Origin of the sequence: Halosimplex halobium (assembly GCF_051414055.1) — an archaeon.
Lineage (GTDB): Archaea > Halobacteriota > Halobacteria > Halobacteriales > Haloarculaceae > Halosimplex > Halosimplex halobium.
Map to the genome: position 1 here is coordinate 1 of NZ_JBLKNX010000006.1, position 56,372 is coordinate 56,372.

Here is a 56,372-nt window from a genome sequence, read left to right on the forward strand (position 1 = left end):
GGGCCGCCCGGCGCCCGCGGCCGCGCGCTCGCCGCGCTCGTCGCGGCGACGCTCGCCGCGCTCGTCGCCTGCCTCGCCGTCGAGGGGCTCCCGTCGGCGCAGTCGCTCGGCCCGTTCGGGGGGCTCGTGGGGGCGGGACTGCTCGGGCTGGCGGCGTCGAGCGACGGCGACGACGGGGTCGCCGACCTGGTCGACGATATCGAGCGGGCGCGCGACGGCGAGGACGTGAGCTTCGACACCGACCGCGAGGACGGGCTGGGCGAGCTGGCGGCGGCCGTCGAGGGGCTGGTCGACGACCTCCGGGAGTGCGAACGCGAGCGGCGCCTGCAGGAGCGGGTCATCGAGTCGGCGCCGGTCGGGGTCGCGGTCGCCGACGCGACGGAGCCGGACAACCCGCTGGTCGCCGTCAACGAGCGCTTCGAGGAGGTGACGGGCTACGAGGCGTCTGAGGCGCTCGGGCGCAACTTTCGGTTCCTCCAGGGCGAGGACACCGACGAGGAGCGCGTCGCGGAGCTGCGGCGGGCCATCGAGGCGGAGGAGGAGGCGACCGTCGAGCTGCGCAACTATCGGGCCGACGGCACCGAGTTCTGGAACCGGGTCCGGCTGGCGCCCGTCGAGGACGACGACGGGGAGGTGACTCACTACGTCGGCTTCCAGGAGGACGTGACCGACCGCGTCGAGCGGGAGGCCGAGCTCGCCCGCGAGAAGTCGCTGCTGGACTCGATCTTCGAGCAGGTGCCGATCCACCTCTACGTCAAGGACCGCGAGGGTCGCTACGAGCGGGTCAGCAACGCCTACGTCGAGGAGACCTACGACTGGGACGCCGAGCGGTTCCTCGGGAAGACCGACCCCGAGGTCTTCGAGGGGGAGCTGGCCGAGGAGGCCCACGAGGACGACCTCCGGGTGGTCGAGACGGGGGAGGCCATCGTCGGCAAGGAGGAGTACGGCGCCGACATCGACGAGTGGAATCTCACGACGAAGGTCCCATGGCGGGGGCCCGACGGGGAGGTCCGGGGGCTGTTCGGCGTCTCCCAGAAGATCACCGAGCGCAAGGAACGCGAGCGCGAGCTCGCCCAGTACCGGGAGTTCACCGACGACATCCTCGACGCCATCGACGACGTGTTCTACGTGCTGGACGACGACGGCGACCTGCTGCGGTGGAACGAGACGCTCGCCGAGGTGACCGGCTACGACGACGACGAGATCGCCGGGATGCACGCGACCGATTTCGTCGTCGAGGCCGACCGCGAGGCGGTCCGCAACGGGGTCGCGAACATCGAGGAGCTGGCGGGCGTCCCGCTGGAGGCGCGCTTCGAGACGAGCGACGGCGAGACGATCCCGTTCGAGATCGTCGCCTCGCCGCTGGAGAACCCCGACGGCGAGCGGATCATCGCCGGGATCGCCCGCGACATCTCCGAGCGCAAGGCCCGCGAGCGGCAGCTGGAGGCCATCGTCGAGAACACCGAAGACCCCATCTACATCAAGGACCGCGAGGGCCGCTACCAGTTCGTCAACGAGGCGTTGGCGTCGTACTTCGGGGCGTCGCCGGCGGCGATCACCGGTAGCACCGACGGGGAGCTGTTCGACGAGGCGACCGTCGACGACATCCGGGGCGACGACCGGCAGGTCGTCGAGACGGGCGAGCCGGTCTCCCGCGAGGTGACCCGCCCGGTCGACGGCGACGAGCGGGTCTTCCTCGACTACAAGTACCCCTACCGGGACGAGGACGGCGAGGTCGCCGGGGTGATGGGGATCAGCCGCGACATCACCGACCGCAAGGCCGCGGAGGAGCAACTGCGCGAGCGCGAGCGGCGGCTCCAGGAGTACCGCGAGTACACCGAGGAGATCCTCGACGCCATCGACGACGTGTTCTACGTGCTCGACGCCGAGGGGGACCTCCAGCGGTGGAACCAGTCGCTGCGGGCGGTGACCGGCTACGACGACGACGAGATAGACGACATGCACGCGACGGACTTCTTCGCCGAGGACGACCGGCCGCAGATCGCGGAGGCGATCGAGACCGCGCTGCGGACGGGCGACACGCGCGTCGAGGCGCCCTACCTGACCGCCGACGGCGACCGGATCCCCTTCGAGTTCGTCGCCTCGCGGCTGGAGGACCCCGACGGCGACCCGGTGGTCGTCGGGATCGGACGGGACATCACCGAGCGGAAGGAACGGGAGCGCGAGCTGCGCGCGACCAAAGAGCGGATGCAGAAGTTCATCGAGACCTCCCCGGTCGGCGTGGTCGCGACCGACCCCGAGGGGCGGGTCACGCTGTGGAACGACGCGATGGAGGAGATCTTCGGGTGGTCGGAGTCGGAGGTGCTGGGCGAGCCCTACCCGGCGGTGCCCGCCGACCGCGAGGGCGACGACGAGGTCCGCCAGCGCGTCCTCGCCGGGGAGTCGGTCACGGGCGTCGAGCGCGAGCGCGTCCGGAAGGACGGCGAGCGCATCGACATCTCGCTGTCGACGGCGCCGGTCCGCGACGACGAGGGCGAGATCGAGGAGGTCGTCGGCTACATCGAGGACATCACCGAGCGCAAGGAACGCGAGCGCGAGCTCGCCGCGCGGTCGGCGGCGATGGAGCAGTCCATCGACGGGATGGCGATCCTCGACGAGGAGGGGCGCTACGAGTTCGTCAACCGGGCCCACGCCGCGGTCTACGGCTACGACGACCCCGAGGCGTTCCTCGGCGAGACCTGGGAGCTGTGCTACGGCGACGCGGAGATCGAGCGCCTCGAACGGGAGGTCCTCCCCGTCCTCGCCGACGAGGGCAACTGGCGCGGCGAGGCGGTCGGCCGCCGGGCCGACGGCTCGACGTTCCCCCAGGAGCTGTCGCTGACCGTCCTCGACGACGGGCGGCAGGTCTGCGTGGTCCGGGACATCACCGAGCGCAAGGCCCGCGAGCGCGAGCTCGAACGGACGAGGGACCTGCTCCAGCAGGCCGGCCGCATCGCTTCCGTCGGCGGCTGGGAGCTGGACCTGACTGGCGACGAGCCCGAGATGACCTGGTCCGACGAGCTCTACCGGCTCCACGGCGTCTCGCCCGACACCGACATCGACGTCGAGACCGCCGTCGAGTTCTACCACCCCGACGACCGCGAGCAGATCCGCGAGTACTTCCGGCGGGCCGTCGAGGCCGGCGAGAGCTACGACATGGAGGTGCGCCTCGGGACCGACGAGTCGGTCCGCTGGGTCCGCGCCATCGGCGAGCCCGTCCGCGAGGACGGCGAGGTCGTCCGCGTCCGCGGTTCCATCCAGGACATCACCGAGCAGAAGGAACGCGAGCTCGCCCTGGAGTCGCTCCACGAGGCGACGCGGGGGCTGCTCGGCGTCGAGACCGACGAGGAGACCGCCGAGCTCGTCGTCGAGACCGCCCGGTCGGTGCTGGACGTGGCCGGCGTCGCCGTCTACCTGCTCGACGACAGCGCCAACCGGCTCGACGCCGTGGCCTGCTCGGAGGGGTTCGAGCGGCTCTGCGACGCCGACCCCGTCCCCGCCGGCGCGGCCGACTCGCTGCTGTGGAACACCTACGTCACCGGGACGCCGACGGTGTTCGACGACACCGGGACCGTCGCCGAGTCGGGTGTGTTCGGCCCCGAGGTCAGCGGCGGCCTGCTCGTCCCCCTCGGGGACCACGGCGTGTTCGTCGTCGCCACCGAGGGCCGGGCGGTCGGCGGAGCGACCCGCCAGCTGGCCGAGACGCTCGTCGCGACGACCGAGGCCGCGTTCGACCGGCTGGCCAGCGAGCGGACGCTCCGGGAACGCGACGCCGAGCTCGCCGAGCAGAACGCCCGCCTGCGCCGCCAGATCGGGATCACCGACCTCATCCGGCGGATCGACCAGTCGCTCATCCAGGCCGAGTCCCGCGAGACCATCGAGGCGGCGGTCTGCGACCGCCTCGTCGAGAGCGACGACGTGGCCTTCGCGTGGATCGGCGGCCTCGACGCCGCCGGCAACGCCGTCGAGCCCAGCGCCTGGGCGGGCGACGGCGCCGAGTACCTCGACGCGGTCGACCTCGCGACCGGCGAGGCGGCGGCGGAACCGGCCGTCCGGACCGCGGTCTCGGAGACGCCGACGGTCGTCGGCAACGTCGTCGACGACCTCAAGCGCGAGGACTGGCGCAAGGCCGCCCTCGCCCGGGAGTTCCACTCCGTCGTGAGCGTCCCGCTGGCCTTCGAGGAGTACTTCTACGGGGTACTGACGGTGTACGCGTCGGAGCCGGACGACTTCGGCGACCTCGAACGGGAGGTGTTCGCCGAACTCGGCGAGAACATCGCTCACTCGATCAACGCCGCCGAGACCCAGCGGGCGCTGCACACCGACCAGCGGGTCGAGCTCTCGCTGTCGTTCGACGCCGACGACGACGTGCTGGGCCGGCTCGCCCGGGCGGCCGGCTGCCGCGTCGCCTTCGAGGGGCTGGCGGCCCACTCCGAGTCGGAGACCGGGCTGTTCGTGACCACCAGCGGCGCGTCGGTCGCGGCCGTCACCGACGTGCTGGACGACCTGGTGTCGGTGCGGGACTACCGGCTGGTCGGCGAGCCCGAGGCGGCGGGGGACGGCGACGGGGAGCCCGACGGGACGGACGCCGACACCGACGGCGGGGCGAGCGAGGCGCTGTTCGAGGTGACCGTCGGCGGCGACGCCCTCGCCGCCGAGTTCGTCCGCCACGGGGCGAGCCCGCGGTCGATCCGCGCCGACCCCGAGGGGGTCGAGGCAGTCGTCGACGTGTCGCCCGGGACGGACGTGCGGGCGTTCGTCGAGATGCTCGGCGAGACCTACGCCAGCGTGGAGCTGACGAGCCGGCGGACCGTCGAGCGGTCCGGCGACGACCGCCGGGCCGGGTCGGCGTTCGACGCGCTGACCGACCGGCAACTGGAGGTGTTGCGCACCGCCTACTACGCCGGCTTCTTCGAGTGGCCCCGCACCTCCACCGGCGAGGACGTCGCCGAGATGCTCGGCGTGAGCCAGCCCACGGTCAACCGCCACCTCCGGGTGGGACAGCAGCGTCTGCTCGAACGCCTCTTCGAGGACCACCCCGCCGCCGGGACCGGGGCGGACTGACCGCCTCGCCGGACCGTGGCGCCGCCGCCGCCCGGGCCGCCCGGGCCGCGCCGACCCCGTTTTCACGACGGATAATCGGCGCCCGGTTTTTATCAGTGACGACCGCTCAGTTACCGCGAATGAACTCGGGAGCCGGCGCGAGCGGCCGGACGCGGGCCGAGGAGGTCGAACTCGCCCACTTCTGGGCGGAGGGCGACGGCGCCGAGATGCTCGCTGCGGTGCTCGAGGAGTTCCGGTCGCGCCACCCGGAGGTCGACGTGTCCGACCGGATGTACGACAACCACGGGATGGCCATCAAGAGCCGGATACTCCGCGAGGACCCGCCGCCGGTGTTCGTCGAGTGGCCGGGCGACAACCTCCGGCCGTACTACGACGCCGGAGCGGTCCGGCCCGTGACCGACCTCTGGGAGGACAACGGCTGGGAGCGGTCGTTCATCGACGGACCCCGGGAGTGGGCCCAGCTCGACGGGGAGTTCGTCGGCGTCCCGGTGGACATCCACCGGATGAACAACCTGTTCTACCGGGTCGACCTCGTCGAGGAACACGGCGTCGACCCGCGGCGGATCGACGACCCGCGGGAGCTGCTGGAGGTGCTGCGGCAGGTCGAGACCGACGACCACATCGGGATGGCCCAGCCGATGAAAAACCCCTCGACGGTGCTCCAGCTGTGGTCGATGTGCGTCGTCGGGCAGTTCGGCGCCGAGACCTACGAGGCCATCACGGGCGGCGACGCCGCGGCCCACCGCTCGGAAGTCCGCGAGGCGGTCGAACTCGTCGACGCCTTCTCCGCGCTCGCGAGCGACGACGCCGCGTTCATCGACATGGTGGAGGCGAACGAGCGGTTCATCGACGGCGATTCGGTGTTCTACCACCAGGGCGACTGGATGGCCGGCATGTACGAGGAGACGGCCGACTTCGAGTACGGCCGCGACTGGGGCCGGGTGAACTTCCCCGGGACCGACGGCGCCTACGTGCTCGGGATGGACCTGCTCGTCGCGGCCGCCGACGTGGCGTTCACCGAGGCGACCCGCACCTTCCTCGAGTTCATGGCCTCGCCCGACGCGCTCGAGACGCTCAACCGGGTCAAGGGGTCGATCCCGCCCCGGAGCGACGTGTCGCTCGACGCCTACCCGCCGATGCTACAGGAGCAGTTCGAGGACTTCCGGCGCGCCCGCCACTTCCCGGCCGGTCACGCGATGCAGGTCTCCCCGGAGGTGTTCATGGACGCCAAGGTCGCCATGTCGGAGTTCATCGCCGACCGCGACGTGGAAGCGACGACCGACGCGCTCGTCGACGCGTACTGACGGGTCGGCGCGTGCGACCGACCCCCACGCCACCGAACCGTTGAGGGGGCCGCGCGCGCTCGTCGGCGTATGGTCGACGACGCGCCCGCCAACGAGTGGGACCCCGACGCCTACGACCGCGACACCGGCTTCGTCCACGAGCACGGCGGCTCGGTCGTCGAGTTGCTCGACCCGGCGCCGGGCGAGCGGGTGCTCGACCTGGGCTGTGGCACCGGCCACCTCACCGCCGACATCGCCGACCGCGTCGGCGAGTCGGGCGAGGCCGTCGGCGTCGACGCCGCGGCGGAGATGGTCGAGCGCGCCCGCGAGACGTATCCGGACCTCCGCTTCGAAGCCGCCGACGCCCGCGAGTACGCGCCCGACGAGTCGTTCGACGCCGTCTTCTCGAACGCCGCCCTGCACTGGATCCCCCGCGGGGACCAGCCCACCGTCGCCGAGCGGATGGCCGACCTGCTGGAACCGGGCGGCCGTTTCGTCGCCGAACTGGGCGGGGCGGGCAACGTCGCGGCCGTCGTCGACGCGACGCTCGCCGAACTTCGCGAGCGCGGCCACGAGGTCGACCACCCGTGGTACTTCCCGACCGTCGGCGAGCACGCCGCCGTGCTGGAGGCGGCGGGGTTCGAGGTGCGGCTCGCGCGGCTGTTCGACCGCCCGACCGAACTGGCTGGCGGCCGCGAGGGGCTGACCGACTGGCTCGACGTGTTCGGCGACTCGCTGTTCGCCGGGCTGGACGACGACGAGCGGAACGCGGTCGTCTCGGCCGTCGAGGACCGCCTCCGGCCGGAGCTGTTCGACGCCGATGCGGGCGTCTGGACCGCGGATTACCGGCGGCTTCGCTTCGTCGCCGTCCGCGAGTGAGTGGCGGGGGTGTCGCGAGTGTGTGGGTGAGCGTGACTGTGTGAGTGTGGGTGTGGAAGTGTGAACGGATCGACGACCGGACCGAAGGGTACCGTTTCGGGTGGAACAGCCCCGGATCCGGTCACGAGACGCCGCGAGACGGCTGTGAGTTCGGACCCGACGGTACTTCCGTCCCGTGGCGTGCCGTTATCCGCGAGCGGGTCGGAGCGGCGGGTATGTCGACAGGCAGTCAGGATTCGGGGCCGGCGATGGAACTGAGTACCGTCTACGTGGGCGTCGAGGATATGGGCCGGGCGCTGGAGTTCTACGCGGAGCTGTTCGGGACGGAACCGACGAAAGCCGACGACCGCTTCTCGACGTTCGCGTTCGACGGCGTCGACTTCGGCCTCTATCGGGCCGGCGCAGACGGCGGGTCCGTCGAGTTCGGCGACAACTGCGTCCCGAACTTCGAGGTTTCGGACGTGGACGCCGAGTTCGAGCGCGTCTCGGAGCTGGCCCCGGAAGTCGTCCACGGGGTCGTCGACGTCGACGGCTACCGCTGTTTCCACGTCCGGGACACCGAGGGCAACACGATCGAGATATTCGGCGTCGATTCGTGATGGGGAGACTGTACTAGGAGAAACTCGGGACGGGTCACTCGACGGGCTCTTTCGGCTTCAGCGAAGTCTCGCGGACGCGCTCGAACGCCTCCGCGTTCGAGCGCTCGAAAGACCGGATCTCGTCGATGTTGTCGTAGTAGTACGACAGCGCGTCGTAGACCTCCGCGAGCGTCAGATCGAGTTGGTCCGCGGTGTGGGCCGGCGAACGGCCTTCCGCTATACCACCCGGGCGGCGACGTGCCGGACGCCGACGCGAGTGCCGTCGATCCGCGGCTCCCCACCCAGCACGTCGTCGCGAGTGATGCTCGTGTGGGTAGATAGGTCCCGTACCGGGTTATAAACTTTCGCCGACCGGAACGACTCACGTCTCGACGGCGCCCACCTGGACCTTCCAGAGGTCGGCGTACTTCCCGTCCAGGTCGAGCAGTTCGTCGTGGCTGCCCTGTTCGACGATCTCGCCGTCGTCCATGACGACGATGCGGTCGGCGTCCCGGACCGTCGAGAGGCGGTGGGCGACGACGAAGGTGGTGCGGTCTTCGGTCACGGCGTCGAGCGAGCGCTGGATCAGGACTTCGGTCCGGTTGTCGACGTGGCTGGTCGCCTCGTCGAAGACGAGCATCGGCGGGTCCGCCAGCAGGACGCGGGCGATGGCGATCCGCTGGCGCTGGCCGCCCGAGAGCATGACGCCGCGCTCGCCGACCTCGGCGTCGTACCCCTCGTCGAGGTCCGCGATGAACTCGTGGGCGCCGGCCTCGCGGGCGGCCGCCTCGACCTCGTCGTCGCTCGGGTCGTCGACCGCGTAGGCGATGTTCTCCCGGATCGTGCCGGTGAACAGGAACGGGTCCTGGGCGACGTAGCCGATCGCGGTGCGGAGGCTCTCGCGGGTGATCTCGCGCACGTCGGTCCCGTCGACGCGGACCGCGCCCTCGTCGGGGTCGTAGTACGCCTGCAGGAGCTTGAGCAGGGTGGACTTGCCGGCGCCCGTCTCGCCGACGAGGCCGACCGTCTCGCCGGGTTCCACGTCGAGGTCGATGTCGCGGAGGACGCGCTCGTCGGTGCCGGGGTAGGCGAAGGACACGTCGTCGTACTCGACGTGGCCCTCGGGGTCGTCCAGTTCCGTCCGGCCCTCCTCGCGGGGCGGTTCGATGCGCTGGACGCCGAGGATGCGCTTCGCGGAGGAGGTCGCGCCCTTGTAGAGGCCGGTCACCCAGGCGAGAAAGCGGACGGGCATGACGAGCTGCTGGGTGTAGTACATGAACGGGACGAGTTCGCCGGCGGTGATGGTGCCGGGGAACAGCCAGAAGCGGCTGTCGATCGCCCACTCCGTGCCGACGAACAGCGTGGCGACGAACGCAGCGCCGGCGATCAGCCGCAGCGCGGGCTGGTGGCCGACGCCGACCATGTGGGCGCGCCAGTTGGCGGTCCGGTGGGTGGCCGACTGGTCGGTCACCCGTTCGGTCTCGTAGTCCTCGCCGCCGAACGCCTTGACCGTCTGGATGCCGCTGATGTTCGTCTCCAGCAGGGCGTTGAGGACCCCCGTCTCCTCGCGCACGTCGTCGTTGCGCGCCTCGTGGCGGGCGCCGAACCAGACGTTGGCGGCCAAAAGCAGCGGCGCGGCCGCCAGCGAGATGAGCGCGAGCCGCCAGTTGAGCAGCGCCATGTAGACGACCGAGCTGGCGAACATCGAGACGGCGACGACCCCGAGGTTCGGGCCGACCTCGAGGAACCGCTCCAGGGAGTTCACGTCGTTGTTGAGGACGCTCATCACCTCGCCGGTCTGCTGGGTGTCGAAAAAGCCCATGTCCAGCCGCTGGACGCGGTCGTAGGCGTCCACCCTGATGCGGTGCAGCGTCCGCTGGGCGAACAGGAACAGGGCGTACTCGGCGAAGATGCCGAAGGTCATGTCGACGAGCTTCAGGCCGACCAGCAGCGCGACGGTGAACGCGAGCATCCCGGTCGGCTCCGCGGGGATCCACCCCGCCGGCACGAGCGGGAGGGCGTACGCGCGGTCGTTGAACATCGCGTCGAACGCCAGCCCGACGATGAACATGTCGAGGTTCGAGAGGAACTGCGCGGCCACCGACGAGGCGGCGCCGGCGCCGATCCACCGCAGGTTCCCCCGGCCGCCGTCCCGGACCAGCGACAGGAGCGGCCGGCGAACGTCATCGGCGGCCGCCGCAATGGCCCCGCGCTCGCGGCCGGGGTCCGATTCCTCGCTCTCGCTCATCGCGAGACCTCCCGGTCGACCGCCGACTCGATACGCTCGGAGGGCCGGTCCTCGGCTCGCGCCCGCTGCAGGAACGCCTCCGAGACGGCGTCGGTCTCGCCGACCTGCACGCGCCAGAGGTCCGCGTAGAGGCCGTCGCGCTCGACGAGTTCCTCGTGGGTGCCCTGCTCGACGACGCGGCCATCGTCGACGACGACGATCCGGTCGGCGTTCCGGACCGTCGACAGCCGGTGGGCGATGGCGAGCGTCGTCCGCTCGCCGGCCAGCGCGTCGATGCTCTCCTGGATCTGTCGCTCGGTCTCGTTGTCGACGTGGCTGGTCGCCTCGTCGAGGACGAGGATCGCCGGTTCGCGCAGCAGGGCGCGGGCGATGGCGACCCGCTGGCGCTGGCCGCCCGAGAGGCTCTCGCCGCGCTCGCCGACCTGGGTGTCGTAGCCGTCGTCCAGGTCGGTCACGAACTCGTGGGCGCCAGCCAGCTTCGCGGCGCGCTCGATCTCCGCGTCGTCGGGCTCGTCGACGCCGTAGCCGATGTTCTGTCGGATCGTCCCGTAGAAGAGGAACGGGTCCTGGCTGACGTAGCCGAGGTGCTCGCGGAGGCTCCGGGGCGACACGTCGGTCACGTCCTGGCCGTCGACGCTGACGGTCCCCTCGTCGGCCTCGTAGAAGCGGAAGAGCAGTTTCGTGATCGTCGACTTGCCGGCGCCGGTCGGGCCGACGATGCCGACGAGCGACCCGGGTTCGGCCGTGAAGCTCACGTCCGTGAGCTGCTGCTCGTCGCTGCTCGCGTAGGAGAAGGACACGTCGTCGTACTCGATACGGCCCTCGCGCACGTCGAGTTCGTCGCCGGTCTCGCTGGCCTCGCGGTCGGTCTCGAGGACGGCGACGATCCGCTTGCTGGAGGCCAGCGCGTTCTCGTAGCTGTCGAGCACGTCGAGCATCAGCTGGCGGATCGGGCCGTAGAAGGACTTGCTGTACAGCAGGAAGGTCAGGAGGGTCCCGGCGGTCAGCGAGTGGCCCAGAACCGGCGGCGCGCCGTTGAGGTTGATGTAGGCGCCGACGGCGAAGAGAGCGACGAACGAGTACGACGACACCGACCAGCTGCTGTAGTTGAAGATCAGCCGCAGGCGGATGACCGACCAGTTGCGGTCGCGGTACTCGCGGGAGGCCGATGCGACCGCGTCGCGCTCGCGGTCCTCGCGGGCGAAGCTCTTGACCGTCGCGATGCCGTCGATGCTGTCCTCCAGGCGGGCGTTGATCCGCCCGACGCTCTCGCGGACCGCCTCGTAGACCGGCTCGACGCGGGTGGTGTACCAGCGGCCGAGCAGCGCGAGCCCGACCGGGAGGACGAGCAACAGCGCCGCCAGCCGGACGTGCAGCATCGCCATGAACGCGAAGGCGACCGCGATCTGGGTGACGAAGCGCAGCCCCTGGACGGCGTTGTCGCCGAAGCCGTTCAGGTTGCTCACGTCGTTGTTGAGGACGCTCATCACGTCGCCGGTCTGGCGGCGGTCGAAGAAGTCCATCTCCCGGCCGACCAGCGCGTCGAAGGTGTCGGCGCGGATGTCGTGCAGCGTGCGCAGGCGGGCGGTGCCGGCGACGCGGCCGGCGAGCCAGCTCAGCGCGCCGTCCAGCGCGAACGCCGCCGCGAGCAGCCCGATGGTGAACGCGACCTGGCCCTCCGTCGTCGTCGGGATCACGCCGTCAGGCACGAGCGGGAGCGAGTACGAGGCGCTCGACAGGAGGATGGCGTCCAGCGCCACGCCGACGACCAGCGCCGGGACGCGCTGGGGGATCTGCGCCAGCGCCGTCCCGAAGATGGCGACGACGTAGCGGCCGGCGTAGGGGCTGGCGTACCGGCGGACCAGGTGGACCAGCGGGTTGCCGACGTGCTCCGGGGCCTCGTACTCGGGGTCGTCGCTCACGGGGGGTCACCTCTGGGGGCGGCGGCGCACTGCTGCGGGCTACGATCCGGTGCCGGCGGTCGACGCATATCGCTACCGGTGATGTGGGAGAAGGTGACGTGCCGGGTGCCGCCGGCACGCGGGGAGCCGTCGGCGTACTGAGTGCCGACGGCACACGGGGAGAGCCGGGCCGCAGTCAAGCGGGGCGGCCGGCTCACGCGCCGCCCTCCCCGAGGTAGTCGTCGACCAGTGCCTCCACGCCGTCGAGGACCGGATCGACGCGCTCGTCGTCGGCGAAGATGGCGCGGCGATTTTGACCCGAGCGGATGGCCGCGACGAAGGTGACGGCGAACGGCTCGGGGTCGACCGCGCGGAACTGGCCGGTCTCGATCCCCTCGCGGACGGCGTCGGCCACGAACTCCTCCAGGAACTCCGAGTCGTACTCGACGGCCTCGCGCAGCCGGTCGTCGTAGGGCGCCTGGGCCTCGATCTCCAGGAGCATCCGCGAGAACTCGACGGCCTCCTCGAACTCCTCGCCGTCCGGCGTCCTGAGCATGTACCGGGCCAGCTCCAGCAGCCGCTCGCGGGGGTCGTCGCTGTCGGCGCGCTCGCGGACCTCGTCGGCGAGATGGTCCAGCCCGTTCGTGAACATCGAGAACACCAGGTCCTCCTTGGTGTCGTAGTAGTAGTGGACGAGCGACTGGCTCACCCCCGCTTCGTCCGCGACCGCCTGGGTCGTGAACTCGTCGAAGCCGCGCTCGACCAGCACCTCGAACGCCGCCCAGCGGATCTCCGCTTCCGTCGACGGTCCGTCGCCGCCGTCCGCGGCGTCTTCGGTCATGATCCTGATTGAGTACTCAATCAAATAAATGGCTGACGGTCGCGGAAGCGCGGTGGGCGGGTAGAGCGGGGTGACGGTCCGGACCCGAGACGGTCAGTCGGCGGGGGTCGCCGCCGATTCGTCCTCCTCGACGACGTTGTCGGTCCAGGTGCCACGGAGGAACCACGCGCCGACGATGAGCGCGCTCCCGACGTGCATGATGGCGATGGCCCACCAGGCGCCGGTGGTGCCCATGTCGAAGTTCGTCACGAGGATCCACGCGGGGATCACCTGCAGGCCCCAGACCGAGGTGACCGACATGATCATCGCAGCGCGGGTGTTGCCGGCGCCGTTGAAACAGCCCTTGATGACGTGGAACGTGCCCATGAAGGCGAAGGTCGGCGCGACGATCACCATGTAGGTCTGGCCGATGTCGACGATCCGGCCGGCCTCGTCGCCCGAGATGAAGACGCCGACGATGTCCCGCGCCCAGTAGACCCCGGCGGCGCTGACGACGACGTAGACGGCCACGAGCATCCCGACGGCCAGGACGACCGCCTTGCGGGCGCGGTCGGCCCGCCGCGCGCCGAGGTTCTGGCCGACCGCCGTCTCGACGCCCATCCCCAGCCCGACCGCGGGGAGGAAGACGAACGAGGTCAGCCGGGCGGTGATCCCGAACGCGGCGACCGCCGTCGAGCCGATGACGGCGACGATGGCCGTCATCGCGGTGTAGGACAGCGCGCCGGAGCTCTGCTCGATGCTCGCGGGGTAGCCGATCTCGATAATCTTCCGGACGGTCTCGCGCTCCAGCCGCAGGTCCGCGAGCGAGAGGGACAGGCCGAGCCGCCCCGAGAAGAGGAGCGCGACGCCGGGCACCGTCGCGAGCGCCCGCGAGAGGATCGTCGCCATCGCCGCGCCCTCGACGCCGTGGCCGCGGAAGCCGGTGGCGGCGAGCAGGTCCGCTTCGAGCCCGCGGGCGCCCAGCATGCCGAACAGGGGGTTGTCGACGAACCCGAAGATGAACACCGGGTCGAGGACGACGTTGACGGCGACGCTGACCGCCATCAGGTACATCGGCGTGCGGGTGTCGCCCCAGCCGCGCAGCAGCGACTGGAAGACGAAGAAGCCGAACATGAACCAGACGCCCAGGAAGATCACCCGCATGTAATCGAGCGAGTAGGCGAACACCGTGGTCCCGGGCTCGGCGCCGATCAGGCGGAGGAACGCGGGCGCCAGCAGGTAGCCGGCGGCGCCCAGCGCGAGCGAGAACAGCGTGACGAACGCCAGCGTCTGGCCCGCCACCTCGTTGACCCGTTCGAGGTTGCCGGCGCCCTTGTGCTGGGCGACGAGGACGCTCCCGGCCAGCGTGAGCCCGCCGCCCAGCGAGATGAGCACGAACACGGGCGGCCAGGAAAAGGAGAGGGCGCTGACGGCGTCGCCGCCGAGCCGCCCGACCCAGAAGGTGTCGACGAGGTTGTAGACGACCTGCAGCAGCTGCGTGAAGACGATCGGCGCCGACAGCGCCACGAGCGGCCCCAGCAGCGACCCCTCGGTCAGGTCGTAGTCGGTGTCGCGGGCCGGACCGGACGGCGCGTCGCCCGTTGAGGCGTCTCCCGTGTCCTCCGGCGAGTCGTCCGGTACGTCCGGCGAGTCGCCCGTTGAGGCGTCTCCCGTGTCCTCCGGCGAGTCGTCCGGTACGTCCGGCGAGTCGCCCGTTGAGGCGTCTCCCGTGTCCTCCGGCGAGTCGTCCGGTACGTCCGGCGAGTCGTCCGGTTCCTCCGTCACGCGGTCACGCCTCCCCGCCGTCGTCCGCTCCCTCGTCGACCGCCGCTTCCCCGTCGGCGACGAGCAGGTCGTCGATCAGGTACTCCTCGACCCCGGCGAACGCCTCGTCGGTCGGGGCCGCGTCGCCGAGGATCACGTCGTGGGACTGTGCGCCCTCGATGGTCGAACGGAAGAGGGCGGCGTAGCGCTCGGGGTCCACGTCGCGGAACTCCCCCTCGTCGATCCCCTCGCGGACGATGTCGGCGACGACGCCGCGGATGAGCCGGTCGTTCTCGACCAGTTGCTCCTGCAGGGCCGGCTCGAAGGGGGCCTGGGCGCGCATCCCGAGCAGGGCGGTGTGGAAGTCGCGGGTCGCCCCGTCGTCGCCGAGTCCCAGGACGACGATCTCGGCCATCCGCAGGAGCCGCTCGCGGGAGTCGCCCGGCTCGTCGCCCTCGACCTCGTCGATGAACTCGTCGAGCAGGTGCGAGAGGAAGGCGACCATGAGATCCGCCTTCGAGTCGTAGTGGTAGTGGATGAGCGACTTGCTCTTCTCGAACTCGTCGGCGATGGCCTGGACCGTCAGGTCCGCGTACCCGTGTTTCGCGAGCGCGCGGAACGTGGCGTCCATGATGGCCGCGCGCGTCGAATCGTCCCCCGGCATATCTGACTGAATGGCCAGTCGACACACAAAGCGCTGCCGATCAAACGGTGAGAATCGGAGGACAACCCTCAAGGCAGCGCGTCGGGGAGTACGACGGGAGCGAGACGATGGACGGACGGGACACGCCGGGATCGGACGGGAGCGAGGCCGAGGCCGACGGTCGGGGGAGTGCGGTCCGGCGCGTCGGCGGGCGGCTGGTCCCGGGGCCGATCCGGCGCAGCTACGCGCTGAAGTTCGCGGTCGCGATGGCGGTGGTCATCCTGCTGATCACCGCCGTCGGCGTCGGGAGCTACGTCCAGATCCGGGGGATCATTGAGGACGACGCGGAGAACACGCTGCAGTCGACGGCGGCGCTGCAGGCCGACTCCGTCAGCGAGTGGATGTCGGGCATGCGGGCCCAGGTCCGCGGGTTCGCCGGGACGGACGCCTACGCGACGGGCGACCCCGAGCGGATCGACGAGGCGCTGTCGGCGTCGGCCGCGCAGGCGAGCGCGGACGTTGCGGGGATCCACTACGTCGACGCCGACGGGACCATCGCCGCCAGCACGGTCGCCGACCTGGAGGGCAGCAGTGTCGACACCAGGCGCCCCGAGTGGGCGGGGCCGATCGCGGCGGCGCGCAACGGCTCGGGCGGCGAGTGGCGCGTCGGCGTCTCCGACCGGGCCTACGAGTCCAACGGCCGGCTGCTGATGGCCTTCGCGGGGCGAGTCCGGGTCGGTGACGGCGTGCTCGTCGTCGTCGGGGACGTGCGCAGCGACTTCGAGCAGCTCCACCGGTCGCGGTCGATCGTCCGGACGCAGCTGCTCAACCCCGAGGGGCGGAACGTGTTCGCCTCCCGGCGGAGCGGGCCGAGCGCGCTGGCGGAGACGGCGGCGTTCGAGCGGGCCGTCGGCGGCGAGCCGGCGATCCGCGAGCGGGACTCCGACGTGGTGGCGTTCGCGCCCGTCCGGGCGACCCCATGGGTCGTCGCGACGGAGGCGCCCAAGTCGCAGCTCTACGAGGCCAGCGAGACCGTCGGGCGGAACGTGGTCGTCCTCGTCGCGGCCTCGGTGACGACGCTCGCGGTCGTCGGGTTCGTCCTCGGCCGCGGGACGGTCGTCCCGCTGATCCGGCTGCGCCGGCGCGCGGAGGCCATGGAGGACGGCGACCTGGACGTGGACCTCTCGACGACCCGCGAGGACGAGATCGGGCGGCTGTTCGCCGCGTTCGACAGCATGCGCGAGGCGCTGCGGGACCAGATCCGCGAGTCCGAGGCGGCCCGCGAGCGGGCCGAGCGCTCGCAGGCCGAGCTCGAACGCCAGAACGAGCGCCTCGACCAGTTCGCCAGCACGGTCAGCCACGACCTGCGCAACCCGCTGAACGTCGCGAGCGGGCACCTCCAGCTGGTCGAGCGCAAGCTCGACGACCTCGACGAGGGGGTCGACGAGGCGCTCGCGCCCCACGTCGAGAAGGTCGACACCGCCCACACGCGGATGGAGGGGATCATCGGCGACGTGCTGACGCTGGCCCGGCAGGGCCGGGACATCGAGGGGACCCAGTCGGTTGACCTCGCGACCGTCGCCCGCGACGCGTGGGGGACCGTCGACAGCGACGGGGCGACGCTGGCGGTCCCGGAGACGCGCACCCTCGCGGCCGACCCCGACCGCCTCCGGCAGGCCTTCGAGAACCTCTTCCGCAACGCGATCGACCACGGCTCGCCCGACGACGCCGGCGACGACCTGACGGTCACTGTCGAACTCACGGCCGACGGGTTCGCCGTCGCCGACGACGGGACCGGGATCCCGCCCGACGCCGTCGACGCGGTCTTCGAGTACGGCCACACGACCGACGACGACGGCACCGGCTTCGGCCTCGCCATCGTCGAGACGGTCGTCGAGGCCCACGGCTGGTCGGTCGCCGTCGACCCCGACTACGACGACGGCGCCCGGTTCGTCGTCTCCGGCGTGTTCGACGATCCCGACGACACCGGTTTCGACGCCTGATCGTCCTGCCCCGGCCGTTCGGGGCGGCGAGCCGCCGAGAAATCGTTCCTGATAACTGCGACGCTACCGTTTTAGGCGCCAGTACGGAACTCACGGGCATGCGAAGACGAGGGTTCCTGTCGGGTGCCGCCGCTGCCGGGTCGGTCGCCGGGCTGGCCGGCTGTAGCGGGCTCCTCGGGTCCGGTCGGGGGTCGGACGTGACGGGGCCGCCGCGGCTGTCGGTCGCGGGGCGGTGGCTCACCGACCCGTCGGGGGGTCGGGTCGTCCTGCGGGGCGTGAACGTCCCCGGGCCGGTGTGGGGCAGCGAGCGGGCCGAGGCGCGGGGGAAGGGCTACCGGGAGACGCTGGAGCTGGCGACCGACGCCGAGGCGGGCTGGCACAGTCGCGTCCTCCGGGTGCCCGCGACGCCCGAGACGCTCGCCAACGTGGGCGTCGAGCGGTTCGCGCGGGAGTACCTCGACGAGGTGGTCGCGCTGGCCGCCGAGCGGGGCGTCTACCTGCTGGTCGACTACCACGCGACCGAGCGCTACGACACGGACGGGATCGACGAGCGGCTGCGGTCGTTCTGGGGGACGGTCGCGCCGCGGTACGCCGACGAGAGCCACGTGCTCTACGAGCTGTTCAACGAGCCGACCGAGCCGGCCGCGGGCGGGGTCGAGGCCTGGCGGACCTGGAAGGAGTACGCCGAGCCGTGGGTCGGGTACGTCCGCGAGCGGGCGCCGGAGACGCCGGTGGTCGTCGGCTCCCCGCGGTGGTCGTCGCTGACGGCCCACGCCGCCGACGAGCCCTTCGCCGACGACAACGTCGTCTACTCGGCGCACGTCTACCCCTCCTGGGAACCGGAGACGTGGGAGGCGACGTTCGGCGACCCGGCGCTGTCGGTCCCGGTGTTCGTCACCGAGTGGGGGTACATCGACGACACGAACGTCGACTCCCACTTCACCGCCTCGACGGGGTCGTGGGGCCGGCCCTTCCGGGAGTGGCTCGACACCCACGACAACGTCAGCTGGTGCGCCCGGGCGTTCGACTCGAAGTGGGTCCCGCCGATGTTCGACACCGAGTGGGACCTCCGCGGCGGCGACCGCTACATGGGCCGGCTCGTCAAGCGGTGGCTCGACGCCGAGCGGGACAGCCACTGGCCGCCCGCGAGCGCAGGCGAGGACACGTCGACGGCGACGCCGGCCGGCGGTCCGCCGGGCCCGCCGGAGAGCCTGGGGCTGTCGTCGGTCGGGGAGACGACGGCCACGCTCGTGTGGCTCCCGCCGTCGGACGGCGGCGCGGTCGTCCAGTACCGCATCGCAGTCGGGGACGACGAGCCGCGGATCGTCCGCGGGTCGCGCCGGTCGCACGAGCTGACCGGGCTCGACGCCGGCGAGTCGTACACGGTGGCCGTCACCGCGGTGGACGCGGCGGGCCGCGAGTCGGCGGCCGCGACCACCGAGTTCACGACGTTCGAGCCGGCCGAGGCGGCGGCGACGGTCCCGCGCACGTTCGACACGCCGTCCGTCGACGGGGTCGTCGAGGACGCCTGGGACGACGCGGACGCCCACCGGATCGCGACGCAGGTCTGGGGCGAGGGCGTGGTGGACGCGACCGGCGAGTGGCGGGCGCTGTGGGACGAGCGGGCGCTGTACGTCCTCGTCTCGGTGACCGACGCGGAGGTGCTGGAGTACGACGCCGTCGAGCTGTACCTCGACCTGGACAACAGCGGGGGCGAGGAGTACGACGGCGAGGACGACCTGCAGGTGGTCGTCCTGGCGGGGTCGAACGGCCCGGTCGCGGGCCTGCACTCGGCCACCGTCGACCCGGTCGACGCGCGCACGACCGAGACGGCCGACGGCTGGCGCGTCGAGGTCGCGGTTCCCTGGGAAGCCTACGACATCTCGCCGTTCGCCGGTCATCGCATCGGGATGGACGTCCACATCGTCGAGGACGCGGAGGGCGGCAACAGGCGCGACGGCAAGGTGGTCTGGTACGACGAGTCCGACGACGCCTGGCAGACGCCCGGGGCGATGGCGACGGTCGAACTCGGCGAGTGAACGCCGCCCCTCGTCGGCCCGCGGTCGCGCGGTCGGGCGACCACTTCCACTCCGGTCCCGACAGCCTTTAGCCGGATGTCGGCAATCTTCGGACAGATGGCGAACTCGAACGCGAAGGGGGACCGCCGCGAGCGCGAACTCGTCAACGAACTCGACGCGGCGGGGTTCGCGGTGATGCGCGCGCCCGCCAGCGGGAGCGCCACCGAGCGCGAACTCCCGGACGTGCTGGCCGGCGACGGCGAGGACTTCTACGCCATCGAGGCCAAGTCCTCCTCCGGCGACCCGATCTACCTCGACGGCGAGGAGGTCGAGGCGCTCCTCTTTTTCTCGCGGAACTTCGGCGCCAAACCCCGCATCGGGGTCCGCTTCGACCGCGAGGACTGGTACTTCTTCCACCCCGGCGACGACGCCGTCCACGTCACCGACGGCGGGAACTACCGCGTCAAGAAGGAGACCGCCCTCGCCCACGGCGTCGACTTCGACGAACTCGTCGGCCACTCCGAGAAGGTCACCCTCGAAGAGGTGGCCGAGGACGGTCCCGACCAGGCCACGCTGGACGTGCTCGCAGCCTTCGAACGCGGCGACCTCTCGAAGGAGGAAGCCGCCGAGATGCTCTGAGCGCGCTCCCGGCCGGACAGGCCGCGACACACGCGTTCGGCCAGCGCGACCGAGAGCGGTCAGCACGGGGAAGGCGGTCGCGGTGCGGTCGGCGCGCGCTGGAGCGCGCGTTCATGCGCGCGACCGTAACCGCGCGAGGGATGAGGAGCGCAGGAGCCTGCGACGAGCACCGTAATCGGCTGGGGAGGTTCGTGGTCCGCTGCGGTGCTGTGCAGGGCCGTTGCAGTCCCTGGCGGACTGAAAGGGCGAGGTGCGCTCGTGTTCATGTAGTCGCCTGAGCGGGCACTATCCGAAGCGGCCCTGGGCCGCGAGGATATCCCGCTCAGCGACCGCGAGCGCGCCGAGGGCTTTCACCGCTCACCGTTTCTCGCGGTCGGTGCTCCAGCTAGCGAGCGCGCCGAGGGCTTTCACCGCTCACCGTCGGCTGGGGTCGCGTTTGCTGCTAGCGAACACCCCGAGAAAGCTCGACGTTCGCTGCCGAGTGCGACCGCTGGCGCAGCCGCTTCCACGAAAGAATCGAACCCGCGACTCGGGACACCACCGGAACGAAAACGGTCAGGCGGTGATCCGGTCGCGCAGGTTCCTGTCCACGATCTCTGCGTCGTCGACGCGCTCCAGCCGCGACAGGGGGAACGAGTACCGGCGGGGCGAGTCGCGGCGGGCGAGGTCGCCGAGGTACACCGCCTCGACCACGAGGTCGTCGGCGGGGTAGCCGGCGTTGGTGGCGTAGTCGGCGACGGTCTCGCCGACGCCCTCGATGAGGACTTCGTCGGCCCGGGCGGGCGTGACGCGGGCGACGACGAGCCGGTCGTCGGCCTCCCGGTCCCGCACGACATCGCCGGGTTCGAGCCGGCAGGCGGGACAGAGGTCGGGCGGGCCCTCGTCCTCGGGGACGAAGGTGTCGACGCCGCAGGCGTCACAGACCGCGGCGCGCTTGCCGGGCGCGGGCACGCGGCGGGTGGTGATCTCGATGCCGACGCGGCGGAGGTGTTTACACCGCTCGCCGCGGAGCTGGTGGTCGGGGCAGGTACAGGTGCCGGCCGGCAGGTCGACGACGTAGGTCGCGCCGCTCTCGCTGTCGACGGCGTAGCGGCCGCCGCCCAGCGGGCGGACGGCCATGCGCTCGGTCCAGGCGCGCGCGGCCCGGTCGTCGAGCCGGCGAACGTCCGGTGCGAGTGCGGTCCTCCGGACCTGGGTAGGGGTACGTGTTTCGGACATAGGCGTTCGGACGCTGGTTATTCTCGCGTCTGCGTCCACTCGAAACGTAGGTCCCGAACGTACCTAAGTCCGTCGCGAGTGTGCGCGCGCGAGGCAGTGGGGCCGGCCCCAAGATGCCCGTTCGACCGGCCGTCGCGCGTTCGCTCGGTCGACCGTCGAGCCGCGCGCCGTCCGATCGGCCGTCGCGGCTCTCCGGACCGGCGGACGGCGGCGGGCGAGCGGACGCTTCGAAGCGCTTTTGCCCGGGCCGGGGAAAGCCACGGCCATGGAAATCGACCGGAAGTTCGCCGTCGAACTCGGGATCTCGGCGGCCTCGGTCGTCTTGTTCGTCGGTGCGGCCTACGTCGTCAGCGCCAACTACGCCAACCCCGGCAACGCCACCGGGAACGGCACGACCGCGCCGGCCCTCCAGCCCGACGGCGGGCTCGTGATGGTCGGGGTCGTCGGCCTGTTCGTCCTCGTCATGGCCGTCGCCGGCCTCGTCCTCTACCGCGCGGACTTCGACGAAGAGTAACGACCGCTCCCCGCGGGCCGGCCGGCCGCTCAGGCCTCCGCGTCCTCGGCGTCGTCCTCCCGCTCCTCGCGCCAGTCGGTCAGGTCGTCCTCCTCGGTCTCGTCCAGCCGGTGTTCGTAGTAGTTCAGCGGGTGGGACTCGTCGATCACGTCCGTGCAGATGTCGTCCTTGCCGGTGCAGTCGCCGTAGGACTGCATCGTCGCGCAGGCGGGCGGCGAGTAATCGGTCGGGCTGGTCGCCCCGCGGATGTGGTCGACCTGGTAGCGGGTGGCCTCCTCGCCGAAGCCCGGGTTGACCTGGAAGATGTCGACGATCTCGTCGGTCGTCATCCCGATGCTGGTGAGAAAGGAGGCGATGGCGAACCGCGAGTGGTGTTCGAGGTGTTCGCCCTTCTGGACCTGGTCCAGGAGGTGTTTCATGCAGGGCGGGAACAGCTCGGGGACGACCGTGTCGATGTCGCGGGTCAGGTCCAGTTCCGAGAGCCGCTCGCGGAGTTCCTCGGCCTCCTCGGTCAGTTCGTCGGCGATGGGGTCGGGGACCGAGAGCGGGAGGCCCTCGGCGACGCGGCCGCGGACGGCCTGCCGGCAGAGCGCGAGCAGTTCCTCGCCGTCGACGAGCACCTCGCCGTCGGCCAGCGCCCGGTTGACCAGCCGCCACTCGTCGCCCCGCTGGTCGGCGGCCAGATCGAGGTAGGTCCCGACCTCGACGCGGAACTCGCGGGAGGCCCCGTCGCTGACGACGGCCGACCCGTCGCCGACCGGGCCGTCGACCGCCCGGACGCTGCCGGACAGGTCGAACTCCGCGAGCAGCTCGGGGAGCGTGAGCCGCGGGTTGCTGGCGGCCTTGAACTCGGTGGTGTCGGCGAAGTCGGCGGTGAACCGCTCGAAGGCGGTGGCGGCCTCCGCCCCCGCGTACTTGCGCGTCAGGACGTGTTCGTCGACGAGCGAGACGAGGACGCGCGCGACCGGATAGGAGAGCAGCTCGGTCCGGTCGACGTCGTGGGGGTCGCCGACGGTGCCGTCCTCCAGCGCCCAGACCACGCGCTCGACCCCCCGCTCGACGACGGCGTCGTCGTCGGCGACGACCGCTGCCAGGTCGACGCCGGCCTCGCCGACGGCCTCGCGCGACTCCGCCCGCCAGGGGTACCGGGCGTGGGTGGGCTCGATTCGCATCGAGCGCCCGTTGTCCCTACCGTCGAATAAAGCCGACGGTCAGCGGTCCGGTGTCGCGGCTGGCCGGCGGTCGCGCCGGAGACATCGGTCCGCTATCGGTCGCGGAGGGCCGCCGTGCGCATCTCGACGTAGCGCCGCGGCCACGTCCGGACGTGCTCCTGTACCAGCGCCAGCGCGCGCGTCAGCGGCGCCCGCCCGGTCCGTCCCGTACTGGATCCTCTCGACGGTCGATCCCTGAGACTCATCACAGGATCGTGGTATCCCGTGACAATCATAAAAGTTGGTGGCGTACGGCCGGTCCACGGACGCGCCGCTCCCGGCGGCCGCCGGGCGTCGGGAGAACGGGCGGGACGCCTACTCCTCGTGGAGCGCGCGCAGTTCCTCGGCGACGGCCTCGCTGTTGGCGGCCTCGCCCCGGACGGCGCGCTTGTAGCGCTGGTACTCGCTCCGGGTGACGTGGATCTCCTCGGTCTCGCCCTGGCGGGTGACTTCGAGGCGGACGGTCCCCTGTGGGTTGTTGCGCAGCTTGAACGAGGCGACCGCCGAGAGGACGAACCACAGCGCGACGGAGCCGCCGACGAAGTACAGCATGGCCGTCGGGAAGGCCATCGAGTCGCTGGCCTCGACCCACTGCTGGGGGTAGACGTGCCAGTACATGACGACGCCGGCGAGGCTCAGCGCGGCGCCGGCGAGCGCCCCGAGCCGTTCGCGGCGGCTGGCGGGCAGGACGGCGACGACGCCGACGAACATCGCCGGGATCCCCAGGCCGGCGAGGACGCCCGCGACGCGGCGGGCGTCGGTCGTGCTCGTCGCGTCGAAGACGGCGGCCAGCCCCGTGGTCAACACGAGGAGAGCGGCGACGACGGCGAGCGCGCCCGCGACGAACAGGCTGCCGCCCGCCGAGACGCGCCGCGGGTCCCGCCCCGTCCACTCCCCGCGGTCGTAGGCCTCCGAGAGACTGGGCATGCCCGCGTCTACTCGGCCGTTCTACAAAACTACCCGTCAGACGCGCGCATGACGGCGGTCGGCGCAGGTGTCCCGTCGTTCGTAGCGACTCGGCCGAGCGCCCGGCGGCCCGCGGGCGGTCCGAACCGGTTCGGGTCCGGGTGGGAGAGCCAACCACGGGTTAGAAAACGGTTTAGGGACCAAGCGACGACTCGGAGGTATGAGCCACCAGGAACCGGAGCCCCGCGACGACGGGGACGAGCGGTCCGACGGGCCGGTCGACAAGCCCGACGACCTGCCGAGCAGCGAGGTCACCGAGGGCGTCGAGAAGGCGCCCCACCGCGCGATGTTCCGCGCGATGGGCTACGACGACGAGGACCTGTCCTCCCCGATGGTCGGGGTCGCCAACCCGGCGGCGGACATCACCCCCTGTAACGTCCACCTCGACGACGTGGCCGACGCGGCCTACGAGGGGATCGACGACAGCGGCGGGATGCCCATCGAGTTCGGGACGATCACCATCTCCGACGCCATCTCGATGGGGACCGAGGGAATGAAGGCCTCCCTGATATCCCGGGAGGTCATCGCCGACTCCGTCGAACTCGTCAGCTTCGGCGAGCGCATGGACGGCCTCGTCACCATCGGCGGCTGCGACAAGAACATGCCCGGCATGATGATGGCGGCCATCCGGACGGACCTCCCCTCCGTGTTCCTCTACGGCGGGTCGATCATGCCCGGCGAGCACGACGGCCGCGAGATCACCATCCAGAACGTCTTCGAGGGGGTCGGCGCCGTCGCCGAGGGCGAGATGTCCGAGGGCGAACTCTACGAGATGGAACAGCAGGCCTGCCCCGGCGCGGGCTCGTGCGGCGGGATGTTCACCGCCAACACGATGGCCTCCATCTCGGAGGCGATCGGCTTCGCGCCGCTGGGCAGCGCCAGCCCCCCGGCCGAGGACGAGGCCCGTTACGAGGAGGCCCGCCGCGCCGGCGAACTCGCCACCGAGGTCGTCGAGGCCCGCCGTCGCCCATCCGACTTCCTCTCGCGGGAGTCGTTCGAGAACGCCATCGCCCTCCAGGTCGCGGTCGGCGGCTCGACCAACGCCGTGCTCCACCTGCTCGCGATGGCCGCCGAGGCCGGCGTCGATCTGGATATCGAGGACTTCAACGAGATCAGCAAGCGCACGCCGAAGATCGCCGACCTCCAGCCCGGCGGCGAGAAGGTCATGAACGACCTCCACGAGGTCGGCGGCGTCCCGGTCGTCCTCGACGCCCTCTACGAGGCGGACCTGCTGCACGGCGACGCGCTGACCGTGACCGGGAAGACGCTGGGCGAGGAACTGGAGGCCTACGACCCGCCGGCGATCGAGGACATCGACGCCGACTACCTCTACACGGTCGACGAGCCGAAAAACGAGCAGGGCGCAATCCGCATCCTGACGGGCAACCTCGCGCCCGAGGGCGCCGTCATCAAGATCTCCGGCGAGGAGTATCGCCGCCACGAGGGGCCGGTCCGGATCTTCGACGAGGAGAGCGAGGCGATGAAGTACGTCCAGGAGGGCCGCGTCGAGAGCGGCGACGTGATCGGCATCCGCAACGAGGGGCCGCGCGGCGGCCCCGGCATGCGCGAGATGCTCGGCGTCACTTCCGCCGTGGCCGGTCAGGGCCACGCCGACGACGTGGCGCTCTTTACCGACGGGCGCTTCTCCGGCGCGACCCGCGGGTTCTCGATCGGCCACGTCGCCCCCGAGGCCTACGTCGGCGGCCCCATCGCCGCGCTGGAGGACGGCGACACGATCACCATCGACGTCGACGAACTCGAACTCTCCGTGGACCTGTCCGACGAGGAGATCGAGGAACGCCTGGCGGACCACGACCCCGAGCCGAACTACGAGTCGGGCGTGCTCGCCAAGTACCACCGGGACTTCGGGTCGGCGGCCAACGGCGCCGTCACCAACCCCGGTGCGAAGTGGGAGTAGGACGACCGTCCGGCGGCCGCAGGCCGCCGGTTCCCGGGAGCGACCGGAGGGAGCGACCCTTTTTGCCCCATCCTTTTGCGTCGGGGGTGGCCGAAGCGAGCGATAGCGAGCGAGGACTCCCCCGTACGGAAAAAGGTGGAAGCCTATCACCGGGACTTCGGGTCGGCGGCCACCCTCGCGCCGCGGCGGTGAACGCACACGCATCGTATTGGATCAACATCAAATCGAAACCACATCGATAACTAGAGATAGACGGCCTGTCGACGGCTGTTTGACGGTTTCGGGCCCACCGACGGTTAATTTCACTGCTGATAGTCGGCAACACAAGGCATATGCGAGAGGGGACCCTACGGACGTGTATTGCTGGTCACAGGTCCGGCCGGCCGGCGTCGTGAACCGGGTATCGATCCATGAGGGACAAAAAGCGGGGAGACGGGGGCGAGCGCGCGGACGGGAACAGCGACGGCTCCGAAGCGGTCGTCTTCGACCACTACGACTGGGGCGGCGAGGACTCGCCGAGCATCGCGGTCGCCGAGGCGGTCGCGGCGGTCACGAACCGGACCGTGACGACGCTGCCGCCGGTTCAGGAGGTCGTCGACGCGGACGCGCTGGACATGCTCGTCCGGTCGGGCGACCCGCTGGGGGTCAGGGTCTCGATCGACTACGCGGGGACGGACGTGACCGTCACGGGCGACGGCCGGATCCGGGTCAAACCCCGGGAGTGAGTCACAGCTCGGGGTGACCTACTCCCGGCAGGCTTCGAGCAGCTGTCTGGCGTGGCGCACGTGGAAGTCCTTCTCGTCGGTGTCGTCCGTGGCGAGCGCTCGCTGGAGATGCACGTCGATCCGCTCGATGGAGTCCGTGTCGAGCGTTCCCAGCGGCGCCCCCTCCGAGGCTCCCGAACCACCCTTCGTGTGTCCCGTCATTGGTCCGTGGTACCTGATAACTCAGCCACACCCGGTTTATAGGTTCCGGTATTGACATGTGGTTCGGATCTTGATACGTGGTGGTCCGGCGTCGACACGGGGCTGGAGTCCGGTCGGCGCGGCGGGGTTCAGAGCCGGTCGGCGACGGCGGGGGCGGCGCTGACGGCGCTGACCGACCGCTCGATGGTGTCGGTGCCGAAGATTGCCGTCGTCCCGGCCCGTTCGAGTTTCGTCCGGGCGTCGGCGGCGAGCATCGGGTGGACGCAGGTGACGAACACCCGGGCGGCGCCCCGCTCGGCGAGCACGGCGATGGCCTCGCTCATCGTCGACCCCGTCGCGACGATGTCGTCGACCAGCACTACGTCGCGGTCGGCGACCGCGGCGTCGCTGGGTTCGACCGTCACGTCGCCGGTGTCGTAGTCCCGGTCCTTCTCGAAGTAGTCGGTCGCGCCGCGGCCGTAGGCGTCGCGGGTCGTCGCCGCCAGGTCGACGGCGCCCTCGTCGGGCGAGAGGAAGAGTGGCTCGGTCAGGTCGGCGGGCAGCGGGTCGGCGAGGCGGCCGGCCGCGTCGACGGGTTCGGCGGGGACGGTGAAGAAGTCACAGACGGCCCGCTCGTGGGGATTGACCGTGAGCACGCGGTCGGTCCCCGTCGAGAGAGCGCGGGCGACGGCGCGGGCCGAGACCGGCTCGCCCGCCGAGAAGGCCCGGTCCTGCCGGGCGTAGCCCATGTACGGGAGGACGGTGGTCACCTCGCTCGCGCCGGCCTCGCGGACGGCGTCCTGGAGCTGGAGCAGTTCGACGTGGGCGTCGCTGGAGACGGTCGACCCGACGACGACGGCCTCCTCGGCCGCGAAGTCGGTCAGGGTCGCCTGGAGTTCGCCGTCGGGGAAGCGGTCGTACTCGACGGCGGCCAGGTCCCGACCCGTCGCGTCGGCCAGTGCCGCCGCGAACGCCTGTGACGTGGACCCGCTGACGATCATGTGCGGGGGGTCGCGTTCGCCGGTAAACACCGTTTCGGTTGCAGGAGCGGCGCCTCGCAGCCGGCGGTCGGACGGGACCGACGGGCGCGTCGGCGGGCCGCCAGAATCGAGCCTGAGAACTGGCGCGACACGGTCAAGGGGGACACCCCGAAAGGGCCGACGATGCCCGCGACGACGGAGGCGTCCGAGGACGGCGAGGTGAACGGTCACGGGGACGGCCCGACGACCACCACCACCTCGCCGACTCGTCGGGCGGTCCTCGCCGGGGCGGCGGGGCTCGCGACCGCGGCCGTCGGTCGGTCGGCGGCCGCGCCCGGCGAGCCGACGGGGAACCGGTCCGGGTCGCGAACGGACGCCGCGACCGGTTCGGACCGCGCCGCACCGGACCGCGCCACACCGGAGCGCACCGCGGGGCTGACGGTCGCCACCTGGAACTGCTATCTCGGCGTCGACCTCTTCCGGCTGTTCGACGCGGACTCGCTGGCCGAGGCGCGCTCGACCGCGGGCGACCTCCTCGCCGCGGCGCGGCGCCACCCCTACGCGGCGCGGGCGGACGCGATCGCCGAGCGGCTGCTCGCCGCGGACGCCGACGTGGTCGCGCTCCAGGAGGCGGCGCTCGTGCGGACGCGGCCGCTGTTCGACGACGGGGACGGAGAGACGGTCGTCGACCTGCTCGATCTGGTGACCGCGGCGCTGGCCGACCGGGGCGGCGCCTACGACGTGGCGGCCACGACCGTCACGACCGACGTGTCCGTCCCCGCGGAGTCGGACGACGAGTGGCTGGACGTGCGCCTGACCGACCGCGTCGCGTTGCTCGTCCGGGAAGGGGTCGACGTGCGCGAGACGCGCTCGGGCCGCTACGACGCGCGGGCCAGCTACCCGGTGCTCGGCGACGACCTGACAGTGACGCTCCGGCGGGGGTACTGCCTGGCCGACGTCGTCGTCGACGGGGCGGAACTGACGGCCTGTTCGACGCACCTCGAATCCTCGAAAGCGGGCGTCCGCCGCCGGCAGGCCGCGGAACTGATCGATGCGCTCCCCGCGGCGGGCACCGTCGTCGTCGGCGCGGACCTCAACAGCGGGCCGGCGGCCGGCGGCGACGCCTACGAGACGGTGACCGACGCGCTGACCGACGCGGCGGCCGCCGTCGGGACGGCGCCGGACGACACCTGCTGTCAGGCGGCGGCCCTGCGGAACGAGCGCTCGCGCCTGGACAGCCGGGTCGACCACGTGCTCGCGCGCGACGCGGACGCGACGGCGGTCGAACGGCTCGGCGCCGACCCCGCCGACCGCGTCGCGGCGACCGTCGACGGCGAGGACGTGACCGTCTGGCCCTCCGACCACGCCGGCGTCGCCGCGACGTACCCGATCCCGGCGTCGACGCCGACTCCCACGCCGACGCCGACTCCCACGCCGACTCCGCCCTCGACGCCACGCCCGACAGCGACGCCCACTCCGACACGGGGAGAGACGGCGACGGCCGGATCGACCGCGACCCCGACCGACTCGTCGGCGGACGCGCCGGCGGACTCACGGACACAGCCCGCCGAGACGACGGGCGGGACGGGCGCCGGGTTCGGACTCCTCGCGGCGGTCGGGGCGCTCGTCGGCGGCGCGCTCGCGCGCGACCGGAACTGACAGCCGATATTGTATTCCAACACGAAGGATGAAGTGAACGGGCGGTATAGCCGGACGCTGTGAGCCGATGTCGGAGTGAGAGTGGGTCGCGCGAAACCCGTCGCCGGGACGGCCTGCTGGACGGGGGGAGCGGGGCGGCGGTTCGATCGCTCTGCAGTCGTTTGCTCCTCGCACTCGTCGCCCTCCTGGTCGTTTCCTCGAGCGCCACGAGCGTCGCCGCGGCCGGATGCCAGGACACCGCTACGACCGGGACGAGCGAGACCCGGAGCGCACCGTCCGGACTCCCGTACCCGCCGCCGGACCTCGAAATCCAGGTCGGGCTCTTCCCCGCAGCTGGAACGGTCGAACTCCACGTGGAGTATCCGGCGCGGTCGGCGGCGGAAGCCGACCGGTACGAGGCCGGGACGGTCAACCTGGACTGGCTGGCGGCCGACGACCGACTGAACGCCGCCTTTGCCGAGCGGCCCGGGTCGCTCGGCCATCGCTGTGACACGGTGACTGGTGTGACCGACCCCGTCGCGTCGGCGTCGGAACACGGCGACGTGGGAGCGACGATGACCTACCGGTGGACCGGCGTGTTCGAGGCGAACCGGTCCGAACTGGTGCTCGGACCGACGGTGAGCGAACACCTCGCCAACGGGACGTTCGTCGAGGTGTCGGTGCCGGCCGACAGCTGGGTCGCCGAGCGCTCGACGGTCGACTCTTACACCGACGGCAACCACGGCCAGACGCGCGTCTACGGGTGGACGGTCGGGGAGACCGACACCGAGCCCCGCGTCGTGTTCAACGAGAGCGTCACGCGGACCGAGACGGCTGCCGCCGAGGACGGGGCGGTCGGGCCCGCGGGAGGCGCGCTGCTCGCGCTCCTTGCGGTGGTGCTGACGGTTCTCACCGGCCGGAACTACCGGGACTGACGGCGCGGTCGCTCCACTCTCACGCCACCGCGAGCGCGGCCACGTCGGGAAGCCCCAGCGAGCGCGAACGCCAGCCGCCGGCGCCGTCGGCGGTCGTCTCGGGGTCGGCCTCGACGAGGAAGGTCCCGCCGGCGGTGACGGCGTAGACGCACTCGCCGTAGTCGACGCTGACGACCTGCTCGTCGACCGGCAGATCCACGGCCGTCCACGCCTCGCCGTCGCGTTCGAACAGTTCGTCGGCCGTCGCGGCGTGCGCGTGGTCCCCGCCCCCGGCGACGACTCGGAACGACCCCTCGCGCTCGCGGAGCCAGCCGTTGCCCAGCCGGTAGAGGCCGTCGTCGGTCGCCGCCAGCGGGACGCCGTCGACGGTCGCCACGTCGCGTGCGGCGTCGAGCCCCGCGTTCACCAGGTCGGCGCCGTCGACGCGGTGGACGCCGTCGGCCGCGGCGACGAACCCGTCCGCGATCGCCCGCACGTCGCCGACCGTCCCCAGGTCGGTCCACTCGCCGTCGCGGTAGCGGGCCACCCGTCCCGACTCGTCGGCGGCGAGCACGTCGTCCTCGCGGTCGGTCCCGACGGCGACGGCCGGACCGAACCCGAGCGACTCGAACTCGTCGGGGCCGACGAGGACGGCCTCGTCGGTGGCGACGACGACCGCGCCGTCGGTCGTCGCCACGTCGCGGGCGGCCGTCCGGTGGGCGAGGCCGAACCGGCCCACCTGGTCGCCGGAGACCCGCACGGTCGCCACGCCCTGGCCCGTCGCGAGGTAGGCGACCGTCTCCTCGCGGCGGTCGCCGTACATCCGCTTCTCCTCGATGGCGCTCATACGGGGAGTGGGCGCTCCGGGCGTGAAAACCTGCCGCCGCATCCGTTCGGTGGCGGGCGGTCCGCTGGACCCGTCGGCACCGCGGGGACCGACCGCGGCGGCCGGGGACCAACACTTTACTCGCTCGCCGCCGTTGTCGGGACAAGCGATCCCCCCTCTCATGTCGACACACGACATCACGCTGACGGTGGACGGGCGGAGCGAGGAGCTGACCGTCGAGTCGCGGACGCTGCTGGTCCACGCGCTGCGGGACGAACTGGGCTACACCGCCCCGAACGTCGGCTGCGAGAGCGGCAAGTGCGGCGCCTGCACCGTCGAGGTCGACGGCGACGCCGTCAAGTCCTGTACGGTGCTGGCGGTCCAGGCCGACGGGAGCGAGGTGACGACCGCGGCCGGCCTCGCCGACGAGGGGCTCGACCCCGTCCAGCGGGCGTTCCACGACGAACACGGCCTGCAGTGTGGCTACTGCACGCCCGGGATGCTCGCGACGACCCACCAGCTGCTCGACGAGAACCCCGACCCCTCCCGCGCGGAGATCCGGAAGGCGCTGAAGGGGAACATCTGCCGCTGCACGGGCTACGGGAACGTCGTCGACGCCGTCGAGACGGCCGCCGAGCGGCTGCGCGAGGCGGGCGGCGATGCTGGAGACGGGTCGGCCGCGTCGGGCGACGGACCGGACGGGCGGGCCGCGCCGCCCGAACCGGGGGCGGAGGACTGAGATGTTCCCGGCCGAGTTCGACTACGAGCGGGCCGAGTCCGTCGGCGAAGCGCTCGAATTGCTCGAAACGCACGCCGACGCGGACGTGGAGGTCCTCGCGGGCGGCCACAGCCTCGTCCCGGCGATGAAGACCGAGGGGCGCAGCCCCGACGTGGTGGTCGACCTCGACGTGCCAGAACTCGACGCCGTCAACGCGCTGGCCGACCGGACCGTCGTCGGCGCGCTGACAACCTACGCGACCGTCGTCGACTCGCGCGCGGTCAGGGCGAACGTGCCGCTGCTGGCGGAGACGGCCGCCGAGGTGGGCGACCTGCAGATCCGCAATCGTGGGACCGTCGGCGGGAACCTCGCGGAGGCCCACCCGGGTGCGGACCTGCCGGCGGCCGCGCTGGCGAGCGACGCGACGGTCCTCCTGCGCAACTCGGAGGGCAAGCGCGAGGTCTCGGCGACGGACTTCTTCCGCGGCGACGGCGAAACCGCGGTCGAATCGGGCGAACTGCTCACCGGCGTTCGCGTCCCGCACGCCGACGACGCGGGGTTCGCCTACCGCAGGAAGACCCACCCGGCGACGGGCTACGCGATGGTCGGCGTCGCCGCCGTCGTCGAGACGGACGGCGGCGGGCGCGACGGCGCGGGTGGAGATTCGGGCGAGGGGAGCGTTTCGAGTGCGTGGGTCGCCGCGACCGGCGCGGTCGACCGGGCGATCCGGCTCCCGTCAGTGGAAGACGCGCTCGCCGGCGAGCCGCTGGAAACCGACACCATCGAGCGGGCGGCGAGCGCGGCGCGGGACGACGTCGACGACGACCGCCTGCGGTCGGACCCGCACGCCTCCGGGGAGTTCCGGGGGGAGCTGCTGGAGACGTACACCGCCCGCGCGCTCGACGCGGCGGCCGAGCGGGTCGCGGGCGACGCGCCGACGGCATGACCGACGACGCCCCCGCCGCGACCGACTGGGCGGCTCCCGGGCGGGAAGTCCGCGAGACCGTGCGGGCGTACCTCGACGCCGGCGAGCCGGCGGTGCTGGCGACCGTCGTCGCCGTCGACGGCCGGGCCTACCGCCGGCCGGGCGCGAAGATGGCCGTCGCGCCCGGAGCGGGCGGCGCCGGGACGGTCACCGCGGGCTGTCTCACGGACTCGCTGGCTCGCCTCGCCGAAGACGTGCTCGCCGACGGCGCCGCCCGCGTCGAGCGGTTCGCCCTCCGCGAGGACGACGCCTGGGGCCTCGGCGTCGGCTGCGACGGCGTCGTCGACGTGCTGCTGGAACCGCTGGGCGAGCGCCACCGGCCGCTCGTGGCGCCCGCCGACGAACTGGCCGGCGGCCGGACCACCGCGGTCGTCGTCGAGAGCGCGGACGACCGCGTCGCCGTCGGCGACCGCTGGGACGACGCCGAGGACGGGGCCGCGCGACTCCCGCCGGACGTGGCCGACGCCGTCCCCGACGACGTAGACGGGACGGCGACCGTTCGAGTCGAAACGGGGGGCGGCGCGGTCCGGCTGTTCGTCGAGCGGGTGCGGCCGGCGCCCCGGCTCGTGGTGGTCGGGAGCAACGCCGACGTGCGGCCGGTCGTCGACCTGGCCCGGTCGGCGGGCTTCCGCGTCGCCGTCGTCGGCTTCCGCGGCGGTCGCGCGACCGACGAGCGGTTCCCTCGGGCCGACCGGGTGGTCGCGACCTCGCCACGGGACCTCCGGGAGGCGGTCGACTTCGGGCCCGAGGATTCCGTGGTGCTGATGACCCACAACTTCGTCGACGACCGCGTGGCGCTCGGGGAGCTACTGGCGACACCCGTCGACTACGTCGGGGTGATGGGGCCGGCCGAGCGGTTCGACCGCCTGCGGGCGGCGCTGGCCGACGACGGTGTCGACCTGGACGAAGACCGCGAGCGGATCTACGCGCCGGTCGGGCTGGACCTGGGCGGTTCGAGCCCCGCCCAGGTCGCCCACAGCATCGTGGCGGAGGTGCTGGCGGTCCGCAACGACCGGACCGGCGGGCACCTCCGCGCGGTCGACGGCCCGATCCACGGCCGGTCGGAGTGAGCGCGCTGCCGGAAGCGGTCGGCGCGAGCGCGGGTTGACGGGAGAGGACGGCGACCGACTCAACGGAAAGAGTGATACTTCGTTGACTCGAATCGGCGCGTATGAGCGACACCGGACAGCGCGCTTACACGGCTGCGGCGGGGCTCGTCGCCGGCGCGGCGGCGGGCGCGCTGGCGTGGGCCGTCGGGCCGGACGCCGCGCTCGTCGCCCCGACGGTCGGGATCTGGTTCCTGGGCGGCGTCGGTCTCGGGTTCGGGTACAGTCGCTATCCCGACCTCGTGGCGGCGAACCCGCCGGACGACGAGGACGGCTTCAGCGTCACGACGCAGCGAGGGTGGCTCGCGATGAACGCCGTCGGCGCCGTCGCGTCGGCGGTCCTGTTCGTCGGGCTGATGTGGCTGGTCTCGGGGCCGTTCGACACGCCGCGGTCGGCGGCCTGGGCGGGCATTTTCTTCGCCGCGACGATGCCGATCACGACCGGCGTGATGGTCGTCTACGGTCTTCGGACGAGCGACGTGGGCGACGGCGGTGCCGCGTCGACGGCCTGACGGCGGCCGCCCCCTGTTCGCCCCGGCGGTTAGCGGTTGTCCAGCCGCCAGTCGGGGATGGGGACCTGGCCGCCGTCGACGCGGAGTTCGTGGCCGTTGACGTAGTCGGCGGCGGGCGAGGCGAGGAAGGTGACGCCGTTGGCGATGTCCTCGGGTTCGGCGAAGTGGCCCAGCGGGTTGAGGTCCTGGATCTGTTCGGTGACGGCCTCCGAGAAGCCCTCGGTCATGCGGGTGTTGACCCAGCCGGGGGCGACCGCGTTGACCCTGATGCCCTCGTGACCGAGTTCGAGCGCGAGGCTCTTGGTCAGGCCCAGCAGGCTCCACTTGCCCACGTCGTACTGCGGGGACTGGCCGACGGCGTTCTTGGTGTGGATCGAGGTGATGTTGATTATCTTGCCGTAGCCGTCCTCGATCATGCCGTCGACGACGGCGCGGGTGCAGTTGATCGACCCGAAGAGGTGGACCTCGATGTTGAGCCGGAAGTCGTCGTCGTAGTCCTCGTCGAGGAACGGCCCGGCGTCGCCGACGCCGGCGTTGTTGACGAGGATATCGACGCTGCCCAGTTCCTCGACGCCGTGTTCGACCATCGCCTCGACCTCGGCCTCGTCGGTCACGTCGGCGGCGACGCCGACGGCGTCGCTGTCGTCGTCGCGGTCGCGGATGGTCGCCGCGGTGTCTTTCGCCACCTCCTCGTCGAGGTCGTTGACGATCACGTCGGCACCGTGTTCGGCGAGTTCGAGCGCGATGGCGCGGCCGTTGCCCCGGCCGCCGCCGGTCACGAGCGCGGTCTTGCCTGTCAGGTCGAGATCCATACCGCGCCGTTCGGACCCCTGCGCCTTCAAGCCCGGCGGTGGGGGAACGGTCCGCCGCCATCCGAACGGTCGGCGGCCGCGGCCACAGCGGGTGTGGGTCGCGCCGACGGCCGGCGCGGGTCCGCACCCGGGCCGACACCGCGCTCGGAACGTTTTTTGTGACGCCCGTCCCTGGTGGGCGTATGGATTATCTGGAAGTCGAGGGCGCCCGCGAGTTCGTCGCCCGCCTGGAACACGGGGGCGACTGGCGGACCCAGATCGAGGCCTTCGCCGCCGACGAGGGGGTCGAATCGGCGTTTTTCTTCGGGCTCGGGGCCGTACAGGACGCCGAGATCCTCTACTACGACCAGGACGACGAGGAGTACTACCCCGAGACATTCGACGAGCCGCTGGAGATGGCCGCCTGCGTGGGCAACGTCTCCGCGCTGGACGGCGAGCCGTTCGCCCACACCCACGCGGTCATGTCCCGCGCGGACGGGACCACGTTCGCGGGCCACCTCGACAGCGCGACCGTCTTCGCCGGGGAGTTGTACGTCCGCGAGTTCGACGCCGAACTGGAGCGGGCGTTCGACGAGGAGACCGGGCTGGACCTGTGGCCGCTATGAGCAGGGCACGATGAGCGGAGAGACGATGACCCGGGGGACGCGACGATGAAACCGGAGGACGAGCGCTACTTCGAGCGGCTGGAGTCCGAGCTCGACCGCGCGTTCGACGTGGCCGAGCGCGCCCGCGAGCGCGGCGGCGACCCCGCCGACGAGGTGGAGATCCCGGTCGCCCGCGACATGGCCGACCGCGTCGAGAACATCCTCGGCATCGACGGCGTCGCCGAGCGCGTCCGCGAACTCGAGGGGGAGATGAGCCGCGAGGAGGCCGCCCTCGAACTCGTCTCGGACTTCGTCGACGGCGAGGTCGGCGACTACGACTCCCGCGCGGGGAAGGTCGAGGGCGCGGTCCGCACGGCGGTCGCCCTGCTCACCGAGGGGGTCGTCGCCGCCCCCATCGAGGGGATCGACCGCGTCGAGATCTTAGAGAACGACGACGGCACGGAGTTCGTCAACGTCTACTACGCCGGCCCGATCCGCTCGGCCGGCGGGACCGCGCAAGCGCTCTCCGTGCTCGTCGCCGACTACGCACGCGCGATGCTCGATATCGACCAGTACAAGGCCCGCGACGACGAGATCGGCCGCTACGCCGAGGAGATCGACCTCTACGACAAGGAGACGGGTCTGCAGTACTCCCCGAAGGAGAAAGAGAGCAAGTTCATCGCCGAGTACATGCCGATCATGCTCGACGGGGAGGCCACCGGCGACGAGGAGGTGTCGGGCTACCGGGACCTCGAACGGGTCGACTCCAACTCGGCCCGCGGGGGGATGTGTCTCGTCATGGCCGAGGGCATCGCGCTGAAGGCGCCGAAGATCCAGCGCTACACCAGGAATCTCGACGAGGTCGACTGGCCGTGGCTCCAGGACCTCATCGACGGGACCATAGGGGACGAGGGGGACGCCGACGACGGTGAAGCCAATGCAGACGAGGGCGAGGACGCTGACGCCGAGGGTGACGGAGACGCCGACGGGGACGAACAGGCGGACGAGCCCGCCGGGCCGCCCCGTCCCGAACCGTCGAAGAAGTTCCTCCGGGACCTCATCGCGGGGCGTCCCGTCTTCTCGCACCCGAGCGAGGCCGGTGGCTTCCGCCTCCGGTACGGCCGGGCACGCAACCACGGGAACGCCACTGCCGGCGTCCACCCGGCGACGATGCACCTCGTCGACGACTTCCTCGCGACGGGCACCCAGATCAAGACCGAGCGCCCCGGCAAGGCGGCGGGGGTCGTCCCCGTCGACACCATCGAGGGGCCGACGGTCCGGCTGGCCAACGGCGAGGTCCGGCGCATCGACGACCCCGAGGAGGCGCTGGCGGTGCGCAACGGCGTCGAGAAGGTCATCGATCTGGGCGAGTACCTCGTCAACTACGGCGAGTTCGTCGAGAACAACCACCCGCTCGCGCCCGCGTCCTACACCGTCGAGTGGTGGGCCCAGGAGTTCGACGCGGCCGGCGCGGACGTGCAGGCGATGCGCGACTCGCTGGACGTCGATCTATCGGACCCGAGCGCCGAGGAGGCCCTGGACTGGGTCGACGAGTACGACGCGCCGCTGCACCCCAAGTACACCTACTGCTGGCACGACCTGTCCGTCGACGAGGTGTGCGCGCTGGCCGACGCCGTGGAACAGGGGCGAGTCGCGCAAACGGACGGCGCCGTCGTCCGCGACCCCGATGACTCCGACGACGGCGGTCGCGCGGGCGACGACACCGCGACACAGCACGACGCCGCCACCGACGGCCACGACCGCGACGCGGGCGCCGCGGCGGCGGGCGATCTGGTGATCCCGCGCTCGGAGACCGTGCGCGAGGCCGTCGAACACCTCCTCGTCGAGCACACCCAGACCGAGGACACGCTCGTCGTCCCGGACTGGCGCCCGCTCGCGCGGACGCTCGGGTTCGACGACTCCCTGGAGCGCGAGTGGACGCCCGAGGACCTCTCTGAGCGCGCGAAATCGTACGGCGGCGGCGAGGCCAGCGACGCGCAACTGGACTCCTCGGCCGCCTCGACGGAGGACGGCGCCAACGCCGTCCTCGCGGTCAACGAGATCGCTCCGTTCGAGGTGCGCGAACGGGCGCCCACCCGCATCGGCAACCGGATGGGCCGCCCCGAGAAGTCCGAGAAGCGCGACCTCTCGCCGGCCGTCCACACCCTGTTCCCCATCGGCGAGGCCGGCGGCTCCCAGCGGAAGGTCGGCGACGCGGCCGTCGCCGGCGACAGCTACGACGACTCCCAGGGGAAGGTCGAACTCGAGGTCGGCCGCCAGGAGTGTACGGAGTGTGGCGAGCGCACCTTCAAGCCGCGCTGTCCGGACTGCGGCGGCGTCTGCGAGGCCGTCTACGTCTGCCCGGACTGCGACCACGAGGTCGAACCCGACGAGTCCGGCCGCGCGGAGTGTAGCCGCTGCGAGACGCTCGCCAGCCCCACCCAGACGAAGGTCGTCGACGTGAACGCGGAGTTCAAGTCGGCGCTGGCGAACCTCGACGAGCGGCCCACCGCCTACGACGCCTTGAAGGCCGTCAAGGGGCTGTCCTCCGAGCAGAAGACGCCCGAGCCGATGGAGAAGGGGGTCCTCCGGGCGAAACACGGCGTCTCGGCGTTCAAGGACGGCACCGTCCGCTACGACATGACCGACCTGCCCGTGACGGCAGTGCGCCCCTCCGAACTCGACGTGACTGCCGAGGCGTTTCAGGCGCTGGGCTACGGCGAGGACATCCACGGCCAGCCCCTCCAGCACGACGACCAGCTCGTGGAGCTGAACGTCCAGGACATCGTTCTCTCGGAGGGCGCGGCCGAGCACATGCTCAAGACCGCCGACTTCGTCGACGACCTGCTGGAATCGTACTACGGCCTCGAACCCTTCTACGAACTGGAGGAGCGCGACGACCTCGTGGGGGAACTCGTCTTCGGAATGGCGCCCCACACGAGCGCGGCAACTGTCGGAAGAATTGTGGGTTTTACCACGGCCGCTGTCGGGTACGCACATCCGTACTTTCACGCCGCAAAACGCCGGAATTGCGACGGTGACGAGGACTGCGTGATGCTCCTTATGGACGGCCTTTTGAACTTTTCTCGACAGTTCCTGCCGAACCAGAGGGGGGGGAGGATGGATGCACCCCTCGTCATGTCCTCGCGGATCGACCCGGCGGAGATCGACGACGAGGCCCACAACGTCGACATCATGCGGGAGTACCCCCGGGAGTTCTACGAGGCGACCCGCGAGTTGGCCGACCCCGAGGACGTGGAGGACATCATGACCATCGCGGAGGCGACGCTGGGTACCGACGAGGAGTACACGGGCTTCGACCACACCCACGACACCACCGACATCGCGGCCGGTCCCGACCTCTCGGCGTACAAGACGCTGGGGTCGATGGAGGAGAAGATGGACGCCCAACTGGACCTCTCGCGGAAGATCCGCGCGGTCGACGAGACGGACGTGGCCGAGCGGATCATCGAGTATCACTTCCTGCCGGACCTCATCGGGAACCTGCGGGCGTTCTCCCGGCAGGACGTGCGCTGTCTGGACTGCGGCGAGAAGTACCGGCGGATGCCCCTGACGGGCGACTGCCGGGAGTGTGGCGGCCAGGTCAACCTCACCGTCCACGAGGGGTCGGTCAACAAGTACATCGAGACCGCGACCCGCGTCGCCGAGGAGTTCGGCTGCCGCACCTACACGAAACAGCGGCTCGAAGTGCTCGAACGGTCGATCAACCGCGTCTTCGAGGACGATACGAACAAGCAGTCCGGCATCGCCGACTTCATGTAGGGCATCGCGGACCGAAGTCCGCCGACCGCAGGGAGGCGGTTCACCGGCCGCGACCGTCGGGAGCGGCCGGCCTTTTTCGCCCACGTTTTTCGACGAGCGGTACCCGCAGGGAGCGGAGCGACCGAGGATACCCGAGGAGAAAAAGGTGGGACTGACACCAACAAGCAGTCCGGCATCGCCGACTTCATGTAGGGCATCGCGGTGCGGTCGGCGCGCGCTGGAGCGCGCGTTCATGCGCGCGACCGTAGCCGCGCGAGGGATGAGAGAGTGAGTGCAACGAACGAGCGAATCGGCTGGGGAGGTCTGTGGCCGTCTGCGGTGCCGCTGGGGGCGGGTGCGGCGCGGTTGCTGTGCGGTGCTGTCCCTGGTGTCCGCGCGAACGTGTGAGCGCGGGCTCGGGAGAGCGTGCTCTCCCGGTGGACTGAACGGGCGAGGCGCGCTCGCGTTTATGTAGTCGCCTGAGCGGGCCACTATCCGCGCGGGCGATGCGGAGAGCGCGGATATCCCGTCTCAGCGACCGCGAGCGCACCGAGGGGGTTCAACGCTCACCGTCGACTGCGGTCGCTCTCGAACAACTTCATTCCACGACAAACCCACCAGAAACCACTACTCAACGAGCATCACGGACGGAACACCGTCACAGACCGACTCACTGCCCGGAGCGCAGCCGCGTCCCGATCCGCAGCGGCAGGTCGGCGTCGCGGACGGCGTCGACGACCCGGTCGACGTCGTACTCGACGCGGCGGGCCTCGATCTCCCGGCTGTCGAAGTCGACCAGCGAGTAGGCCGCCCGGGGGTCGCCGTCGCGCGGTTGCCCGACCGCGCCGGGGTTCATGACGAGCCCCTCGTCGAAGAACTCGTGGCCCTGGACGTGGGTGTGGCCGGTCACGAGCACGTCCTCGTCGCCGAGCATGTCCGGGCCGTACTCCTCGGGATAGGTGTAGTGGTCGGGGTCGTCGGGGTGGCCGTGGACGATCCGCATCCGGCCGTCGCAGACGACCCGCTGCTCGGGGAGCTCGCCGAGCCACTCGAGCTGGTCGTCGCTGCAGGTCTCGCGGGCGTGGTCGACCGCCGCGGCGGCCATGTCGTTGAAGCCGTAGGCCTGGTCGAACGCGACCGCGCGGTCGTGGTTGCCCATCACCGTCGGCACCTCGCCGTCGGGTAACATCGCGGCCGCCTCGTCGCTCAGCCCGTGGTCGCCCTCGCCGCGGATCGCCGCCGTACACTCCGCGTGCCAGGGGTTGTACCCGACCACGTCGCCCGCGCAGACGAGCCGGTCGACCGGCGGCATGTCCGCCAGCGCCGCCTCCAGCGCCACGAGGTTCCCGTGAATGTCCGAGATGACGCCCACCTTCATGGACGGCTCTGCGACCCCCTCGCTCTTAGTACTACGGCAGACGCGCCTCGGGGAGACGGCGCCGCCCGGTCGGGGCGGCGGCTACTCCTCGCCGTTGAAGATGGCCGTCTCGAAGCCGGCGACGCTGTCGCCGGAGACGCCGACCGCGCAGACCTCGTGTTCGAGGTCCATCCCGTAGGCCTCGCTGGCGGCCGCGGCGGCGTCGGTCGCCGCGAAGTCGACCGGCTCGGGACTGTCCTTCTCGTAGGTGGCGACCAGCGTCGGCTCCGTCACTTCCTCGACCAGCAGCGCGTCGCGGCGGACGGTCCCGATCACCGCGCCCGGCCCGTCGGCGTTCGTGCTCGGGTCGGCGGCGTCGACGCCGACGATCCCCGCCACGCGGGGCGTGTCGTAGTCGTCCTTCTCGAAGTCCAGCGCCAGCAGCGGCTCGGCGAGGGCGTCGCGGGCGGGGTAGCCCAGCGCCAGCTTCTCGGCGGTGGGGTCGACGTGCGAGCCGTTGCCGACCACGGCGCCGCGGTCGGTCAGCCGCAGGCAGTTGTACTCGACGTAGGGGTTGTCCGTCTCGGGGGCGTCGGGGGTGGGGCCGACGGTGACGGTGCCCGGCTCGCGGCCGGTCGCTTTCCTGTTGGGGAACGAACGCGAGGAGACGCGGTAGGCGCCCACCTCCGGTGCGACGACGACGAAGCGTCCGACGTACATGCCCGTTCGTCGGCCCCAGGCGCGAAAGTAGGTGTCGATATGGGCCAGTCGCCGACCGGTCGACCGCCGCCGCCCGCGGCGGGAACGCGGGTGTTATGCCGCTCGCCCGCGTGGATCCGTCGATGACAGCAGGGCTCGACGCGGACGTCGTCGGCGCCGACGCGGCCGCCGACCGCCGGGACGAGGTGGTCGCCGAAGTCACCGACCACGCCGGCCGGATCGCGCGCGAACTCGCCCGCCTCCAGGGCGGCGACTACGGTCAGCGGGAGTTCGACACCGACCGCGGCACCTGGACGCTCAAGTACGAGGCCGGTGACGTGCAGTATCTGCGCTTCGAGGGTCGCGGCGCCGACGTCTACGTCGTCTCGACCCAGCAACCCCCCGACCCCGAGGACCTCGCCGCGGCGATGGCCGACTACGACGCGTTCGTCGAGTCGTTCAACGAGTACGTCCGCTCGCTCGACGGCGTCCTCGACGACGCCGCCGACGACCTCCCCGAGATCGAGTCCGTCGACTCGGTCGTGGAGGCGCGCGAGCGCATCCTCTCGCGGATGCGCGAGGCCTGTGACGGGATGGCCCAGCAACTCAACCGCGTCGAGGGCAACGACTACGGGACGTTCTCGGCCCGCGTCGGGAGTTCGCGCTGGGAACTCAAGTGGGAGGAGGGCCGGGCCAGCTACCTCCGCGTCGGCGGCGAGGGCGGCGTGTATCTCCTCTCGCAGTACCAGCCGCCCGCCCCGAAGGACCTGCGCGCCCACGCCGACGACTTCGCGGGGTTCGTCGACGCCTTCAACGAGCACGTCTCTGAGATCTCGGACTCGCTCGATACGGTCGAACTGTAGCGCGGGCCGTCTGTGCTGTTTCGACACGGTCGCTTGCAGCCGGATCGACCGCACTCGGCGGTGTGCGCCGAAAGCCCTCGGCACGCTCGTTCTGAATCGACTCGACAACACTCGACAGCAGACGTTGAAAGCCCTCGGCACGCTCGTTCTGAATCGACTCGACAACACTTGACAGCAGACGTTGAAAGCCCTCGGCACGCTCGCGGTCGCTGAGCGACATACCCTCGCGGCCGGAGGCCGCTTCGGGTAGGGGTCGCTCAGGCGACTGAACTGCACGCGAGCGCGCCTCGCCCTTTCAGTCCACCGGGAGAGCAAGCTCTCCCGAGCCCGCGCTCACACGTTCGCGCGGACACCAGGGACCGCGACCGCACAGCACCGCAGACAGCCACGAACCTCCCCAGCCGATTCGCTCGTTCGTTGCACTCACTCTCTCATCCCTCGCGCGGTTCCGTCGCGCGCACGAGAGCGCGCGACAGCGCACGCCGACCGCACCGAAGCCGTTCACTGCGACCGCTACGCCTGTACTGAACACGGCCCATCGCTCAGATCAGCCCGCCACTTTCTGCCCAGGGCCGTCCGCATTCAGGCGTCCAGCGGCCGCAGGTCCGCCGAGAAGTGGCGCAACTCTGCCATCGGGGGTTCGTCGACCACCTCGAATCCGGTCAGGTCGTCGGTCCGGTCGGCGACGGCGGCGGCCGTCTCGCCGACGTGCTCGAAGTGCTCGCGGTGGTAGGTGCGGCGGGGGACGGCGAAGCGGACGTACTCGGGGCGGTCGGTCTCCGGGAACGCGAAACTTCCGAGTTCCACGGTTCGGACGCCACCCTCCAGGTACAGCTCGCACGCGAGCGCCTGACCCGGAAATTCCGACGGGGGAATGTGATCCAGCAGCGCGCCGGCGTCGACGTAGACGGCGTGGCCGCCGACGGGTTCGTAGACCGGGAGCCCCGCCGCCGCGAGCTCCGCGCCGAGTTCGGCGACCTGGCCGACGCGGTGGGCGAGGTAGTCGTCGTCGACCGCCTCCCGCAGGCCGACGGCCATCGCCTCCATATCTCTTCCCGCCAGCCCGCCGTAGGTCGGGAACCCCTCGTAGAGGATCGCCCGCTGTTTCGCCCGCTCGAAGAGGTCGTCGTGCCCCTCGCCGATGGCGACGAAGCCGCCGGTGTTGGCGAGGCCGTCCTTCTTGGCGCTCATCACGACCGCGTCGGCGTAACCCAGTTGCTCGCTGGCGACCTCGGCGGCCGTCGCGTCGTCGAACTCGGTCTCCCGCTCGGTGACGAAGCGGGCGTTCTCGGCGAACCGGCAGGCGTCGATCACGAAGGTGGCGTCGATCTCCTCGGCGAAGGCGGCGACCTCGCGGGTGTTCGCGACGCTGACCGGCTGGCCGGCCGCGGAGTTGTTCGTGACCGTGAGGACGACGACCGGCACGTTCTCCGCGCCCACGTCGTCGACGTACGCGCGGCCAGCGTCCACGTCGAAGTTCCCCTTGAACGGGGCCTCGGCGTCGGGGTCGCCCGCCGCGGGGACGGGACAGTCGACGGCCTCCCCGCCGTTGGCGGCGACGTGGGCGCGCGTCGTGTCGAAGTGGGTGTTGTTGAGGACGTGGTCGCCCTCGTCGACGATCGCTCCGTAGAGGACGTTCTCGGCGCCGCGGCCCTGGTGAGCGGGGACGACGCGGTCGAAGCCCATCACCTCGTCGACGGCCTCGCGGAGCCGCCGGAAGGAGGTCGAGCCCGCGTAGGACTCGTCGCCCCGGAGGAGGGCGGCCCACTGGGCGTCGCTCATCGTCCCGGTGCCGCTGTCGGTCAACAGATCGACGAACACCCGGTCGGCGTCGACGCCGAACAGGTTGTAGCCGGCCGCTTCGAGCGCCGCCGCGCGCTCTTCGCGCGAGGGCAGGTCGACGGGTCTCGCCGTCCGCGTGGCGTACGAGCGCATATCCGCGCTCCGTACGGGGTGGACTTATTTCCCATCCGACAGGAACGTTCGACGGTGGGTGTCTCCGGGCGGTGACGGGCAGGTCCGTCCACCGGGCCCGCCCGCGGGGGACCGGGTCCGACCGGTCGGGCGGACGCGTGCGAGCGGTGCTACTCAGAACACGTCCTGGACCAGTTCGAGCGTCTGCTCGCGGTCGTCCCAGGGGACGAACACGGAGACCGACGTGGCGGAGGTGATCACGTCGTAGAGGTGGATGTGAGCCTCCGAGACCGGGTCGATGGCGCGCTTGACGGTGCCGGGCTGGTTGGGCAGGTCGCTGCCGGTGACGCGGACGACGGCGATGTCGTCCTCGACGGTGACGCTGGAGAGGGCGTCCTCCTCGACGACCCGGTCGTGCAGCAGCGCCTCGGCGTCCTCGGCGTCCTCGGCGTTGACGTAGAAGGTGATCGAGTCCATCCCCGAGGAGTTGGCGTCGATGTTGATCCCCTCGTCGCCCAGCGCGGTCGCGAGTTCGCCCAGGATCCCCGGGCTGTTGCGGATGGCGCGGCCGGCGACGGTGACGCAGGCCAGCCTGTCTTCCTGCAGGTCGATGAGGTTCTGGAACTCGCCCTCGATGGAGGTGCCGCCCGTGAGGAGGTCGTCGTGCTGGTAGTGGACGACCCTGACCCCCAGGTCGGCGTCCTTGTAGGACAGCGCGGAGGGTGCGACGACCTCGGCGCCGCGGAACGACAGCGAGCGGAGTTCGTCGACGGTGATCTCGCCGACGTTGCGGGCGCCCTCGACGACGCGGGGGTCGCCGGTCATGACGCCCTCCACGTCGGTGACGATGACGACCTCGTCGGCGTCCATGAACTTGCCGAGCATGACGGCGGAGGTGTCGGAGCCGCCCCGGCCCAGGGTGGTGACGTTGCCCTGGTGGTCCTGGGCGAGGAAGCCGGTGATCACGGGGACCACGTCGGAGAGCTGGCCCCCGAGCGCGCTGGCGCGTTTCTTCGTCTCGTCGACGTCGACCTCGCCGTACTCGTCGGTGATGATCGGCCAGCCCTCGCTGCCGGGCTCGAAGAAGTCGGCGTCGATGCCCCGCGCCGCGAGCGCCCCCTTGAGCATCCGGACGGAGGTGCGCTCGCCCATGCTGACGATCTCCGCGCGGTCGGCGTCCTCGGCCTCGTAGTTGATGTCGTCGAGGAGGTCGTCGGTCGTCGACCCCATCGCCGAAGCGACGACGGCAACCTCGTGGCCGGCCTCGATGGCCTCGGCGATGGAGTCGGCCGCGCGCGTGACGCGCTGGCCGTTGCCGAGGCTCGTGCCCCCGAACTTCACTACGACCCGCATCGGATCACCCGCATCGTGTGTGCGTGACGCATAGCTGGTGACGTGCCGTTACACGCCTCCCGGAATAACTGTGTCCATCTCCGGGCGGAGATCCTCCGTTATCGTGGAATTTCGGCGGCAATTTCTGCGACGGCGGTAAACTACCCTCCCCTACTTCGCTCGGGGGCAATGGCCCCGCTCGCTCGTTGAGGGGAGGGCTTTCGCGTGGACTCCCGTTCTACGCCTCGGATGCGGCGGGAAGATTGTACTCTCCACTCACGTTCAGCGTCCCGCGATTCAAGCGCACGTCTACGGGTGCGCCTCCGTCGTCTGCGTTTTGCCGACGCCGGAGATACTGCAGGCCGATGTTCTTGGAAGCGTTGTAGTCGGCGTGGTTCTGGTAGCCACAGTCCTGACACTCGAAGTCCTCGCCGTTGCGGTTGTCGTCGTGGGTAAACCCACAGGTCGAACATCGCTTCGAGGTGTTCCGTGGATCTACTTGGACGGCTTCGACATCCTGCTCTCTGGCTTTATATTCGACATACTCGTAGAGCCGACGGAATGCCCAGAGATGGTGCCACGACGCCTGTGGGACGTTCTCACGAATGTCCGTCAAGTCCTCGAACACGATGTGCGAACAGTCGTGTTCGGCGGCTTCGGCGACGATCTCGTTGGCGACACGATGCAGGAACATCTCGAAGCGTCCGTCCTCTTTGCGCTCGACGCCTGCTATCGCGTCGTGGGCGGCTCGTGTCCCACACTGTTGGAGGTCGCCACGTCGTTTCTCGTACTCTCGTTTCCAGTGGTTGAACTCGTCTGCCGACCAGAACCGTCCGGTCGAAGCGACCGCGAGCTGGTTCACACCGAGGTCCACACCGAGGACTGTTCTGTGCTCGGTGGTGGTGTCAGTATCGTCGTCCTCTTTGAGCATCGACGCGTGGAGATACCAGTCGCCGTCACGTCGATGGAGTGTCGCCCGCCGAAACTCGTAATCCTCGTCCGCGACGTACTTCGTCGGCGGTGTCTCGGCATCGTCGGGCAGAATGTAGTCGCACTCGATTCGTCCGTCCGGGGTTGACAGCGACACGTGGTCACGGTGGAACGTGGCACTTCGCTTGTCGTAGATAGCGGTATCTGCGGAGAACGTCGGACGGGACGTCTCTTGGTCGTTTTTGAGCCGTTCGACACCGCTTTTGATGGATTCGACAGCCTGATGAATCCCTTTCTGGACGAGATTCGCGGTCAACTCCGTGTCCTCGCGGAGTTGGTCGTACAGCGCATCGTCGGCCTTCGCCTTGGATGTGACGTGGTAGCCGTCGTCACCGTGCCAGCACCACTCGCTCGCAGTGTTAGCACAGTATTTGAATTGCTCGACAGTCTCTCGAAGATGTGCATCCGCGCCTTCGGGCGTGTCGAGCTTGATAACGGCAGTTCGACGGCACTCCACGATATTTTCATATATCTGCTTGTAGTTACTTAATGCTTGGGAGTTAGCAGGCACTAGTCTGGCGGCTGATTAGTACCGGATCGGTTTCCTCCCCGCCCTACTCGCTTGTGCTTCCGCCGGGGCCGGAAGCCCGACGCTCCTTGAGGGTGGGGCCTCCACCTCGAATTAGGTGAATACCTCGGCGTCAGCCAACTCCCCGGCGGTCGTGACCGACTCGCCGCGGTCGCGCAGCTCCTCGGCGAGCCCGTCCAGGAGCGTGGATTTCCCCGCTCCCGCCGTCCCCTCCAGCACGACGAACGTTCCCGTCATCGCCCGTGGGTGCGAGCGGACGGTGTATCAACTGCCTGGATCGATGGGAACGGTACCCAGGCGTCGACCGCGCCCGTCCCCCGGGCAGCGAAGGTTTTTGAACGATAAATTCACGTGAGCCGGACATCGATACCGGTCGACGAGGAGACCAAGGAGCGACTCGACGCCCTGAAGCGGGACGACGAGACGTGGGACGAGTTTCTCCAGCGGATCACGAGCGACCGGGACCCGATGACGTTCGGCGCCTGGGACGACGAGGAAGCGGACGAGGCGATGAAACACCTCCGTGACGGGCGGGAGCGCCCCGAGCGATGACGTTTCTCGATACGTCGACTATCATCCAGTATCTTCGCGGCGACGAGCGCGTTCGGGAGTGCATCGAGGGCCGCGAACCCTGGCTCACGTCGACGATCTGCGTCTTCGAGGTGATCAACGGCCGTCTCGGGAGCGGCGACACGGACATCGTCGCGATCCGGCAGGATTTCGCCGGCGTGCAGGCGATCGATCTGAACGAATCGATCGCCATCGAGGCGGCTCGGCTGCAGGACGAACTGATCGACGATGGTGACCGGCTGGCGACGGCGGACCTACTGATCGCCGCGACCGCTCGATCGACCGGGGACGAACTGGTCGTCGCCGACGGCGGTTTCGAGACGGACGCGCTCGAAGCGGTGATGCAGGTCACGAATCTCCGGGGGTAACGATTCAGCTGGGCCGCCACGGCCGATCCGACCACCGACCTGCCAGCGAACGGGAGGGCACCGATCCGGAGGGCGGCGTCCGTTGTCAGCGAAGGTTTAAATCCGAAACTGCCCAATTTCGAACCAGATGGCGACCGAACAGGTGAGCGGTATCGTCCCCGGTGAGGACTCCGAGATCCACGACGAGCCCCACGTGGAGGGGTCGCGGCTGACCGTCCGGTTCCTCCGGGAACAGGTCGAGACCCGCGGTCTCTCGCCAGCGTCGGTCGCGGACCGATACGACCTCTCGCTGGCGGACGTGTACGCGGCGCTCGCCTACTACCACCGCAACCCCGACGAGATGGACGCCGTCGAGAAACGGCGCGAGGAGCGGATCGCCGAGGCCGAGGAGCGGACGACGCTCACGCCGCCCGACGAGTAGCCGTGGGGTACCGACTGCTGCTCGACGAGAACATCGAGAACGAGGCGACCGACCGCCTCGCCGGAGCGGGCCACGACGCGGAGCACGTCGATTCGGTCCCGGAACTCGGCAAGGGGTCCGCCGACCAGGCCCTCGCCCGCTACTCCGTCGAGACCGACCGGACGATCGTGACCTACGACGACGATTTCATCGCCCGGTTCGGCCCCGAGGCGTATCGAGCGGTCCTGTTCTTCGAGGACGAGTCGGTCTCGGTGAGGGAACTCGTCGAGATAATCGACGCGATGGCCGACGTCTATCCGCACGCGGAAGTCGACGGGCTACAGAAGACCGGGCGCGAGTGGCTGTGACCGGGTCGCCTACCGCTCGAACCGTGCCGCGAACCCGCCGTTCTCGGGGACCACGACATCGAGGGCCTCGTCGCCCGAGACCGTCCACGTCTCAGATTCGAGCGTCCCGTCGGCTTCGTCCCGGACGACGTGGGCGGTCCACTCCTCGTCCGGGTCGGCGTCGCCGCTCGCGAGGAACGAGCAGTCGACGGTGACGATCCGCTGGGGACCGGCGGTGATGGAACCGAGGAACCACTCGCCGGCCGCGTCGCCGTCGTCGCGGGCGCGGCGGGCGACGGTCGCCTCGACGCCGGGGTGGCCGCCGACGAAGCGGGTCTCCTCCCAGGCCGCAGGGACGCGTCCCAGGAACCCCTCGGCTTCGGGTCGAGCGGCGTACTCGTCGATGGAATCGGCGAAATGCTGGAGCGGCGACTCGAAGACGACCGACAGGGCGAGTTCGTGACCTGGCGTCGTGTGGGCGGCGTCGGCGGAGAACGTGACGGGGGTGTAGTCCATCGGGCCGACGACGTTGCGGGTAAAGGGGAGCGTGCAGTTGTGCTCCGGTGTGACGGTGGACCACTTGTAGTACTCGGCGCCCATCACGCCCTCGTAGGTCATGACGTGGGGGTAGCGCCGCTGGAGGCCCGTCGGAACCACGGAGCCGTGGAAGTTCACGAGGAGTTCGTGCTCGGCGGCCGCTTCGGCGAGGTCGTCGTAGAACTGCATCCGACCCTGGTCGTCGGCGTCCATGAAGTCGACCTTGATGCCCGCGGCGCCCCACTCGGCCCAGGTCGGCAGGCGCTCGGCGCGCTTGGACTCGGTGTTCACGTCCGTCCAGTGGGTCCAGAGGACGATGTCGACCCCTCGCTCCGCCGCGTAGTCGACCAGGTCGGGCATCTCCGACCGGCGGCGGGGCCACCCGGCGTCGACGAGGACGTACTCCCAGCCACGGTCGGCGGCGTAGTCGACGTACTCGCGCTGGCGCTCGAAGTCGTCCGGGCTGTCGGACTCGGACCACCACGACCAGGCGACGCGGCCGGGCTCGACCCACTCGTCGTCGTACTCGGTGGGACCCGCCAGATCGGTCACCAGTGTCGACTCGACGATGTCGGCCAGGTCGCCCGTGATCGCGACGCGCCACGGCGTCTCAAGCGGGAAGTGGGCGTTCATCTGAGTCTGCGGGAGGCCGAAGGTGATCCCCGACTCCTCGGCGACGAGGCGGGCCGCGGCGTAGTCGCCGTCGGCGCCGGCCTCGGCGAGCAGGAGCCACTCGTCGTCCACCCGGAAGAGGCCGGGCGCGCAGTACTCCCCGTCGGTCTCGACGATGGGTTGCTGGCGGGCGCTGGCCTCGTGGGCCTCGTCGAAGGGGGTCAGCCACGAGACCGTATCCCGGGGCAGCGAGAGCGTCGCCTCGTCGCCGGTGTGCCGTTGCATCGCTGTCCCGGTGGCGCGGAACCGGAAGGCCACGCCCTCGGCGGCGGCGCGCAGGTCCACCGCGACGACGCCGTCGGCGTCGGGGTGGTCGTAGGTGACCGTCCGCTCGACTGCGCGGTGGCTCCGTTCGCGGGCCTTCCCCTTGGGGAGGGCGTACTCGTCGGCGACTTCCGTGGGACCGCCGACGGACACCGCCGCGCCGGTCCAGTCGACGCCGTGGAGCTGGCGGGCGAGCTTCCCGACGGGCAGTTCGGAGGGCGCCACGAGCGTCGTGCCGTCGCGCTCGACGGCGAGTTCGGCCGTCTCCGGGTCGAACTCGACCGCGTTCGCGTCGGCGGGACCGGTGAATCGCATACACGTGGGGCGCGCGGGCGTCGCAAAAAGTTGCGGGTGCCGGAACCGGTCGCCCGATCCGGCGGCGCGGGTGCCGGAACCGGTCGCCCGATCCGGCGGCCGAACGGTGTACTGGACTGTCGATGGCGTTCGGTGCGGGCGGAGGCTGTTGCGGTGAGCGGTCGCGGTGCGGTCGGCGTGCGCTGGAGCGCGCGTTCATGCGCGCGACCGTAGTCGCGCGAGGGATGAGCGACGATAGGAGCGAATCGGCTGGGGAGGTACGTGGCCCGTTGCGGTGCCGTGCGGGGCGGGTGCGGCGCGGTTGCTGTGCGGGGCGGTCCCTGGTGTCCGCGCGAACGTGTGAGCGCAGGCTCGGGAGAGCTTGCTCTCCCGGTGGACTGAAAGGGCGAGGCGCGCTCGCGCTTGCCTGGTCGGCTGAGCGGGCACTATCCGCGCGGTGCGAGGCGCTGTGCGCCTCGAAGCGAACGGTTTTGCCGTGAGCGGGCGGTGCGGAGAGCGCGGATATCACGCCTCAGCGACCGCGAGCGCGTCGAGGGCTTTCAGCGCTCGCTGTCGATTGCGACCGATCCATTTCAGAGCAAGCACGCCGAAGGGGTTCAGTGCTCATCGTCGAGTGCGGTCTCCCCGACACGACTTCGTTTCACGACACCACAAACAGAAACAACCGATACACTCGCAACACGAACCGACCGGACCGAACTGTCAGCGGAAAGCACTTGCCACGGGGGCTACCCACGCCGTGTATGGTGGACGGGTCGAGCAGACGAGGAGTCCTCCGGACGGTCGGCGTCGTGTGCGGCGGTGGCGTTGTCGCCGGCTGTGTGACGAGCGGCGACGACGGGCCGGTCGCGGGTGATCTGCTGATCCGGAACACGGACTCGGAGGCCCACACGGTCGCGGTAACGGCCGAGAAGACGAGCACCGACGACGACGCCGTTCCCCCGGAGCGCACGGCAGCGGCGCCGGCGGCGACGCCGCTCCGGGAACGGAGCGGGGAGTATCGGGTCACGTCCGACGACCGCACCGTCGTCTCGGAGTTCCTGCGGGAGCCGGGCGCCTTTTTCGTCCGGGTCCGGATCGAGGGCGGGGACCACACCGCCCGGGGGTGGATCGGACTGTACGAAGCCTCCGGCGGGGGCGTCGCCGAGGAGTATCTGGACGTCTCGATATCGGAGGGCGACCGACTGCGACTGTCCGCACAGGTCGCGGGTGCGTGACGCCCGCTCGCAGCGAAGGCCCACCGGAGCGGACGGTCCCGTAGTTTTATCTCGGCGACCGTACCACTCACGCGATATGACAGCCGAACACGAGTGGCTCTCGCTGGACCCGGACGAGGCGGTCGTCTGGACCGGGCAGCCGCGAGTCTGGCGGATCGCCGGCACGGTCGCCGGGGGGATCGCGGTGGCGCTGCTCGCCGTCGGCGGTGCGGCCTACGTCACCACGCGGATCCCCTACTGGCCCGGCGACCCGCCGGTGAACCCGGGACTGGCCGTGTGGGGGATCGCGGCGCTGATCGCCGCCTCGCAGATCGCCTCGGCCGGGTGGGCCTACCTGAAGGTCGAACACACGGACTACGTGCTGACGAACCGGCGGATCTACCGGAAGGCGGGCGTGCTCTCGGAGACGGTCACGAGCGTCGGCGTCGACCGCGTGCAGAACACGACGCTGCGCAAGGACTGGCGGGGCAACCTCTTCGACTACGGGACCGTCGCCGTCTCGACGGCCGGCAGCGGCGGCGCGGACCTGACGGTCTCCGATCTCGACGACCCCGAGGCGTTCCGCGACGCGCTGCAGGAACAGGTCCGGGCCGCGGGCGAGCGTGACGACGGGGACGGTGGCGACCGGGCCCCTGCCGCGGGCGCGCTCGACGACGCGACCGTCGAGACGCTGCTGGAGGAGGCCAGGCGACTCCGCGCCGTCGCCGAGCGCATGGAGGAGCGAGCATGAGCGGCAGTGACCCGACGGGCGGTGGGAGCGAATCGAGCGACTCGACGACGGACGAGGGGGGATCGGGCGATTCGCTGACCGACCGCGCCGCGGCGGCGGCCGACTCGGAGGTCTCGGAGTGGCTCTCCCTGGAGCCCGGCGAGGAGGTCGTCTGGGTCGGCGAGCCGACCAAACTTCGGATGGTCGGCACGCTCGTGACCGGCGTGGTCCTGATCCCCGTCCTGATCGGGGTCCTGATCCTCCTGTTCTCGCCGCTGTCGTACCTGGGGATCAAACACACCGACTACGTGGTGACCACCCGCTCGCTGTACGTCAAGCGGGGGATCCTCAGCACCAACATCGAGAGCGTCGACCTCGACCGCATCCAGAACACGGAGTTCACCCAGTCGTTCTGGGGCAAACAGCTCGGCTTCGGGACCATCGAGATCAGCACCGCCGGCAGCTCCGGCGCAGACATCTCCTTCGACGACGTGGAGGACGCCCGCGACGTGCGAGAGGAAATCTCCCGCGTCCAGCGGGAGGCCGGCGGGGGCGGCGGCCGCGACGGCACCGGCGGCGGCGACCGGCCGGCCGACCGGCAAGCGGCGAGCGCCGACCAGCTCGAGGAACTCGTCGCGGAGCTGCGGGCGACCCGCGAGGCGCTCGAACGCGTCGAGGCGCGGATGGCCGAGGGGTCGGACCGCCGGTCCGGTGGCCGGGACCAGCCGGTCGACGATCCGGCGAGCGCAGGTGACGACTCGTCGGACACGGTGGATTCGGCGAACTCGACCGGTGAAATCCCGGAGCGGAGCGACCCGTTCGGATCGGACGGCGAGCAGAACTGACCGGCGGTCACCGCCCGCGGTGGTCGACCGGCCGCTCGGCGGTCCGGAACCGGTTACTCCCGCGAGAGCGTCGCGGAGACCTCCTCGACGGGCTCGTCGCAGGACGAACAGGTCGACTTCTCCTCGGCGACGTAGACGTTCCCGCAGGCGGGGCACTCGAACAGTCCCGTCGCCGGGTCCGCCGTCGACTCCCCGTCGCCCAGGCCGTCGGTCGTCGTGGCGTCGTCGCTCCCGGCGCGCTCGCGGGCGTCGCTCAGCACGGACCGGAGGCGCGTGGTCAGGGGCATCGGCGACCCACCTCCGCGCGTGTCCCGTCCTCGCAGTCCCGTACGCGCCAGCCGTGACTCCCGGTGGTGCTCGTCTGTTGCATCTACCCCGACATCGGAGGCAAACGCCCCTGACCGTTACCCCTAATTGTTTACCCACCGCGCGCCGAAACCGGCGCGTCCACGGTCGAAACGCGCTCTCCGGCCGGATCCAGGGCCGACGCTCAGACGTAGGTGAACCAGTCGTCGTAGCCGTCCAGCCGGCCCTCGACGAGGTCGAAGAACTCGGACTGGATCTCGTCGGTGACCGGGCCCTTCGTTCCCTCGCCGACGACGTTGTCGTCGACGCTGCGGATGGGCGTGACCTCCGCGGCGGTGCCGGTGAAGAACAGTTCGTCGGCGGTGTACAGCTCCCCGCGGGAGATGGTCGCCTCGTCGTGGACGGTGTAGCCCAGGTCGCGGGCGAGTTCGATGGCGGTGCGGCGGGTGATCCCGTCGAGGATGGACTCGGCGAGGCCGGGGGTGTAGATCTCGCCGTCGCGGACGAGAAAGAGGTTCTCGCCGGGGCCCTCGGCGACGTTGCCCTCCTTGTTGAGGACGATGGCCTCGGTGTAGCCGTTGCCCTTCGCCTCCTCGGTGGCGAGCATGGAGTTGACGTAGAGACCGGTGGTCTTGGCGTTGGTCGGGATCTGGCTGGAGGCGTGCTTGCGCCAGGAGGAGACCATCACGTCGACGCCGTTCTCCAGGGCGTCCTCGCCGAGGTAGGCGCCCCACGGCCAGGCGCCGATGGCGACCCGCGTCGGGCAGTCGCCCGGGCTCACGCCCAGCGAATTGTAGCCGTAGAAGGCGATCGGCCGGATGTAACACGATTCGAGGCCTTCCCGCTGGATGAGTTCGACGGTGGCCTCGGTGAGCTCCTCGCGCTCGAAGGGGATCTCCAGGTCGTAGGGTTTCCCCGAGTCGTAGAACCGTTCGAGGTGTTCCTCCCAGCGGAAGATGGCGGGGCCGTCGACCGTGTCGTAGCAGCGGACGCCCTCGAAGACCCCCGAGCCGTAGTGGAGGCCGTGGGTGAGGACGTGGATCTGTGCGTCGTCGAAGTCGACGAACTCGCCGTCCATCCAGAGTTCGTCGACGCCCTGGAACATCTCGGGGCGCTCGCTCATGGGTCGTACCTCCCGGTGAGGGTCCCCGTCGGTTTATACGTTGTCGGTCCGCCGCCGGCGGCGTCGTCGACCGCCGCGCTGACTGGGTCCATAACCTCCGGTTCCGGGCGCGCTGTAAAGAGTGTTGACGGTCGCGTGCCACCGGGTAACACAAACAGCCACCGGGGTAACGGGAGGGGTTTTGGGCGAGCGCGCCGACCTTCCGGGGACGATGACCCTCCAACGGTCCCCGAACGGTGTGAGCGGAACGGGGCGGGCCCCGTGCCCGATACCCGGAAACACGCCCGCAACGACGGTCCCCGCGGCCACGCCCCCGTCCCGGGAGGCCCCGGCATGAGCGACGACTCGGGGCTCTCGATCGACGGGCCGGAGTCGCTGCGCGGGGCGCTGCTCATGGTGCTCGTCGGCCTCGCGGTCACCGGCTACGGCGGCTACGACTACGTCCAGCAGTCCGAGGCGGTGCGCGACGCCGTCGAGGTGGACGCGACAGTCGAGGAAGTCGGCGTCGAGACCGTCTCGGCGAGGCGCGGCGTCGACCACGAGCCGACGGTCCGGTTCAGCTACGAGTACGACGGGCGGACCTACGAGAGTACCAGCGTCTTCCCCGCGTCGATATCGCCGACCTACGACACGGAGTCGGCCGCCAGGTCCGTCGTCGCCGAGTACGAGGCGGGGGCGACGGTCACCGCCTACGTCGTGCCCGACCGGCCGGGCGACGCGTTCCTGAAGAACAAGACGACGAACACGCCGCTGCTGGCCGCCGGGTTCGGTGCCGTCTTCGTCCTCGCCGGCGGGTGGTTCGCGCTGAAGCGGCTGTGACCGCAGTGACGGTCGGCCCGCCGGACAGCCGGACCGCCCAGCCCGGAGCGGGCGGCGTGTCCCCCGGGAATCCGCGGCCCGGCCGTGCGAACGGACGCGAGGCGAGCGGGGTCGGAGTCGACGCCGAGTCCACCACGTCGACGCCCCGGGGCGTTAACTCGGTCCGGGCCGAACGCCACGCCATGACAGGCGGAGCCGACGACGACTCGGTGCTCGGCGAGGGACACGTCGCGCTCGTGACGGGGTCGACGAGCGGCATCGGCGCGGCGACGGCGCGCAACCTCGCTGCGACCGGGGCGACGGTCCTCGTCCACGGCCGCGACCGCGCGGCGGGCGAGGAACTGGTCGCCGACCTCCCCGGCGAGGGCCACGCCTTCTACGCGGCGGACTACACCGACTTCGACGAGGTACGGCAACTGGCCGACGCCGTGCGGTCGGACTTCGACCGGCTGGACTGCCTCGTCAACAACGCCGGCACCTGGCAGGGCGAGCGCCGCCTCGTCGACGTGCCGGGGGGCGACGAGGGGGTCGAGATGACCGTCGCCGTCAACCACCTCGCCACCTTCCTGCTGACGAATCTGCTGGCCGATCGCCTCGCCGCGACGGGCGAGCGCCGGGCCGAGGAGCGAGGCGGTGAGGGGGAACGAGCCCGGGGAGAGGCCGACCCGACCGCCGACCCCGCCCGCGTCGTGACGGTCTCCTCGGACCTGCACCGGCGGGCGGAGCCGGGTATCGGGGCCGCGACCGGCGACGAGGGGCCGAGCGGCGTCGCCGCCTACGCCCACTC

General features: G+C 70.8%; 50 protein-coding genes (1 of these 50 running past the window's edge). 28 read left to right on the top strand and 22 right to left on the bottom strand.

Annotated elements, in window-relative coordinates; translation table 11 throughout:
* The 4 genes from ACMGFG_RS07980 to ACMGFG_RS07995 all read left to right on the top strand — a co-directional run.
* Positions 1-5,064, top strand: a 5,064-nt coding sequence (locus ACMGFG_RS07980; protein ID WP_436929810.1) for a PAS domain S-box protein, incomplete at its 5' end; no start/stop codon positions are given.
* A 119-nt stretch (positions 5,065-5,183) separates the two neighbouring features.
* Entirely contained in the window at positions 5,184-6,368 is a 1,185-nt protein-coding gene (locus tag ACMGFG_RS07985) for an ABC transporter substrate-binding protein (protein WP_436929811.1), read from the top strand.
* A 69-nt stretch (positions 6,369-6,437) separates the two neighbouring features.
* Positions 6,438-7,226 carry a class I SAM-dependent methyltransferase gene (locus tag ACMGFG_RS07990; protein WP_436929812.1) on the top strand — a complete coding sequence of 263 codons (789 nt, stop codon included), beginning with the start codon at positions 6,438-6,440 and terminating at the stop codon, positions 7,224-7,226.
* Positions 7,227-7,441: 215 nt separating this feature from the next.
* Entirely contained in the window at positions 7,442-7,825 is a 384-nt protein-coding gene (locus ACMGFG_RS07995) for a VOC family protein (RefSeq protein ID WP_436929813.1), read from the top strand.
* A 361-nt stretch (positions 7,826-8,186) separates the two neighbouring features.
* Here the strand turns inward: ACMGFG_RS07995 and ACMGFG_RS08000 are convergent, their stop codons facing one another.
* The 5 genes from ACMGFG_RS08000 to ACMGFG_RS08020 form a co-directional block, all read right to left on the bottom strand.
* Complete coding sequence (locus ACMGFG_RS08000; RefSeq protein WP_436929814.1) at positions 8,187-10,052, bottom strand: ABC transporter ATP-binding protein; 1,866 nt, start codon at positions 10,050-10,052, stop codon at positions 8,187-8,189.
* Positions 10,049-11,974 carry an ABC transporter ATP-binding protein gene (locus tag ACMGFG_RS08005; protein WP_436929815.1) on the bottom strand — a complete coding sequence of 642 codons (1,926 nt, stop codon included), beginning with the start codon at positions 11,972-11,974 and terminating at the stop codon, positions 10,049-10,051. The genes ACMGFG_RS08000 and ACMGFG_RS08005 overlap by 4 nt, the downstream gene beginning before the upstream one ends.
* Before the next feature lie 193 nt (positions 11,975-12,167).
* The gene (locus ACMGFG_RS08010; RefSeq protein ID WP_436929816.1) at positions 12,168-12,794 is read right to left on the bottom strand and encodes a TetR/AcrR family transcriptional regulator; all 627 of its coding nucleotides are present in this window, start codon (positions 12,792-12,794) and stop codon (positions 12,168-12,170) included.
* Between the two features lie 93 nt (positions 12,795-12,887).
* Entirely contained in the window at positions 12,888-14,330 is a 1,443-nt protein-coding gene (locus tag ACMGFG_RS08015; protein ID WP_436929909.1) for an MATE family efflux transporter, read from the bottom strand.
* Positions 14,331-14,562: 232 nt separating this feature from the next.
* The gene (locus ACMGFG_RS08020) at positions 14,563-15,201 is read right to left on the bottom strand and encodes a TetR/AcrR family transcriptional regulator (protein ID WP_436929817.1); all 639 of its coding nucleotides are present in this window, start codon (positions 15,199-15,201) and stop codon (positions 14,563-14,565) included.
* Positions 15,202-15,308: 107 nt separating this feature from the next.
* Between ACMGFG_RS08020 and ACMGFG_RS08025 the strand changes: the two genes are divergently transcribed.
* The 3 genes from ACMGFG_RS08025 to hjc all read left to right on the top strand — a co-directional run bounded on the left by ACMGFG_RS08025 (position 15,309) and on the right by hjc (position 19,840).
* On the top strand, positions 15,309-17,183 hold the full coding sequence (locus tag ACMGFG_RS08025) for a sensor histidine kinase (RefSeq protein ID WP_436929818.1): 1,875 nt from the start codon (positions 15,309-15,311) through the stop codon (positions 17,181-17,183).
* A 98-nt stretch (positions 17,184-17,281) separates the two neighbouring features.
* Positions 17,282-19,222: a cellulase family glycosylhydrolase gene (locus ACMGFG_RS08030; RefSeq protein ID WP_436929819.1), complete on the top strand. Its 1,941-nt coding sequence runs from the start codon at positions 17,282-17,284 to the stop codon at positions 19,220-19,222.
* Between the two features lie 96 nt (positions 19,223-19,318).
* Complete coding sequence (gene hjc, locus ACMGFG_RS08035) at positions 19,319-19,840, top strand: Holliday junction resolvase Hjc (RefSeq protein ID WP_436929820.1); 522 nt, start codon at positions 19,319-19,321, stop codon at positions 19,838-19,840.
* Positions 19,841-20,395: 555 nt separating this feature from the next.
* On the opposite strand, the gene ACMGFG_RS08040 is transcribed toward hjc, so the two are convergent.
* Positions 20,396-21,058 (bottom strand): SWIM zinc finger family protein, encoded by a 663-nt coding sequence (locus tag ACMGFG_RS08040; RefSeq protein WP_436929821.1) that lies wholly within the window; start codon positions 21,056-21,058, stop codon positions 20,396-20,398.
* 265 nt (positions 21,059-21,323) lie between these two features.
* On the opposite strand from ACMGFG_RS08040, the gene ACMGFG_RS08045 reads away from it, so the two are divergent.
* Positions 21,324-21,572: a DUF7472 family protein gene (locus ACMGFG_RS08045; protein WP_436929822.1), complete on the top strand. Its 249-nt coding sequence runs from the start codon at positions 21,324-21,326 to the stop codon at positions 21,570-21,572.
* A 29-nt stretch (positions 21,573-21,601) separates the two neighbouring features.
* On the opposite strand, the gene priL is transcribed toward ACMGFG_RS08045, so the two are convergent.
* The 3 genes from priL to ACMGFG_RS08060 all read right to left on the bottom strand — a co-directional run bounded on the left by priL (position 21,602) and on the right by ACMGFG_RS08060 (position 23,710).
* The gene (gene priL / locus ACMGFG_RS08050) at positions 21,602-22,738 is read right to left on the bottom strand and encodes a DNA primase regulatory subunit PriL (RefSeq protein WP_436929910.1); all 1,137 of its coding nucleotides are present in this window, start codon (positions 22,736-22,738) and stop codon (positions 21,602-21,604) included.
* A gap of 98 nt (positions 22,739-22,836) precedes the next feature.
* Positions 22,837-22,989: a hypothetical protein gene (locus tag ACMGFG_RS08055; protein ID WP_436929823.1), complete on the bottom strand. Its 153-nt coding sequence runs from the start codon at positions 22,987-22,989 to the stop codon at positions 22,837-22,839.
* A gap of 109 nt (positions 22,990-23,098) precedes the next feature.
* Positions 23,099-23,710, bottom strand: a complete 612-nt coding sequence (locus ACMGFG_RS08060) for a cell division protein CdpA domain-containing protein (protein ID WP_436929824.1) — start codon at positions 23,708-23,710, stop codon at positions 23,099-23,101.
* A gap of 199 nt (positions 23,711-23,909) precedes the next feature.
* Between ACMGFG_RS08060 and ilvD the strand changes: the two genes are divergently transcribed.
* Together ilvD and ACMGFG_RS08070 are read left to right on the top strand one after the other, a co-directional pair.
* On the top strand, positions 23,910-25,667 hold the full coding sequence (ilvD, locus tag ACMGFG_RS08065; RefSeq protein ID WP_436929825.1) for a dihydroxy-acid dehydratase: 1,758 nt from the start codon (positions 23,910-23,912) through the stop codon (positions 25,665-25,667).
* Positions 25,668-26,077: 410 nt separating this feature from the next.
* Positions 26,078-26,392 (top strand): HalOD1 output domain-containing protein, encoded by a 315-nt coding sequence (locus ACMGFG_RS08070; RefSeq protein ID WP_436929826.1) that lies wholly within the window; start codon positions 26,078-26,080, stop codon positions 26,390-26,392.
* 18 nt (positions 26,393-26,410) lie between these two features.
* Here ACMGFG_RS08070 and ACMGFG_RS08075 read toward each other — a convergent pair whose 3' ends face one another.
* Positions 26,411-26,593, bottom strand: a complete 183-nt coding sequence (locus ACMGFG_RS08075) for a hypothetical protein (protein WP_436929827.1) — start codon at positions 26,591-26,593, stop codon at positions 26,411-26,413.
* Between the two features lie 128 nt (positions 26,594-26,721).
* Complete coding sequence (prs, locus tag ACMGFG_RS08080; RefSeq protein ID WP_436929828.1) at positions 26,722-27,573, bottom strand: ribose-phosphate diphosphokinase; 852 nt, start codon at positions 27,571-27,573, stop codon at positions 26,722-26,724.
* A gap of 162 nt (positions 27,574-27,735) precedes the next feature.
* Here prs and ACMGFG_RS08085 point away from each other — a divergent pair, with 162 nt between their 5' ends.
* A complete protein-coding gene (locus tag ACMGFG_RS08085) occupies positions 27,736-29,211 on the top strand; it encodes an endonuclease/exonuclease/phosphatase family protein (protein ID WP_436929829.1) in 1,476 nt (491 codons plus the stop codon).
* A gap of 161 nt (positions 29,212-29,372) precedes the next feature.
* Entirely contained in the window at positions 29,373-30,125 is a 753-nt protein-coding gene (locus ACMGFG_RS08090) for a hypothetical protein (RefSeq protein ID WP_436929830.1), read from the top strand.
* A 19-nt stretch (positions 30,126-30,144) separates the two neighbouring features.
* On the opposite strand, the gene ACMGFG_RS08095 is transcribed toward ACMGFG_RS08090, so the two are convergent.
* Complete coding sequence (locus ACMGFG_RS08095) at positions 30,145-30,951, bottom strand: HVO_0234 family beta-propeller protein (RefSeq protein WP_436929831.1); 807 nt, start codon at positions 30,949-30,951, stop codon at positions 30,145-30,147.
* Positions 30,952-31,111: 160 nt separating this feature from the next.
* Here ACMGFG_RS08095 and ACMGFG_RS08100 point away from each other — a divergent pair, with 160 nt between their 5' ends.
* From ACMGFG_RS08100 to ACMGFG_RS08115, 4 genes are all read left to right on the top strand, one after another.
* Positions 31,112-31,669 (top strand): (2Fe-2S)-binding protein, encoded by a 558-nt coding sequence (locus ACMGFG_RS08100; RefSeq protein ID WP_436929832.1) that lies wholly within the window; start codon positions 31,112-31,114, stop codon positions 31,667-31,669.
* A gap of 1 nt (position 31,670) precedes the next feature.
* Complete coding sequence (locus tag ACMGFG_RS08105) at positions 31,671-32,594, top strand: FAD binding domain-containing protein (protein ID WP_436929833.1); 924 nt, start codon at positions 31,671-31,673, stop codon at positions 32,592-32,594.
* Positions 32,591-33,703, top strand: a complete 1,113-nt coding sequence (locus tag ACMGFG_RS08110) for an XdhC family protein (protein ID WP_436929834.1) — start codon at positions 32,591-32,593, stop codon at positions 33,701-33,703. Before ACMGFG_RS08105 ends, ACMGFG_RS08110 begins: the two co-directional genes overlap by 4 nt.
* Before the next feature lie 101 nt (positions 33,704-33,804).
* Positions 33,805-34,251, top strand: coding sequence for a hypothetical protein (locus ACMGFG_RS08115; RefSeq protein ID WP_436929835.1), 447 nt, complete (start codon positions 33,805-33,807; stop codon positions 34,249-34,251).
* Positions 34,252-34,280: 29 nt separating this feature from the next.
* Here ACMGFG_RS08115 and ACMGFG_RS08120 read toward each other — a convergent pair whose 3' ends face one another.
* Complete coding sequence (locus ACMGFG_RS08120) at positions 34,281-35,063, bottom strand: SDR family NAD(P)-dependent oxidoreductase (RefSeq protein WP_436929836.1); 783 nt, start codon at positions 35,061-35,063, stop codon at positions 34,281-34,283.
* A gap of 182 nt (positions 35,064-35,245) precedes the next feature.
* Between ACMGFG_RS08120 and ACMGFG_RS08125 the strand changes: the two genes are divergently transcribed.
* Entirely contained in the window at positions 35,246-35,668 is a 423-nt protein-coding gene (locus ACMGFG_RS08125) for a PPC domain-containing DNA-binding protein (protein WP_436929837.1), read from the top strand.
* A 45-nt stretch (positions 35,669-35,713) separates the two neighbouring features.
* Complete coding sequence (locus tag ACMGFG_RS08130) at positions 35,714-39,430, top strand: DNA polymerase II large subunit (protein WP_436929838.1); 3,717 nt, start codon at positions 35,714-35,716, stop codon at positions 39,428-39,430.
* 649 nt (positions 39,431-40,079) lie between these two features.
* Here ACMGFG_RS08130 and ACMGFG_RS08135 read toward each other — a convergent pair.
* Both ACMGFG_RS08135 and ACMGFG_RS08140 read right to left on the bottom strand, forming a co-directional pair.
* On the bottom strand, positions 40,080-40,787 hold the full coding sequence (locus tag ACMGFG_RS08135) for a metallophosphoesterase family protein (protein ID WP_436929839.1): 708 nt from the start codon (positions 40,785-40,787) through the stop codon (positions 40,080-40,082).
* 81 nt (positions 40,788-40,868) lie between these two features.
* The gene (locus ACMGFG_RS08140) at positions 40,869-41,486 is read right to left on the bottom strand and encodes an IMP cyclohydrolase (RefSeq protein WP_436929840.1); all 618 of its coding nucleotides are present in this window, start codon (positions 41,484-41,486) and stop codon (positions 40,869-40,871) included.
* Between the two features lie 122 nt (positions 41,487-41,608).
* Here ACMGFG_RS08140 and ACMGFG_RS08145 point away from each other — a divergent pair, with 122 nt between their 5' ends.
* Entirely contained in the window at positions 41,609-42,328 is a 720-nt protein-coding gene (locus ACMGFG_RS08145) for a profilin-fold protein (protein ID WP_436929841.1), read from the top strand.
* 582 nt (positions 42,329-42,910) lie between these two features.
* Here the strand turns inward: ACMGFG_RS08145 and ACMGFG_RS08150 are convergent.
* From ACMGFG_RS08150 to ACMGFG_RS08165, 4 genes are all read right to left on the bottom strand, one after another.
* Positions 42,911-44,263: a tryptophanase gene (locus ACMGFG_RS08150; RefSeq protein WP_436929842.1), complete on the bottom strand. Its 1,353-nt coding sequence runs from the start codon at positions 44,261-44,263 to the stop codon at positions 42,911-42,913.
* A 153-nt stretch (positions 44,264-44,416) separates the two neighbouring features.
* Positions 44,417-45,595, bottom strand: coding sequence for an aspartate kinase (locus ACMGFG_RS08155; RefSeq protein ID WP_436929843.1), 1,179 nt, complete (start codon positions 45,593-45,595; stop codon positions 44,417-44,419).
* 217 nt (positions 45,596-45,812) lie between these two features.
* On the bottom strand, positions 45,813-47,021 hold the full coding sequence (locus ACMGFG_RS08160) for an RNA-guided endonuclease InsQ/TnpB family protein (RefSeq protein WP_436929844.1): 1,209 nt from the start codon (positions 47,019-47,021) through the stop codon (positions 45,813-45,815).
* Between the two features lie 165 nt (positions 47,022-47,186).
* The gene (locus ACMGFG_RS08165; RefSeq protein WP_436929845.1) at positions 47,187-47,330 is read right to left on the bottom strand and encodes a hypothetical protein; all 144 of its coding nucleotides are present in this window, start codon (positions 47,328-47,330) and stop codon (positions 47,187-47,189) included.
* A gap of 114 nt (positions 47,331-47,444) precedes the next feature.
* Here ACMGFG_RS08165 and ACMGFG_RS08170 point away from each other — a divergent pair, with 114 nt between their 5' ends.
* From ACMGFG_RS08170 to ACMGFG_RS08185, 4 genes are all read left to right on the top strand, one after another.
* Positions 47,445-47,645, top strand: a complete 201-nt coding sequence (locus tag ACMGFG_RS08170) for a DUF7557 family protein (RefSeq protein ID WP_436929846.1) — start codon at positions 47,445-47,447, stop codon at positions 47,643-47,645.
* Positions 47,642-48,031 carry a PIN domain-containing protein gene (locus ACMGFG_RS08175; protein WP_436929847.1) on the top strand — a complete coding sequence of 130 codons (390 nt, stop codon included), beginning with the start codon at positions 47,642-47,644 and terminating at the stop codon, positions 48,029-48,031. Before ACMGFG_RS08170 ends, ACMGFG_RS08175 begins: the two co-directional genes overlap by 4 nt.
* A gap of 127 nt (positions 48,032-48,158) precedes the next feature.
* Positions 48,159-48,452 carry a DUF433 domain-containing protein gene (locus ACMGFG_RS08180; protein WP_436929848.1) on the top strand — a complete coding sequence of 98 codons (294 nt, stop codon included), beginning with the start codon at positions 48,159-48,161 and terminating at the stop codon, positions 48,450-48,452.
* A 2-nt stretch (positions 48,453-48,454) separates the two neighbouring features.
* Positions 48,455-48,799 (top strand): DUF5615 family PIN-like protein, encoded by a 345-nt coding sequence (locus tag ACMGFG_RS08185; RefSeq protein ID WP_436929849.1) that lies wholly within the window; start codon positions 48,455-48,457, stop codon positions 48,797-48,799.
* Between the two features lie 9 nt (positions 48,800-48,808).
* Here ACMGFG_RS08185 and ACMGFG_RS08190 read toward each other — a convergent pair whose 3' ends face one another.
* A complete protein-coding gene (locus ACMGFG_RS08190; RefSeq protein ID WP_436929850.1) occupies positions 48,809-50,566 on the bottom strand; it encodes a glycoside hydrolase family 97 protein in 1,758 nt (585 codons plus the stop codon).
* 743 nt (positions 50,567-51,309) lie between these two features.
* Between ACMGFG_RS08190 and ACMGFG_RS08195 the strand changes: the two genes are divergently transcribed.
* The 3 genes from ACMGFG_RS08195 to ACMGFG_RS08205 all read left to right on the top strand — a co-directional run bounded on the left by ACMGFG_RS08195 (position 51,310) and on the right by ACMGFG_RS08205 (position 53,337).
* Positions 51,310-51,783, top strand: coding sequence for a hypothetical protein (locus ACMGFG_RS08195; protein ID WP_436929851.1), 474 nt, complete (start codon positions 51,310-51,312; stop codon positions 51,781-51,783).
* A 76-nt stretch (positions 51,784-51,859) separates the two neighbouring features.
* Positions 51,860-52,513: a PH domain-containing protein gene (locus ACMGFG_RS08200; RefSeq protein ID WP_436929852.1), complete on the top strand. Its 654-nt coding sequence runs from the start codon at positions 51,860-51,862 to the stop codon at positions 52,511-52,513.
* Positions 52,510-53,337, top strand: a complete 828-nt coding sequence (locus tag ACMGFG_RS08205) for a PH domain-containing protein (protein WP_436929853.1) — start codon at positions 52,510-52,512, stop codon at positions 53,335-53,337. Before ACMGFG_RS08200 ends, ACMGFG_RS08205 begins: the two co-directional genes overlap by 4 nt.
* A 53-nt stretch (positions 53,338-53,390) precedes the next feature.
* On the opposite strand, the gene ACMGFG_RS08210 is transcribed toward ACMGFG_RS08205, so the two are convergent.
* Positions 53,391-53,624 (bottom strand): hypothetical protein, encoded by a 234-nt coding sequence (locus tag ACMGFG_RS08210; RefSeq protein ID WP_436929854.1) that lies wholly within the window; start codon positions 53,622-53,624, stop codon positions 53,391-53,393.
* Positions 53,625-53,827: 203 nt separating this feature from the next.
* The gene (locus ACMGFG_RS08215) at positions 53,828-54,766 is read right to left on the bottom strand and encodes a branched-chain amino acid transaminase (protein WP_436929855.1); all 939 of its coding nucleotides are present in this window, start codon (positions 54,764-54,766) and stop codon (positions 53,828-53,830) included.
* 333 nt (positions 54,767-55,099) lie between these two features.
* Between ACMGFG_RS08215 and ACMGFG_RS08220 the strand changes: the two genes are divergently transcribed.
* Positions 55,100-55,585, top strand: a complete 486-nt coding sequence (locus tag ACMGFG_RS08220) for a DUF3592 domain-containing protein (protein WP_436929856.1) — start codon at positions 55,100-55,102, stop codon at positions 55,583-55,585.
* Positions 55,586-55,767: 182 nt separating this feature from the next.
* Positions 55,768-56,372 carry the 5' portion of an SDR family NAD(P)-dependent oxidoreductase gene (locus ACMGFG_RS08225; protein ID WP_436929857.1) on the top strand. 403 nt of this gene lie beyond the right edge of the window, so 605 of the gene's 1,008 nt are visible here — the first part of the coding sequence; it begins with the start codon at positions 55,768-55,770; its stop codon lies beyond the right edge, outside the window.

What these genes read in the sequence shown, in the direction of transcription:
- ACMGFG_RS07985 (WP_436929811.1), top strand. Translation starts at nt 5,184, where the DNA reads ATGAACTCGGGAGCCGGCGCGAGCGGCCGGACGCGGGCCGAGGAGGTC.
- ACMGFG_RS07990 (WP_436929812.1), top strand. Translation starts at nt 6,438, where the DNA reads ATGGTCGACGACGCGCCCGCCAACGAGTGGGACCCCGACGCCTACGAC.
- ACMGFG_RS07995 (WP_436929813.1), top strand. Translation starts at nt 7,442, where the DNA reads ATGTCGACAGGCAGTCAGGATTCGGGGCCGGCGATGGAACTGAGTACC.
- ACMGFG_RS08000 (WP_436929814.1), bottom strand. Translation starts at nt 10,052, where the DNA reads ATGAGCGAGAGCGAGGAATCGGACCCCGGCCGCGAGCGCGGGGCCATT.
- ACMGFG_RS08010 (WP_436929816.1), bottom strand. Translation starts at nt 12,794, where the DNA reads ATGACCGAAGACGCCGCGGACGGCGGCGACGGACCGTCGACGGAAGCG.
- ACMGFG_RS08020 (WP_436929817.1), bottom strand. Translation starts at nt 15,201, where the DNA reads ATGCCGGGGGACGATTCGACGCGCGCGGCCATCATGGACGCCACGTTC.
- ACMGFG_RS08025 (WP_436929818.1), top strand. Translation starts at nt 15,309, where the DNA reads ATGGACGGACGGGACACGCCGGGATCGGACGGGAGCGAGGCCGAGGCC.
- ACMGFG_RS08030 (WP_436929819.1), top strand. Translation starts at nt 17,282, where the DNA reads ATGCGAAGACGAGGGTTCCTGTCGGGTGCCGCCGCTGCCGGGTCGGTC.
- hjc (WP_436929820.1), top strand. Translation starts at nt 19,319, where the DNA reads ATGGCGAACTCGAACGCGAAGGGGGACCGCCGCGAGCGCGAACTCGTC.
- ACMGFG_RS08040 (WP_436929821.1), bottom strand. Translation starts at nt 21,058, where the DNA reads ATGTCCGAAACACGTACCCCTACCCAGGTCCGGAGGACCGCACTCGCA.
- ACMGFG_RS08045 (WP_436929822.1), top strand. Translation starts at nt 21,324, where the DNA reads ATGGAAATCGACCGGAAGTTCGCCGTCGAACTCGGGATCTCGGCGGCC.
- ACMGFG_RS08055 (WP_436929823.1), bottom strand. Translation starts at nt 22,989, where the DNA reads ATGAGTCTCAGGGATCGACCGTCGAGAGGATCCAGTACGGGACGGACC.
- ACMGFG_RS08060 (WP_436929824.1), bottom strand. Translation starts at nt 23,710, where the DNA reads ATGCCCAGTCTCTCGGAGGCCTACGACCGCGGGGAGTGGACGGGGCGG.
- ilvD (WP_436929825.1), top strand. Translation starts at nt 23,910, where the DNA reads ATGAGCCACCAGGAACCGGAGCCCCGCGACGACGGGGACGAGCGGTCC.
- ACMGFG_RS08070 (WP_436929826.1), top strand. Translation starts at nt 26,078, where the DNA reads ATGAGGGACAAAAAGCGGGGAGACGGGGGCGAGCGCGCGGACGGGAAC.
- ACMGFG_RS08075 (WP_436929827.1), bottom strand. Translation starts at nt 26,593, where the DNA reads ATGACGGGACACACGAAGGGTGGTTCGGGAGCCTCGGAGGGGGCGCCG.
- prs (WP_436929828.1), bottom strand. Translation starts at nt 27,573, where the DNA reads ATGATCGTCAGCGGGTCCACGTCACAGGCGTTCGCGGCGGCACTGGCC.
- ACMGFG_RS08085 (WP_436929829.1), top strand. Translation starts at nt 27,736, where the DNA reads ATGCCCGCGACGACGGAGGCGTCCGAGGACGGCGAGGTGAACGGTCAC.
- ACMGFG_RS08095 (WP_436929831.1), bottom strand. Translation starts at nt 30,951, where the DNA reads ATGAGCGCCATCGAGGAGAAGCGGATGTACGGCGACCGCCGCGAGGAG.
- ACMGFG_RS08100 (WP_436929832.1), top strand. Translation starts at nt 31,112, where the DNA reads ATGTCGACACACGACATCACGCTGACGGTGGACGGGCGGAGCGAGGAG.
- ACMGFG_RS08105 (WP_436929833.1), top strand. Translation starts at nt 31,671, where the DNA reads ATGTTCCCGGCCGAGTTCGACTACGAGCGGGCCGAGTCCGTCGGCGAA.
- ACMGFG_RS08110 (WP_436929834.1), top strand. Translation starts at nt 32,591, where the DNA reads ATGACCGACGACGCCCCCGCCGCGACCGACTGGGCGGCTCCCGGGCGG.
- ACMGFG_RS08115 (WP_436929835.1), top strand. Translation starts at nt 33,805, where the DNA reads ATGAGCGACACCGGACAGCGCGCTTACACGGCTGCGGCGGGGCTCGTC.
- ACMGFG_RS08120 (WP_436929836.1), bottom strand. Translation starts at nt 35,063, where the DNA reads ATGGATCTCGACCTGACAGGCAAGACCGCGCTCGTGACCGGCGGCGGC.
- ACMGFG_RS08125 (WP_436929837.1), top strand. Translation starts at nt 35,246, where the DNA reads ATGGATTATCTGGAAGTCGAGGGCGCCCGCGAGTTCGTCGCCCGCCTG.
- ACMGFG_RS08130 (WP_436929838.1), top strand. Translation starts at nt 35,714, where the DNA reads ATGAAACCGGAGGACGAGCGCTACTTCGAGCGGCTGGAGTCCGAGCTC.
- ACMGFG_RS08135 (WP_436929839.1), bottom strand. Translation starts at nt 40,787, where the DNA reads ATGAAGGTGGGCGTCATCTCGGACATTCACGGGAACCTCGTGGCGCTG.
- ACMGFG_RS08140 (WP_436929840.1), bottom strand. Translation starts at nt 41,486, where the DNA reads ATGTACGTCGGACGCTTCGTCGTCGTCGCACCGGAGGTGGGCGCCTAC.
- ACMGFG_RS08145 (WP_436929841.1), top strand. Translation starts at nt 41,609, where the DNA reads ATGACAGCAGGGCTCGACGCGGACGTCGTCGGCGCCGACGCGGCCGCC.
- ACMGFG_RS08150 (WP_436929842.1), bottom strand. Translation starts at nt 44,263, where the DNA reads ATGCGCTCGTACGCCACGCGGACGGCGAGACCCGTCGACCTGCCCTCG.
- ACMGFG_RS08155 (WP_436929843.1), bottom strand. Translation starts at nt 45,595, where the DNA reads ATGCGGGTCGTAGTGAAGTTCGGGGGCACGAGCCTCGGCAACGGCCAG.
- ACMGFG_RS08165 (WP_436929845.1), bottom strand. Translation starts at nt 47,330, where the DNA reads ATGACGGGAACGTTCGTCGTGCTGGAGGGGACGGCGGGAGCGGGGAAA.
- ACMGFG_RS08175 (WP_436929847.1), top strand. Translation starts at nt 47,642, where the DNA reads ATGACGTTTCTCGATACGTCGACTATCATCCAGTATCTTCGCGGCGAC.
- ACMGFG_RS08180 (WP_436929848.1), top strand. Translation starts at nt 48,159, where the DNA reads ATGGCGACCGAACAGGTGAGCGGTATCGTCCCCGGTGAGGACTCCGAG.
- ACMGFG_RS08190 (WP_436929850.1), bottom strand. Translation starts at nt 50,566, where the DNA reads ATGCGATTCACCGGTCCCGCCGACGCGAACGCGGTCGAGTTCGACCCG.
- ACMGFG_RS08195 (WP_436929851.1), top strand. Translation starts at nt 51,310, where the DNA reads ATGGTGGACGGGTCGAGCAGACGAGGAGTCCTCCGGACGGTCGGCGTC.
- ACMGFG_RS08200 (WP_436929852.1), top strand. Translation starts at nt 51,860, where the DNA reads ATGACAGCCGAACACGAGTGGCTCTCGCTGGACCCGGACGAGGCGGTC.
- ACMGFG_RS08205 (WP_436929853.1), top strand. Translation starts at nt 52,510, where the DNA reads ATGAGCGGCAGTGACCCGACGGGCGGTGGGAGCGAATCGAGCGACTCG.
- ACMGFG_RS08210 (WP_436929854.1), bottom strand. Translation starts at nt 53,624, where the DNA reads ATGCCCCTGACCACGCGCCTCCGGTCCGTGCTGAGCGACGCCCGCGAG.
- ACMGFG_RS08215 (WP_436929855.1), bottom strand. Translation starts at nt 54,766, where the DNA reads ATGAGCGAGCGCCCCGAGATGTTCCAGGGCGTCGACGAACTCTGGATG.
- ACMGFG_RS08220 (WP_436929856.1), top strand. Translation starts at nt 55,100, where the DNA reads ATGAGCGACGACTCGGGGCTCTCGATCGACGGGCCGGAGTCGCTGCGC.